This window comes from Paenibacillus hunanensis (genome assembly GCF_014645615.1).
Taxonomy (GTDB): Bacteria; Bacillota; Bacilli; order Paenibacillales; family Paenibacillaceae; genus Saccharibacillus; species Saccharibacillus hunanensis.
Genome location: NZ_BMMB01000008.1, coordinates 115,344 through 173,014, shown reverse-complemented (window position 1 = coordinate 173,014; position 57,671 = coordinate 115,344). Strand labels below are relative to the sequence as shown.

The following is a 57,671-nucleotide window of genomic DNA, read 5'->3' as shown; positions in this document are numbered from 1 at the left end:
ATCGTATCGATCAAATGTGAAAAACCAACCATATACGAAAAAGGCAAAATAGATCGCGACCACCGAGGGTAGCACCGGATACACGGTACCGATCATACCGATAATAAACAGGGCAATGACCAGCGTCCAACCTACAATTTCAAGCACCATGAATTGTCTCTCCTTGTATAGGTACAACAAACTGCACCTGACGAATGTTCATCTTAGAAGCAAGATGTAATCTTTGTATACCTATATACTGCTCAGGTGACACATTCGTTTCAAAAACATGGTTTGTACAAACATAGATACTTTAACGATGAAGTCGGCTCGTTTCGTTTAACCTGTCTGCGACGACGATCGTCAATGCGATTTATAGTGAGTATGATGAGTAATCAATACGATCTATAATGAACACGATCGGCAATCGATGAGATCCAGGGTATATGGATCATGCTCATCTATTTCTCACTTCCTATCGCCTTCGATTACACGAGGATATGATCACGAATCACTTCGACGATTCCATCCTCATTGTTGCTGGCGACTACGAGATCAGCCTCCTGCTTGACCGTATCCTGTGCATTGCCCATCGCTACGCCCAGACCTACCGCTTGAATGACTGCCAGATCGTTCAGGCTATCGCCAACCGCAACGACCTCAGACATATCGATATCGAGCAGCTTGCACACTTCAGCGATGCCTGTCGCTTTGTTAATACCGAGTGGATTGATCTCCAGATTGTCAGGTGAGGAGTTGGATACCTCCAGACCGCCCATCTGCTGCAACTCCATCAGAATATCATGACGAAGCTCATGATCCTTTGTATTATAGCCAAATTTCAGCCATTCGATATCTTCAAATGCCTGCTCCTCCTGCAACCATTGATCCCGATTGTACAGACGCTCCACAGAGTATGCCCAGAACCAGACTTCCTTTTCGACAGCCAGTTCGTGCATACGACGCACAGCAGCAGGATCCAGCAATGTACGGCGATACAGCTCACGGGGAGATTTCCACACTTCGCTACCATTTACCGTAACCATCGGTGTTTCCAGTCCAAGCTCCTGTCCGTAAGGCAGTGCACTGCTGGCAGCGCGTCCAGTCGACAGGCAGACATGAATACCTTCGTCCATCGCTTTATGAATCCATTTGCTCGTCTCTAGCGAGATTTCATGATCATCATTGAGTAGTGTTCCATCCATATCCAGTGCAAGTAATTTGTATTTACGAGTTGTCATCGTCATGCTTCTCCTCCATCCATTCGGGTCGATCTCGCCCGATGCTTTGTCTCTACCTGTGGCTTATGCATAGCTTGCCTGACTTCTGCCTTCTGTAACCCGTTCCAGCTTGTACATATACAAGCAAAGAGTCGCTAAGCATATTCATCCATATGAGCATAAGTGTAGCATACTATTCTTTAGCCTCTCAAAAGTTTTTGTAAACTGTAGATGAAGTTTTGAGGCTTTCATTCAATCCGCATGACACCAACCACACCCTTACTGAAATTAAGCTGCCAGACGACGCTGACGCCATTTACGAAGCAATAGGCCATGCCGTGGAGACAAAAGAAATGTCAGTACAAACAGTACACCTGCTGTCGTAACGATGCTACCACCAATCGAGGCATTCCATACATAAGCAGCTCCATACCCAAGCACCGAGCTTGCGATCCCTGCGACAACACTATATAGAAGCATCATGCCCAGTCGATCTGTCCATAAATAAGCTGTCGCTGCTGGAATAATCAGCATCCCTACAACTAGAATTGCACCGACACTTTCAAACGAAGCAACCGATGTCATCGATACGAGCCCCATCAGCATATAGTGAAATAGCATCACCGGAATGCCGCATGCCGCCGCCAGCGCTGGATCGAAGGCAGTGAGCTTAAATTGCTTATAAAATAACATCAGTAATATCACCACTGCCATTAGTGCAAAGCCAAGCATCCACACCGAGCGCGGCCCCATATCTGTCCCGTTCCATGTCCATGTATCCCACTGCACATAAGCAATTTCTCCAAATAATACACAGTCCAGATCCAGATCGATATTGCGTGCATTCAAGCTAACGATAATCACGCCAACCGCAAACAGGGCTGTGAAAATAATCCCGATCGACGCATCCGATTGTACACCTGAGCTGCGTAGCCACTGAATCAGAAACACAGACAGCAAGCCCAGCAGTGTCGCACCGATCATCATCGCGACTGAATCACGTCCACCGCTAAATAAAAAGGCAATTGCGATACCCGGCAAAACGGCATGGCTAATCGCATCACCGATCAATGCCATTTTACGCAAAATCAAAAAGCAGCCTAACAAACCACAGCTAGCTGACATTAAGATCGCTGTGAGTAAAATCCAAAAGTCACTACTCATGGGCTGTACCTCCCTGCTGCCATTGCTGACGTGCACGCCGCTGACGCAGACTTTTCCCCACCCAGCCGCGCTGCGGTGCCAGCAATGCGGAGACAGCGAACACGATCGTGGCAGATAACACCGTCACGGGCCCTGTAGGTAGTCCAGTCACCATACTGCTCCAGAAAGTGCCACTGAATCCGCTACATGCACCAAATATACCCGCAAGCAGCAGCATGACAGATAGCTTATCTGTCCAGTAACGCGCCGCCACCGCCGGGGTGATCAGTAGCGCGGACATGAGCACCACGCCCACCGCCTGAATACCTGCGACAACGACAAGCACCGTCAATAGCAGCATCAATTGCTCCAGTCGAGCGACAGGCCAGCCGAGTCCACGGGCAAAGCCCGCATCAAAGCTAATTAGCTTAAAGGGCTTATACAGCAACAGGCATAATAAAAGCAGCAGACTGCTAATGCCTGCAAGCATATACACATCCTCACGCATCATTGATGCCGCCTGACCGAACAGGAACTTATCCAGACCACTTTGACCGCCATCTCCACTATGCTGAATACGTGTTAGTAGCATGACGCCGATCCCAAAAAATAACGATAGTACGATGCCCATCGCTGCATCCTGCTTAATACGCGAATGGGCGGCAATCCAGCGAATGCCAAAGGTAGCGATCGCACCAGCGATTAGCGCACCGAGCAGAAAACCAACCGTTGATTTGACACCAGTGAGCATAAACGCAATACAAATCCCCGGTAATGCAGCATGTGCCAGCGCATCGCCGATCAGGCTGCGCTTTTGCAGCAGCATATAGCTACCGATCAGCCCACTACTCAGACCAAGCAACATACAGCCAGCAACGATCCAGCGCATATTGGGGTCTGTCCATATCATCCATAGTGCATCCATCGCCAGTCCTCCTGTTTCGTGATATGAATGTAGCTATTGCTACACGGTATCGTTATTTTCCAGCCCGGTTATTTTCCAGCCAGTAAGATGCCCTGCTGATCATTTCCTTGCAAAAATGCCATTTTGCCACCATACGTCTGCTGTAACAGCTCAGGTGTAAATGTATGCTCTACCGCCCCTCCCGCAATCAGCTGGCGATTGAGCAGCAACACATCATCGAAATATGCTTGCACAGTGGATAGATCATGATGCACGACGAGCACTGTTTTCCCCTGCTGCTTCATTTGTTCTAATAAGGTGATGATCGCTTTCTCTGTTAGGGCATCCACGCCAGCGAACGGCTCATCCATCAAATACAGATCCGCCTGCTGGGCAAGCGCGCGTGCTAGAAATACACGCTGCTGCTGGCCGCCAGATAGCTGACTGATCTGTCGGCCTGCATAATCGGCCATGCCCACCTGATCCAAACAATGCAATGCGGTCTGGCGTTCGTTTTTGCCGGGGCGACGGAACAGACCCAGTCGTCCGTAGGTGCCCATCAGTACGACATCAAGCGCATCGGTTGGAAAATCCCAATCGACCGACTCACGTTGCGGCACATAACCGATGCGACGACGCTGGCTCTCATACGGCTTACCGAATACCTTTACCTGTCCAGAAAGCGATGGGATCAAGCCGAGAATAGCTTTCAACAATGTGGATTTCCCTGCTCCGTTGGGTCCGAGCAAGCCGATCAAACGCCCTTCTGCCAGCGAAAAAGATACCTGCTGCACGACGGGCTGATGCTGGTACGTAACGGTTAATCCCTGCACCTGTAAAGGACTATCCTCTATATTCGTAGACAGTTTATGATGCTGTTGTAATTTATTTTGGGGCTGTTTCCCGTTGTCTACCGATTGTGGTGCAGACATGGGATCGCTGGAATGAGTAGTAGTGAATGATTTCATCAATAATTCCTCCTTTGGTCATTCTGCTTGTCGTATTCTGTTTGGGTGCCCTATTGCCTGTAGCTATCCACGTATTCGCTGATCTAGCAAAAGATCCGGTTAACGAAGCGCTTCGACAATCGTATTCGTGTTATGTCGTACCATATTGATATAGGTGCCTGCCTCACCGTCCGGTGCGCCCAGTGCATCAGAATACAGTTCACCGCCAAGCTTAACCGTATGACCTTGCCCCGCAGCTCCGGCAATCACGGCTTCCATAGCGCGTGCTGGAATGCTACTTTCGGCGAATACAGCCTTGATCTGACGCTCTACTAGCATATTACGTAGCTCCGCCACATCGCGTGAGCCATATTCCGAAGCAGTACTTAGCCCCTGTAGACCGCGAACTTCCAGACCATATGCCTCTCCATAATAGCCAAATGCATCATGCGCTGTGATTAGCACTCGACCGGACGCTGGTATCATAGCAATTTGCTGCTGCACCTCGCGATGCAGCGCCTCTAGCTGTTGTAAATATGCCTGCGCATTACTCCGATATACCGCTTCATGCTGTGGGTCTGCCTCGATGATCGCATCGCGTGTACGCTCTACCGCCTGACTCCACAGACTTACATCAAACCAGATATGAGGATCATGCTCATTGGCATATTCATCACTTTGCCGCAGTAAGGCTGGATCGATCCGTTCCGTGACAGCAACGACATGCCTGGAACGACTCATTTTATCGAGTATCTTGGTCATACTTCCTTCCAGATGTAGACCGTTGTATAGCACCAGATCCGCATCATCCAGCTTGCGAATATCACCCTGAGAAGCCTTGTACATATGAGGGTCGACACCTGGCCCCATCAGACCGTTTACTTGAACGTGGGAGCCACCAATCTGCTGTGCTGCATCGGCGATCATACCTGTTGTGGCTGTAATGTGTAGTCGCTCATCGTTCGCTTGACCGGATGCATGTTCACCTGTGCAGCCAGGTAGAATGAGTAGTAACAGTAAAATGCCTGCGATCGTACTATATGTCTGCCAGCGTGAGAGACGATTGACATGCTGCTTCTTATATTGTGTACATGAGAGGCTTCGCTTGATCTTCATTAATGGGTATGCCCTCCTCTGGTTAGATTCTGAATGTGTCGAACGATCATTGCATTACACCACATTACACTGCATTACATTGGATTACATTGCGTTCACGTTAACCTTTTAATCTTTGTTTCGAAAGTTTCGCTATCGACGTTTTTTTAGTAAAGGCTATATTTGTTTCCTTAGTGCAAATTTTAAGGTGCAGGGAAAGAAAAAACAAGAATGTAATTTTCAACATAGTGTGGGCTTTTTTATGGCTTAGACTTTTTGAAATGGGAGGATAGAGATTATGTAGTGTCGTGTTGTTGAATAAAGACAAATACAGAATAAAGGATGAGTAGCTGAATTGGCGGCGTATTGAGTTGAAGGCATACAGCATGGATTCCAAGAGACAAAAGTAATGAAGGGAACGAGCAATATTTGTTCTTATCCTGCTATGTTTTGACATACAATATACCGCTCTTACCGATCTATCCAGCACACAGCTTGACCAGACTTTTATCGAACACAAAAAAGCCCTTCGCTTGAGATCGCTAGAGTGGCTAGCATCTGATCTTTAAGCGAAAGGCTCTGGTATTTAGGTTAAGGCTACAGATTGATCGTATATATTATTTCTACATATCGAGTTATTTCTACATATTGAGACTAGCTTGTAACTCTTAATAACTCACCTCATCCAGTCTCTAATGATCCAGTCCTCATTATTGCTCAGTTTCGGCGTTGCCTGTATCTGTCTGAGACTGCTGTTTCTTTGGTACACCATCCAGACCGTATTCCTGATCGTAGGCATCCAAGATTTTCACTGCAACGGGTGCCGCACTACGCGAACCGAAGCCGCCCTCTGGAATGACAACTGCCACCGCGAGCTTAGGATTCTGACGCGGTGCAAAAGCGATGAATACCCCGTTATCGACGATTTTGCCGTATACGGATTGCTGAGATGTACCTGTTTTACGAGCCACATCATAGCGATATCCTTCCAGTACAGCCACCTTACTACGCATCCCGTTAATCACGACGTTCCAATCCTCTGCCGGGAAATCGATCGTATTGATGACTTCACGCTTAAATGTTTTAACCGTATTGCCTTGAGCGTCCGTAATCTTGCTCACAAACTGCGGCTTCAACCGTTCACCACGATTGGCAATCGTTGTAACATACTGGGCAAGCTGTAGTGTCGTATAGCGACCCTGCTGTCCGAACGAAGCGTACGCCATTGCTGCCTGCGCACTACCTGCTGCCTTGATGTTCGTATACTCGCCGCGACCTTCATTTTCATACGGCAAACCGCTCTTGGTCGATACGCCAAGCCCGAATTCTTTCATGTACTTATCCCACACATTGACCGCTTCATTACCATACTTGCTGTATAGCGGCTTACCGATCATATCGATCATGAATGCGTTGGATGATTTTTGAATGGCTGTAGATGGGCTTAGCGAGCCAAGCACTTCTCCGAGTGCATTTCGAACTCTTGTCTCATAGCCTGCACGACCGAACTGGGCATAACCGCGGTCATAGTAGCCTGCATAGGGGCCGAACAAGCCTTCCTTCATCCCGATCAGCACGGTAAGTGGTTTAATAACCGAGCCCATCAGTACGAGTGAAGACGCCCGTTTACCATTATAAATCTCACGGATCGTACCGTTTGGATAATACGACTCGATCGCTTTGAGCTGTTCACTTGTTGGCGACTGCGACCAGATATTCGGATCATAATCCGGCATACTTGCCATCGCTACGACATTCCCTGTATCCACTTCCATCGCCACTGCATAGCCAGTTAATGCATTGCGTGCATACGCGTTGCCACTACGATAAGAACGCAGGAAAGCAATCTGATCCGTAATCGCCTGCTGTGCAGCCAGCTGTACATTTTTATCGATCGTCATCCATAGATTGTAGCCCTTTTGCGGTGGAGTCAGCTCGGAACGGCCATCGACCCGATTCAGTGCATTGACTGGCGTGCTACGTACGCCATTTTTACCACGTAACTCATCCTGGAAGGTATACTCCAGACCATCGACACCGACCAGCTCATTATCGATGTAGCGTTCAGCCGATCCTGTCAGGCGAGCACGATTTTTGTATTTATTCATCGTTGTGCTCACACCGGAAAAGCCTTTTAGATAGCCGACCGCTTGAACCGCCACATGGTCCGGGCTATATTCGCGCACACTTTCCTCGCGCACTTCAATGCCTTGATATTGATCCTTATGCTCCAGGAAATAAGCAATCTCCTTGTTGCTCAGGTCACGCTTGATGCGACGAGGGGTGTAGCCATAGTTCTTTTTATATTCGATGTCCATCGCTTCAATGATCTGATCAGCAGTCATCTTCTTATTCGGATCACCGTACGTATTGAATACCTGCTTCAGATCGCCGACAATCTTTAGAAACTCTGCTTGATTGTCCTCACGGCGATAGTCCTTATTCAGTGTAAAATAAAGCGATTGCGTGGATAGTGAGTACGCAATCCTGCTACCCGATGCATCAAGAATCATGCCACGGCTTGGTAAAATCGGTGTTTCGTTATTCACAATGCTCGATTCTGCTTCGGTTAGCGTTGGCCCTTCTACAAACTGCAAAATCGCCAACCGGACAACTAACACACTAAAAATAAAAAATGTAGCAAAGAAAAAAATATTCAACCGGATCGAAAACTGACGTCGGTTACTCTCTTCAAACTCTTCCGTTTCGGTCGAATTCCATTTTTTCATCTACTGGACAACCCCCCTGAATGTTGTTGTACTCTTGTTGCAAGCCCAGCGCAGCCGCTCGTGAATGAATCATTCGTCCCATGAATGCTTGCTATCTATTCCAAAATATGTAGTCGTTTCTTCATTTTAGCATACAGTCGAAGTGGAACAAAACAGGACTGCTGACCCTGATACCATATTACCCTGTACCTCTTCACTCGCCACAAGCCAAATGTGAAGGATTACGGAAAAAGGTATAAAAAAGAAGCAGGCTAGGTTGCCTGCTTCTTTCACCTTTATAAGACGATTACAAAGTAGTTCAAAACTATTACTAATCGATCACTGATTCGTCGATGTGCTATCTGTTCCGTCTGTGCTCGCGCTTGAATCTGCTGGCTTCTTCGGAACACCATCGAGACCAAACTCCTGATCATATGCATCGAAAATTTTACGTGCGACTGGTGCCGCACTCTGTGCACCAAAGCCACCTTCAGGAATGACAACCGCTACCGCCAACTTTGGATTATCTCGTGGCGCGAAAGCGATGAATACCCCGTTATCCACGGTATGTCCGTAGATCGATTGCTCAGATGTACCTGTTTTACGAGCAATCGGGTATGGGAAATCTTTAAAGGCTGGTACATCGGTTCTCATACCACCAATGACTGTATCCCAGTATTGCTCTGGAAAATTGATCGTGTTCACGACCTGTGGCTTGAACTGTTTCACCACATTACCTTCTGAATCGGTAATTTTGCTTACAAGCTGCGGCTTGAGACGTTTACCTTTATTCGCGATTGTTGTTACATATTGAGCGAGCTGCAAAGTTGTATATTTCCCCTGCTGACCGAACGATGCAAATGCCATCGCTGCCTGCGTACTACCTGCTGCTTTAGTATTCAAGTACTCTCCCGAACCTGCGCTTTCGCCAGGCAGACCACTTTTCGTAGAAACGCCAAGGCCAAATTCCTTCATATATTTATCCCAAACATTAACAGAATCTGATCCATATTTACGATAGAGCGGCAAGCCCACTTTCGCAATCATAAAGGTATTAGAAGAGTGGAAAATCGCTTTGTCTGGTGTAAGGTCACCGTATGGATGACTGCCAGAGTTACGTATTCTCGTTTCATGACCTTCCTTACCAAATTCTGTATAACCAATATCCTGATAATGGGTATATGGTGTAATTAAACCTTCATTCAAACCAATCAGTACGGTTAAAGGTTTGATAACCGAACCCATTAGAACCATTGAAGATGCATGACCTTCGCGATACACTTCCTTGATCGTACCGTTAGCGATGCGATGCTGGATTTCCTGGTATTTATCAGCTGTCATATTCTCCCAGACATTTGTATCATAGTCCGGCATACTTGCCATCGCTATGACACCGCCGGTCTGTACATCCATCGCTACGGCATAGCCAGTTTGCGCATTACGTGCATAGGCTTTACCACTGCGATAGGATTGTAGATAAGAGAGCTGATCGGTAATCGCTTTTTGAGTAACCATCTGCATATTTTTATCGATGGTCAACCAGACGTTGTTCCCTTTTTTCGGAGCAGTTAATTCCGAGCGACCAATCGGACGGTTCAGTGCGTTAACTGGTGTTGTTTTCAGACCGTTCTTTCCGCGCAGATCATCCTGATACGCGTACTCAATACCGTCTACACCAACATACTCGGTTGACAGATATTTCTCGCCTGCTTCCGTCACGCGTGACTTGTTAATATAATGATCCATCGTTGTGCTTACACCACTGAATTGACGTAGGTATCCGACCGTCTGGGTCGCTACCTGATCAGGATCGTAGTGACGAACACTTTCCTCCACAACTTCAATGCCTTTAAACTGATCTTTATGCTCCAAAAAGTGAGCAATCTCGGCATTGGTCAGATTCTTCTTGATTCTGCGTGGTGTATAACCAAATTGAACCTTGGATTCGATATCCATCGCTTTAATGATCTGATCCGCAGTCATTTTCTCGTTTGGATCGCCGTATTTATTAAATACATTTTTCAGCTTACCGACGATTTCATACAGCTCTGGTTTGTTTTGAGGCAGCGTATAGTTTTTAGTCATGGTGAAGTAGAGCGACTGTGAGGATGTGGAGTAGGCGATACGCGCCTTACCAGAAGCATCCAAAATATTCCCGCGAATGGGCGGGATGGGCGTGCTCTTCGTAGAAATGCTCGCTTCCTTCTCTCGTAGCGTCGGCCCCTCGACAAACTGCAAAATCGCCAGCCGGACAATCAGTACAGTGAAGACCATAAACGTAGCAAAAAAGAAGACATTCAGACGGATAGAGAATTGACGCTGATTTCTGAGTTCGCGCTTGGACGACTCATCAATACCCGATTTTTTCATTGCTTGACCTATTCCCTTCTCTTGCGGCATTGCATGATGATGCCTGAATCGTTCAATATGTGTTTGCTTGTGGCAGATCAGCACGATCTACCTTTACTTGTGGACAGGACAACGCCAACAGAACTATATTATCACACGATGAAGTGTGTTGAGAAATTTCGCGAAAAGGTCCGGCGCGCTTCTCCACCGGACCGTCAGCTATTCACATCATACAGCACAAGCAATCTTCGCTTGCTTACAGTACACTTTGCTCGATATGCGTCTCGGCGAATTTCGGTGGATTGAACCAGTTACCTGCCGAAGCCCATGTTGGATCAAGTGGAATCCATTCCTTGGCTTCCGGTAGATACACCTGATTCCATGCGTGTGCACCATAGCCACCCTGTCCATTGTAACCTAGACCCGTGACCACTCGCACATCAATCCCCTGCGAGCGTGCCATCACTGCATATAAGCGCGCATAATCGATACATACACCTAACCGCGTTTTAAACGTATCCTCTGGCGTTTGCTCATGCCATACGCCGCGCTGCTCATAATCGTCTACCTTGCCATAATCATAGCTAATTCTTGAGCCTACCCAGTCATATAGCAGACGCGCCTTTTCTTCCGTATTGGTCGTTTTGCCAACAATCTCAGCTGCTGCCTGTTCAATATTAGCAGGGATACTGCGATCCACCACATCGTATTTACGCTGGAAAATCCCGGTCAGCTCCTGTAGCGCCGCGCTGGTAAAGACGGGTAAGCGATCCTTAATAAAGGAACCGGTTAAGGGCTGTACTACCGACTTGACTGCACCACTATACAAAGAGGAGGCTTCCACATACGAGGACAGCTTATTGTTCGGATACAGGCTAACGACGATGAATAGCACCAGAATGATCACTGCACTGCGCAGCAATCCATTCAGCAGTCCTACCAGACCGCCGACCATTCGGCTCAGCCAGGAGGAGCGACGCTGCTCTGTAGAGACATATCCGGCACGCCATTTTTCCGGTACTACTAATGCAGCCAGTAGCGAAAACGCCATACTCGCCACAACATAGCTAAGCATAAATACAACGGCAAAACGTAGCAGTGAAAACTCCGAGATCAGATATATAGCGGAGTAATACATTTCCTTCCACCATTGTAGATCACCCTCGGGAACCGAGGTGGATACCTTTTCCGCCCATGACTTGACATACGGAGAAGCAAACATGGCAAACGGTCCAGCAAGCGCCAAGGCTAGAATCGTCATTAACGTGCGACCTGCCCACGAAAACAGACGACCTGCTGAGCGACTAGCCCCACTTCGTACACCCTGCAATACTGAAATCAATACAATTACGTATAACAAACAGGACACCAGACTACTGTCAAACCAGGCTGCGATATCCTTAACTTCCATTCATGTCCTCCTTCGTATCCATCACGACTCTTGAACGGATCAAGAACCGGAGCCTCCCGCAGCCGTATTCTGCTTTGCCTGTGTGATAACAGACTGAATGGTGTCATTCACATCCCATTCTCCGAGCGGTACACCACGGAACGTCACGCTCACCTTGCCTGCACCGGGCTTACCGTTCAGCTCGATATTGTCAGACTTGATCGTATACGTCCCATCGGCATTTTGAATAAAGCGAGCATCCCTTGCCTCATCCTTCATCACATTCAGCGCCTGGTCACGAACCGCACCGACCGTCTGATCCGTCACACTGGTTACCGTCTGCTTGATCTGGTCAAGCGATATGCCGCTGTAGATAAACACGGTGAGAATAATAACGATCACAATCAGCCAACGGATGACCGTTTTGACCAGATTGATCACGAGAAATAATATAATCAGGGCGATCAGAATGATTAGCCAGTTTTGCCTGAAAAACTCACTCCATACCTGCCAATCCATCTGCTTCACCTCCATACTTCGTTCTATAGGATAATGACCTGGGTTCATAGATGACCTATGTGCGTATAGTCATTATCATTTGATAGGCGTATTTTGTTTCAAGCTCGCTCATTGTGTTCAATACATCGATATAGACAGTAGCTTTCACAGGGGCTATACAGGCTTTCTACACGCCTGATCTAGCAAGCCAGTCTATATTATAACCGAATTATACTCGAAGTATAGCGATTATGTCAGCATTCGCCTGACCGGTGTCTTTTGCATCGACTATGCCCTTCCATTACAATACACATACAGAGGTGATGACCGTGATTCATATTATTGTAGAAGGTAAAAATGATCGTAGTAAGCTACGTCGGCTACTACAGCCAGAAGTTGAAATTCTATGCACCTTTGGCACGCTTAATTCGCAAAAGCTGGAGAAGCTACGCAAGCAGGTTGGGCGTGATGAGGTGTATCTGTTTATGGATAACGATTCCTCCGGTCGCAAAATACGTGCGGTTCTAAGTGATGCTTTTCCAGATGCTACGCATATGTACACACGTCGTGGCTATGCGGGGGTTGAGGGTACGCCGGATGAATATGTGACGTTGCAGCTGGAGAAGGCGGGGCTGGAGGAGTACATCATCTATCCTCCGCCTCCATTTGAATAGTGGGCGTGGGGGTGTTGCGCTGGGGGTTACACCACTGCGGGAAGGAATAAGGGGACGGACTCGGGTGGAGCCGCGGGAATCTACTGGATTAGACTGTTAATGTAGATTCCCGCCCCTCCAAAGGAGTCCTTTCCCCTTATTTCCTTCCCTCCGTTCCGTAATTGGCGCAAACATCTCTCCGCTGAGGGCGGTAGCAGGGAAAACCTGTGGGAAATCAAAACAAAGCTTAGAAGAGTGGATATAGAAAATTAGGGTTTTTAAATTACATTTTGCGACATTATCAACCTTATTTTGATCTTAAATGAACGAAAAGACGTAGTTACTTGTAGTTATTTTAAGCATAAATGTGAATTGGTTATACGAATGTCTTTTAGTTATTTGTGCATATGTCGTAGTATCGAGGTTGGTTAGCAATGCGCTTGTAGTTTAGTTTATACAACAACTGCCGCAAGGAAATTTCCTGCGGCAGTTGTTGTAATGAATTTTTTGTTTACGTTAGCGGTGGACGGTGTCGATGATCATTAGGATAAAGCTTAGTGTTAGGTAATTGATGGAGAAGATGAATGCGGTTTTTGCCCATTTGTCGGTGTCTTGTTTTTTGAAACCGGCAATCGCCATTCCTAGCCAGACGACGGACAGCAGGACGGATGCGATGGTATAGATTAGTCCGGTGTAGCCGTAGGTATACATGAGGATCGGTATTGGGATGAGCAGGGCGATGTATGGGAGCATTTGATATTTGGTACGTTGAATGCCTTTGACCACGGGTAGTAGTGGGTAGCCTGCTGCGCGGTATTCTTCGACGCGGCGAATGCCGAGTGCCCAGAAATGAGGCGGTTGCCACAGGAATAGCATAGCGAACAGCAACCATGCGCCCAGATCGATCTGCTGACTGACTGCCACGTAGCCGATGACTGGCGGCATCGCGCCAGAAATGCCACCGATGGAGGTGCTCCAGGTCGAATGGCGCTTGAGCCACAGTGTATAGATGATCACATACACGAACATACCGAGCGCGCCAAGTGCCGCGGCAAGCATACCGGAAAAGACAGCCAGTACGCCAAGACCAAGCACGCCCAATGCAATCGCATACCACAGCACAACATTCGGTGACAGGCGACGTGTAGCTAGCACGCGTTCGCGCGTACGAATCATTTTTGTATCCAGATCTCGATCAAAATAATTATTGAACACACATGAGGATGCCATGACGAGCATCGTGCCTAGCAATGTCCACAGCATAGGCAGCCAGGCAATATGCCAGCCCGATGCGAGCCAGAAGCCGCCAAAAGTTGCAATTAGATTCGATCTTAAAATGCCAGGCTTCGTGAGGGCGACAAAATCCTTCCAGGTCACTCCGCTCTCCTGTGGAGAAGAACCTGAATAAGGCGAAGAATCCGCCGAAGCCGGATAACCAAGTTGTTTATCCACGTGAACAACGTTCCTCCTTCATATTTGGCAACAGAAAGCCGATGAGTAAATCAGGGACACCTGATCATAAAAAAATTCACTTCTCGCCAGTTGCTCGGACATCACCGACCTACTGAAAAAGTGAAAAATACCGTACCACGAAACAAAATCGCTCTATAAACTTTATCATAACTATACCTGAAAGTCTTTGCGATTAGGGGCGCCAGCGATTGTGATTATGACAATTTTTTGACAAGCTACAAATTTAATACCCGTTTCACGTTTTAGTTAGCTGGTTATGGTAAACTACATGCAATAGTTGTGTGCGTCTATGCCGTAGATCATGTCAAAACAACATCATCTACCCCTACAATGGACACAACGTATCACCAATGAATACAGGAACCTGGAGTATCATATCATCGATGCCCCTGCTTCTAAATCATTCAAGCACCCTGGATACACTGCATGCTTATTTTTGAATGAAGTAAGGAGAGAATAGTCAATGGATACTGCTACCCATTTTGCCATGGGGTTTGGACTTGCTGGACTTGCATACGTCGATCCTGTTGTTGCTTCTGACCCCGGGCTAGCGATCGCCGTTATGGTCGCAACGATTCTTGGATCGCAGGCACCGGATTTTGATACCGTTTTACGTTTAAAGGATAATGCTACTTATGTACGAAACCACCGTGGTATTACGCACTCCCTGCCTTTTATGGCGCTGTGGATTGCATTGATCGGTGGCGGCACATCGTTGCTGCTTCATCACGAAGGCTTCTGGCACATTTTACTGTGGACAGCGATTGCGGTTGTGCTGCATGTGTTTACCGATTTGTTTAATACGTATGGTACACAGGCGGTACGTCCATTCAGTGAAAAATGGATTTCGTGGAATATCATTAATATTTTTGATCCGTTTATCTTTGGTACGCATATTGCCGCGCTATTGCTGTGGATGACAGGTCTGGTGCCTACTGCACCGATCTTTATCACCCTGTACAGTATGATCGGGGCGTACTATATATGGCGCACACTGACCCACTGGTATTTAACCCGCAAGGTAGAGCGTATGGATATTGAAGACGGTCGCTCGCCTGCACCGGATGGTCATTATGTACTCATTCCGACCATTTCGCTGCGTCGCTGGCATGTAGTGCACGCGAAAAAAGATGGCAGCTATCGTATCGGCTGGTACAGCCCGGATAAGCTGATCTGGATTGACTCTGTTCAATCGATGGAGCATCCAGCGATTGAAGCTTCACGTAAGCATCGCGATATTCGCGCATTGCTGTACTTCTCCTCCTATACGATCTCGGAGGTGGAGCAGACATCGACCGGTTATATTGTACGCTGGGCAGATGTACGCTATCGCCATCGTCGTCAGTATCCGTTCGTCGCTGTGGTGGTGATGGATCGCCAGTTTAATACGATCGACTCGTATGTCGGCTGGCTAAGCCCGGATAAAATGAATGAACGCATTAGTCTGCATATGAGCTAGACTCTGTACAACGGTACATGAGCTGTATAATACAGCTACACCTGCACACCAAAAAGACTGACTTCCAGCCTGCTTCAAGCAGCGGAGAGTCAGTCTTTTTTATGCTGTATAGTTATAGCTTACGGTTACGATCTGGCGAGGAGCCCATCTTTACTCCCTCATATAGCTATCTATATAAAAAGCATTTATTTATTTGGAAAATAGCTGCTGTGCATCATCCAGCGCCATACTGTGACCGAGGGAGGAATAATCCAGCCACTTCTGACCATCCAGCACGTAGACATGCTTCGCTTTTACAGCCTTCAAATTCGTCCAGACCGGATTTTGCTCCAGCTCGTCAAAGGTTGCTTTAGCCTGCTTGCCCTTGCTGATGATCACGAAGATCGCATCAGCATCGTAATCAGGCAATACTTCTTTGGAAATAACCGCAAATGGCTCGGTTGCCGGTATTTGCTTCACACCTTCTGGCGCTTGCAGCTTCAGATCATTGTACAGAATGGGACCAAGTGGACGACCTGTACTCATCACACGCAGTTCTTTTGCCGTAGCACGGATTGCCATGACTTTAGCATTATCGCCTAGCTTCTTATGAATAAGCTGGCTTACTTCGTCAGCTTTCGCTGTATATTGCTTGATAAACTCATCTGCTTTGCTCGCCAGACCGACATGGCTCGCAACCTGCTTGAGTTGCTCTTGCCATGTGCCCTCATCCATATCGATCACAATCGTTGGTGCAATCGCTTCGAATTTGGCGAGGTCTTTGCCTGACTGCGATTTATCGATATAGATCACATCAGGCTGTAGTGCAAGCAGTGCTTCCATATCTGGATCAGTTACTGCACCCAGCTTGGTCGTGCCTTGCAGACGATCTGCTACATGCGGCAGAAAGTCCTTCACATCGCCGCCAATGACCGAGCCTGCTGGCTGAATGCCCAGCGCGAGCAGATTATTCGTAATATGAATGGACATAGACGCGATACGAGCGTCTGCTGTATGCGTGATCGTGCCATTTTCTACTTTAACCTTGGTACTGGTCTGACCTTCCGAAGCAGTTGTACCTGCTCCACCTGATTGACCACAAGCAGCCAGCAATACAACTAGCAGCCCCAGTATAATGACTGTATTCCATCGTTTAAACATCGTTCTACTCCTTCTCAAGCACACTATCCAGTGTTGCTTCTATATTATCTAGTGTTCATGATTAACCTGTTGATCATTACGATTACAGTGTTCAAATCGCCATCGTCGATAGATGAGACGCCGTTGCTCGCGGCTTAAATTCATCTCTACGGTGTATTAGCCATGATAACGTTGTATTATGCGCGATGCTCTTCATTCAAAAACGGCTTTTCAGCAGCAAATACAAAAAGTACGGCCCACCAATTGCCGAAACTACGACCCCGGCTGGAATAAAATTGGGCTGAAAGATCGAGCGTCCAATCGTATCTGCACCGAGTAAAATAACTAACCCGAGTAGCGCTGCTGCTGGTAAAAAATACTGATGCTTCGCACCCGTCAAACGACGAGCGATGTGCGGTGCTGCCAGCCCGATAAATCCGATCGAGCCGACCATCGCGACACTGGCGCAGGATAACGCAACAGCCAGTAGCATGAGCTCGATGCGACTCCGATTCACATATCCACCGACGCCAAGCGCCAGCTCATCGCCAAGCGCGAATAGGTCAAGCTTGGGCGAACGCCAGTAGACCCATGGGACGAGCAGTACGATCCACGGCAACAATGCCCACACATGCAGCCAATCTCTCGCCCATACACTTCCTGCTAGCCAGGTTGCGGTAAAGGTGTACGTGTCCTCATCCAATCGTAGCGAGAGCAGCAGTGTGATCGCGCTGATTCCTGCCGCAATGGCGATCCCGACTAGAATAAGCCGAATCGGCAGCAAGCCTCGTCGACGATCATAGGCGAGCAGGAAAATGATCGTTGCCGTTACGACTCCACCGACAAAGGTAAACACAGGAATCCAGATCGCAGACGAGCCTTCTAATGTACGAAAAAACGAAACATACACGATTAGCCCCAAACCAGCCCCAGCATGGATACCAAGCACACCCGGATCAGCCAGCGAATTGCGCGAGGTTCCCTGTAGCACTGCTCCCGCTACACCAATCCCGATTCCAGCCAGCATCGTGATCAAAATGCGCGGTAACCGATAATCGAACAGGATAAGCTGCTCCTGCCTCGTCCCCATGCCAAACAGTGTATACAGTACGCGCAGCGGTGATAACCGAATCGTGCCTGTATTCAAGCTAATCAGCATTACGATCACCGCGACGACAAGGAGCAACAGACTGACGAGCCAGGCGCGACGCATTTTACCCACCTGCACACGATGAATATCCATCATAGCTCCCTCCCTTCACGGCGTGCGAGCACGAGGAAAAACGGCACGCCCACAATCGCAACCATCGCTCCAATGGCAAATTCACGCGGCGGCTGCACCATGCGTGAAGCTAGATCTGCCCAGACGAGCAATATCGCTCCAAGCAGCGCGGAAAAGGGAATAACAACGCGGTAATCCACGCCAATCAGACGCCTTGCCATATGCGGCACAACAAGTCCGATAAAGCTGATCGCCCCTGCCGCTGACACCGATACGCCTGCTAAAATCACGACAGCTGTCATCGCCAGCACCTTAATCAGACGCACGCGCACACCCAGATTCACCGCTGACTCTTCTCCAAGTGATAAAAAGGTGATTGGTCTACCCAGCGTAATCGTCCACAGAATCGTTAGGAGAATAATTGGTGCCAGCAGCTTGAGCTGATTCCAACCTATTCCGCCCACTCCACCTGCATACCAGAACGCTAGATCCTGACTCAAATCATAGTAAAGCGCCACGCCTGTACTGAGTGAATGCAGCATTGCCGCAATAATCGCTCCGGCTACCGTTAGCTTCATCGAGCTAAGACCACCCGGCGTTGCAGCACCCAGCACTACGATGAGTAATGTAGCTAGCGCTGCACCGACAAATGACAATGCCATCAGCCCGGTATACGATAGTGCTGGCAAAAAGGCAAAGCTCAGTGCTACCACGAGTGATGAGCCTGCATTGATGCCTAGAATACCGGTATCTGCCATCGGGTTGCGTGTCACACCCTGCATGATCGCGCCAGCTACAGCAAATGCCATCCCTGTCAGTACCGCCCCAAGCACACGCGGCAGGCGCAGGTTATAGATGATCTGATCTGCTGTTGAGGCTGCATCATAATGAAATACCGCCGACCAGACTGCCGGCAATGTCAATTCCTTCGCTCCATACGAAACAGCAAAAAAGACAGACAGCAGCAGTCCGGCAGTCGCGGCGACAAACCAGCCTGTTAACTTTAGTGTTCGATTGTATCTACGCACCAAATGTTGCCGCTTCCTTTCTGCTTATGATTGATAATCATTATCATTGCAATGTAGTCATTATACTTCATTTGATGGGTTTGTATACAGTGTGATTACAGGTTGCTGGGAGTAGGGTCCACTCCGGCAAGGAATAAGGGGACGGACTCGGGTGGAGCCGCGGGAATCTTTGGAATAGGAAGGAATGAAGATTCCCGCCCCTCCAAAGTCGTAAGATATTTTGCTTCGCAAAAATCACTTTCCATTGAACCCCGTGTTAGGAAAGCACTAACACTGTAAGTCGTCCTTTCCCCTTATTTCCTTGCCTGCGTTCCGTGCTGCTTGCAGCAAAAGTTAAATACACACGTAGCCAACTGAGGTGGTATTAAAGGCATGAAGTGCATTAAAAGCATTCAGTGCCTTCAGTGCTTTGAGTGCTTTATATAGTACTAAAATGCTAACGACGGCAAAATGCTAGCTTCGGTTATATATTGATTACTTCCACGTATACAACTGCTTACTCTAGAAACTCAACGAATATAGCCTCTACATTCATACTCTCGGCTTGACCGTCTAAACGATGTCGGGCACAATAGAAATAGGAGCGATGCTTTACGCTTACATCGCTCCTGTGGTGAATCTTTGTCATTCATTTTGTCATTCATATAGTAGGAAAAAGAAGTGCATGATGCTAGTCTACTATATGAGTGCATGATTTTGCTTGATGAACGTTTTATTAATGAATCTATCCATTCTAAACGATACGAACAGTGGCAGGGCGGGTAAGGCTTGGCCCTGCTGGCTGTTTCGATTCAGGAGGTCCCGATTTCGATGAGTAAAATGCTGTCCGCCTGGTTTGCTGTTTCGTCTATTGTATTATTGCTGTTGTGTGCGATTGCGATCTCGTATTCTGCATGGCTCGCTATTTTGCTTGGTGTGCTGGGTGTAGCGAATATTGGCTGGGGCTTTGTGATTAAGGCTCGCCAGAATCGTCGTCAAGGCAACACCATCTAAATGCTGATTTTTCGCCAGGGAGATCGGCTTGCTTCCACATCATTTCGCTTAAAACGAAGCAGGCAGGAAGCCCATACGTTGTTTGACCTCCGCCAGTATGTTCTCCGCTTTGGCTTGTGCGTTTTGTGCGCCCTGGCGGAGGATGTCGCGGACTTCACCGGATTTGCGAATATCGTGGTAACGCTGCTGCATTGGCTCCAGACCAGCGACAACGACTTCTGCCAGCTCCTTTTTGAATCCTCCGTACATCTGACCTTCGAATTTGCTTGCCACCTCGGCGAGCGTCATTCCTGAAAATTGTGAATAGATCGTCATCAGGTTGCTCACTTCCGGCTTGTTCGCTGGATCGTATTGTACTTCACGACCGGAATCGGTTGTCGCACGGCTGATTTTTTTGCGAATCACATCCGGTGGGTCAAGCAGTGCGATATAGCTGCCTGTGTTCGGATTACTTTTGCTCATTTTTTTCGTGCCATCATCCAGCGACATAATACGTGCGCCCACTTCAGGGATAAATGGATCAGGCTGTGTAAAATAGTCGCCAAAACGGTGATTAAAGCGTGCTGCCAGATCGCGTGTTAGCTCCAGATGCTGCTTCTGATCATCGCCTACCGGCACGAGATCGGCATTGTAGAGCAGGATGTCTGCCGCCATCAGCGCGGGATACACGAACAGACCGGCACCGACATTTTCTTTACCTGCGGATTTATCCTTGAACTGTGTCATACGCTCCAGCTCGCCCATCGATGCGAGTGTCGTCATAATCCATCCCAGCTCTGCGTGCTGTGGTACATGGGATTGCAGGAAAATGTTCGCCTTGCTTGGGTCAAGACCCGCAGCGAGATACAGAGCAGCGACCGATTCGGACGCTTCACGTAGCGCTTCTGGCTCCTGTGCTACCGTGATCGCGTGCAGATCGACCACCATAAAGTAGCAGTTGTATTCGTTTTGCAGCTGGACAAAGTTTTTGATCGCTCCGATGTAGTTGCCAATTGTGAGCAAGCCACTCGGTTGAATGCCAGATAGTACGGTTTTCATCGTGTTTTCCTCCTGATTTAGATACTAAAATTGAACGCAAAAAAGGCCACACCCCAAAAGGGACGTGTGACCGTGGTACCACCCTTATTCATTAGACCAATGGCGCTTACGCTACCTCGTCTCACTGCTACCATGCCCTCTTCTCTCTGTATGACCCTCCAAAATAGCCTGATCTCTACAAGCCACTCTATCCTCCAACAGATCGATAAGCATCGCTCAGCCATCTACTACTAGCTTCATACCATATAACCCTAGCGGTATGCGCAGCAATAGACCTGACGATTCGTCTAATCTCTGGTTCCCGTTAACGGCGGGTTGCCGGCCTGCATACTATGGACATTTTCTACCAAATATCCGTTTCTGCGCAGCACTCCAGAGTCCATTCAGCACAGCGTCTTCACCGGTTCGCATCAACCACCGGCTTTCTGTGAAAGGCTGTCCATGCCTACTACTCTCTGTCATCGTGTTAAGATATACTTTCGCTTCAAACTTGAGCCTATCTTAATGCCAAACCAGATGAATGTCAAATGCGAAATCGCCATTTTCAGTGAATATCTGGTATGATAAATATTAATATATTGTACTGCATTTGTGCTGGATAATCAGGAAGGAGCAACGCAATGACAGTTAGCAAAGGAACCTGGAATGGATATGAAACCTATATTTTGAAAAGCAAGCAGCTCGAAGTCACACTGCTACCAAAGCTGGGCAATAACGTAATCGGGATTCGGGATTTGCAGGAAAATCGCGATATCCTGCGCCGTCCGGAAGAGAGCGACAAGGACTTCTACATGCAAAAGCCATACCACTTCGGTATGCCGATGTTGATGCCGCCAGGACGTATCCGGCGCGGTCATTTTGAATATGATGGTGTCGAATACCAGTTTGATCAGAATACGGCTAACGACAACCATATTCACGGCTTACACCGCAACCAGTCATGGCGTGTCGCGGATATTGATGAAAATGAAACAGGCTGCCAGATTGTAACTGAGCTGCTGACAGCAGATGATGCGAACTGGATGCGTCAGTATCCTATACCGCTCAAGCTCGAAATGAGCTTACAGCTACAAGGTACTTCACTGATGCAACGTCTAAAAATCACCAATCTGGGCGAGCATGCTGCACCGTTTGGCTTTGGCCTACATACGTGGTTCCTGCTCGATGGCGAGCCTTCGCGCTGGACATTGAAGATTCCAGTCAGTGATCAGCTCGTGCAGGACGAGGAGCAGATTCCGACGGGTGAGGTCATCCCTCTTCATGAATGGGAAGAGCTGAATACCGGTATGAACATGGCTCATCGGAATTGGGATAATCTTCTGCGTATCGGTGACAAGCGCCCTGTTAGCGCTGAGCTACGACGCGATGATGGCTACGGTCTTCGCTATTCTGCTGATCCAGATTATTTTAAATACTGGGTGCTCTATACAAAGGGTGAGAGTGACCAATTCCTGTGCATCGAGCCGTATACCTGCTTGCCAGATGCACCTAACTCGACGCATCCACGCGAATTTACAGGCTTGATCGAGCTGGAGCCAGGGGTTCCGGTAGAGCTGAGCTTACAGCTTGATGTGATCGAAAAGTACACCATGCTGTAAAACTTCAATCACAACTGTTGAAGTGAACGATATGCTTTTTCAAGTGAGCCGTACGCTGAATCGAAGGATTTGAGCTACAGTTGAGCTACAGGATGTTCCACTAAAATCACAGTATATTGCACCACATATGGACATGATTTATATACATGATTGAAGCGGGATCATTCGAACTCACATGCTTTATGATGCTATGCTTTACAATCCTTTACGTTAAAATGAACAATTAATCTTTGCCCTCCTTCGTTATTTGAAAAGGAGGGCTTTGTTGTATATGTACACTAATCGACATCCTTCAGACAATTACTATACCGTTGCTCTCATATGCAAGATATAGACACACAGTTACCATTGACAGCGTTATCATTTTTGTTTAAGGTAAAGCTATACATAACAGGGTTGTAACGGCGAAAGCGGGCAAAACCTGACATATGGTTCCTTTACGAAGCGCTTTGCGATGCAAAGTGTGCTGCGTGAAGCTTGACCATTTGTTAGGATGAAGCCCGCTTTTTTGTCGTTCTTTCCTGAGAAGGAGGCTGTAATCGATATGAATTGGGCAAAAAAAGGAATGATTGCTGTGATAGCCACAGCACTGGGAGCTAGCAGCTCGGCGTATTCCGCAGCTGCTGCCGACGATCCGTCAGGAGTTCGTATTACCGGGCAGGCGTATGTAGGCGATGCAGGCACGATGGTAAAATCGTTCGATATTGAGGTGAGTGATCCTGCGCGTTATGCGGATTTGAAGGCTGGCGATTTTGATATTACGGGCAATTATGATGGCTATCCGCTTAATGCGAAGGGGGAGGTGGTACAGGACAATTACGCCAATGATGAATTAAACGTATCGATGCAGGGAAAGTCCATTCATCTAGATTTTAAACCGTTTCTTTATAAAGGTGGCTCGATCGAAAAGTTTGCTGTGACAAATCATAAATTTCCCGAGTTGTCCTTTGCAGCGGATAGGGTGAGCCAGCTATCCATACGAACAGTAGATGATTTTAAACCTGGTGTGCTCACCGCTAGTGATGGTGAATCATTACCGTATCGCTTAAAGCTTAGCTCCTCCGATGGTCCTCGTCCACTCGTCGTATGGCTGCATGGCGGTGGCGAGGTAGGCGCAGACAATATCAAGCAGCTGACCGAGAATCGCGGTGCGACCACATGGACAGAGTCAGGTAAGGATACCTCTGTACTGGCCGTACATTATCCACAAAACTATGACTGGGCTATCTATGACAAACCGGAGCAGCTAGCTAAGATGCAGCAGTACTTTACGATGCAGGAGCAATTCATCCAGCAGCTTGTCGCCGAAGGTAAGGTCGATCCGAATCGTATCTACGTTGCTGGCGTATCCAGCGGTGGCGGCGGTGCCTTCCGCTTCCTGATGCAATATCCTGATCTGTTCGCTGGCGCAATCGTGATCGCTGCGAAGGATACCGTTGCTAATTATAAAGGCTCGGTGGATGCTTTCAAGACTGCACTTCAATCACTTGTACATACGCCGATCTGGATCGTACACGCCGAGAATGATCCAATCACCGATAGTCGTACAAGCAAGCTGGCGTATCAGGCATTAACAGAGCTTGGCTCGACACTGGTGAAAGAAACACTGTACAGCGATGCCTTTATGGATAGCCAGCGCTTCTATGGGGCGATGAAGCACTGGTCGTGGGTGCCTGCCTTTAACGATCAGAGCATGATCGATTGGCTGTTCGCCCAGCACAAAACAGGCGACACTACACCAGCCAGCTCCAACCATACATCTGTTGATGGTGCATCCAATACATCAATGACCAGTACACCCATTACCAGAGCAGAGCTTGCAGCTCTAATCTATACAGCCATGGGAGATACGACTCCAGCTTCTGCATCTGCACGCTATACGGATATTGCCAACATCCCACAGAAGGAGGCTATCCAGGCTGTAACTGTGGCTGGCTTGATGCGTGGTGTAGGCAAAGAGCAATTTGCCCCTGATGCATCTGTGACACGAGCACAGCTAGCCGTTATCGCAGCAGCTTGGCTCAAGCAGACGGAACCCGATCAACAACCTTCTAGCGCAATCGCAGGATACACGGATGTACCCTCACAGCACTGGGCGTATACAGCGACACTTGCTGTAAAGCCACTGAATCTACTACCGGGTACGTCAGACAAGCTAGAGCCTGCTAAAACGGTTTCTACAGCCGAAGCCACTCAGCTCATTGCAGCGCTCACTGCCTATGCTACTAACATCGGTAAGCAATAATCAGGTCACACTCCATATGATCACTGTGTAACAGACTGTTCTCACTATGCTACACTTTAAGTCTCTTTTATTCATTTGTATCAGCTCGTATTGTCTCTTACTTATTCGTTTATACTTTTTTAGCTCTCGCTATCTTTTATTAACTCTGATTTGCTTGTACTCGTTCCGCTCCACACTTCCAGTCAATGTGTCTTAAAGACCAGCTCATACAAAAAAGCGACTACCAGATAGGTAGTCGCTTTTTCACTCCATGTGTCCGTTTCAGTACATCGGGGATATGGCTTGATAACAAGCCGAAATAATAAAATGATAAAAGAATAAAATAAAATGGCATGAAACATGATGTCTGTTCGGTTGGAGTGTTGGATAGAGTATTGCTGCAAAAGTGCTCGTTCCGCTATCTACTAAATTAATTCTACTTAGCTGACTTGCTCCTTTATTCGCTTGCTCAGTTGCTGATTGCCTTGCTTTTTACTCAATTGCTTACCTGCTTGACCCTATTCTTTAGACAGGTCTACAGGATCGTTTCTTCTAGCGTGTACTCTTATTCTGCGCTCACTTCGCTGTATGTAGCTCTTGGGTACCGAATCATGTGATTAGCCATGTTATAGTTGGATTCAATGACCGTGTCAACCATAATCAAGCCTTTGCGAACAGCAAACTCATAACTGATCTCGCCGTGTGTCCAATGGTTTTTGAATTTTAGCGATTCAATTGCCATTTGGCGGAACGATTTGATCTGCATTGCAGTCAGCCCTTCCTCTACACCTGCCCATTCTCCATTGCGCCCGCTAATCGGGTTGTGACGGATTCCGAATTTGCCAATCATGTTATTACGTATTTGCACAAATACGGTACCTGAATCGAGATGAGCCAGCTCCTTTTCTAATTCCTTAAAGACGATATCAAGCTGCCTGGATAAAGATAGCAAATCGTTTTTAGGCATTTGTTCCCCTTCCTTTCTCTGTAAATCATGTAAAATCAGGACTTCGGACTCATTATATGGTGATTGTAAACTTCTAGCAATACTATTCATCATAAATAGGTAATAATACCTAATATTCGACAATATTCTTTGCTTATTCATACTAAAAAATCTAATTTTAAGTACAGCCACTAAGTTAATTCAGTGATTTATTATTTGCATAAATACGCAAATAGTCTTATTTCACAAGTCGAATTTATGCAGTTTTTGCTCTTCTCTGAATATGGATTGAAATTGTAATTCTGCCTGTAGGTGTCCTTTCTATCTTCTACAAAGCTTCTAATTCTGTCCATTCGAGGTGGTTGAATTAACTTTTTTACGTCTTTTTTGAAATAAAAAGGAAGACGCTCACGCGCCTTCCTTTATGCTGTACTATTCATTCTTTATCTGTATACTACACTGCTTGGATGATTCGTTATCGTTCATTCATGGTTGCTTGCTGATCATATGAGTTATCCTATGACCGTGCACGAATATGAATCAAGAACTTCTCCTATAAGGAGAATGAACTGCTACAATCTCTTTCTTCTTTCCTCTTTTCAGAAAAACGCCCATTTAAGAACGAGCGTACTCCTCTGTCATTTCCAGGAACAGCTTCACATCGGTAATGCTCACATCGACAGCGCCCTGCCAGAACTCTGGCTGTGTCAGGTCAACACCTAGATGCTTCTGCGCCAACTCCTCCACGGTCATGCGACCGGTATCCTGTAGCAGTGCATCGTAACGTGCTGCAAAACTAGCTCCTTCCTGCTGAGCCAGCGCATAGATGCCTGTACTGAACAGATAACCGAATGTATATGGGAAATTGTAAAAAGGCACACCTGTTTTGTAGAAATGCAGCTTGGATGCCCAGAAATGCGGATGATAAGAGTCCAGCGTGTCACAGAAGGCTTCGCGCTGTGCCTGCTCCATCAGCTCATTCAATTGCTCACTGCCTACCATACCGGAACGACGCTGCTCATAGAAGCGTGTTTCGAACAGGAAGCGCGCGTGAATATTCATAAAGAAGGCGATGCTACGCTGAATTTTATCCTCCAGCAGAGATAGCTTCTCCTCTGCATTGGAAGCACCCTTCACGAGTGAATCCGCTACGATCATCTCGGCGAATGTAGATGCCGTCTCCGCTACGTTCATCGCATATTGCTGGCTGAACGCAGGCAGATCATTCATCACATGCTGATGATAGCCATGTCCCAGCTCATGTGCCAGTGTAGATACATTGGATGCCGTACCGCTATAGGTCATAAAAATACGCGTTTCCTTACTACGTGGCAGCGATGTACAGAAGCCGCCTGGACGTTTGCCCGCACGATCCTCCGCCTCGATCCAGCGCTGCTCGAAAGCTTTGACAGCAAAGTCCGCCATCTCTGGATTGAACTTACGGAACTGCTCTACGATCAGATCGGCTGCATCGTCATAGCTCACCCGACTATCTACTGTACCGAGTGGAGCATCCACATCGTTCCAGCTCAAGCGATCTACACCTAGCACCTGTGCCTTACGCTCCAGATACGATACGAATACAGGCTTGTTCTTCACGATCACATCCCACATCGTTTGCAGCGTCTGCTCTGACATGCGGTTAATCGCAAGCGGCTCCTTGAGCACACTATCCCAGCCACGGCTGTCATACAGCTTAATACGGAAGCCAGCAATATGGTTCAGTGTATCGGCACAGAAGTCCTCTACGCCTGTCCACGCCTCTTCCCATTTCTGGAACATCTGCTCGCGTAGCTCGCGATTCGTATCACTCATTTTATTGGCAGCTTGACCTGCGGACAGCATGATTGTTTCTCCATCTTGCTCGTATGGAATACGCACATGACTGACGATCGTATCGTAAAAATCACTCCAGCCATGATAGCCATCGACAGCCAGTCCAAGTGCGAGGCTTTCCAGCTCAGGCGACATTTTTTCACCAGCCAATGCACGAATCTCACTCAGATAGAAGGAGACAGGTGCTACCTCAGGACGCTGCATCCAGCCTTGAAATACATCGTCATTCGTATGCAGTAGCAGGCTTTGAAACTGAACAAACAGCCCCTGTAGCTTTGCCGACAGGTCGGATAGCGAAGCGGATAGGCGCACCGCCTGCTTATCACTCTGATCCTGCGCGGTTAGACAACCGGCAAAAGCACCTGCTTCACGCAAACGAATACGCACATCCTGTAAGCTTTCCAATAACTCGTCAAAGCCAGTCGTTTCTTCTACTGTAGCTGGTGCGGATAATTGACCGAGCCGCTCGACCAGAGCAGCGATATCCTTTGTCACCTGTTGCAGGTACGTATGTAGCTCCTCCGAAGTCGAGCCCCCAGCGAAGATCGGTTCCAGATTCCAGGTTTGATTCAGCGGATGATTCATGATGATGAGCAACACCTTTCCGGTTGAATGTAGAGGGCTGCCAATGATCCAGCAGCCCTGTTGGTGACACAATATGTAGCTGCAAATTCCAGCAAGACCAAAGGATAAATGATCCTTCACGCCAGATGAGTCGCCTGCGAAGATCATTCATCGCCAAGCGTTTATAACTATAGTATACTCTAATTCAAGACTATTTTGGTAATAAGGAGGGAGTCTGACATGCGCCCACTGCAAATCTCGGCCGATACAGCTCTCAAGCTCGCCGAAAAATTAAATGTTCCGCTGGAGCAGCTTATGCATATGCCTCAGCACATTTTGATGCAAAAGCTCGCTGAACTGGCAAAAAAGGACGGCGCGTCCGAATGATTCCGTTTAACCAGGCTTGGCCTTACGATATTGTAATGAATGATGTATATGTACAGGAATGTCCATTTTGCGGGACAGGCAATGTATTGCTGCCGATTCGTCCCAAGGAACTGGCAACCATCCACAGTGGCAAAAAGAAGCTGCTCGTCTTTCCTTGCTGTAGCAATCGGGTCACGCTACTGGATAGCGATAGCGATTATCTGCTTACAGATGCGGTATTGCGATAATGAAAAAACAGGCTGGGACACGTTACTGACGTGTACCCAGCCTGTTTTATTTTGATAGATACATGAATGGTCTTATATCCCTATCACACCTGGAAGCGCTGGATGACCTGATTCAGCTCAAGTGCCAGATTGCGCAGCTCTTGAGACAGACTGGATACCTCTTCCATCAATGCAAGCTGCTCCTCTGATGAAGAACGCGCCTTGCCAGCATTGGCTGATGAGTTGGAAGCGACCGAGCCCAGCTGGCTAAGTGAAGCGGCAATCTGATCACTGCTAGCCGACATTTGCTCGGAAGCTGCGGACACTTCATACACTTGACCGGATACCTTTTGGATCGAGGCTACGATCTGACGGAAGGTTGAAGCGGCAACGTCGGATGTTGCTGCGCCCTTTTTCGCTACATCTACCGATTCCTCAATAGATAGCACCGCCTGCTCCGTATGGGTGAGAATGCCTTTCAGGATCAAATCAATCTGGTCGGAAGAGTCCTTGGAACGACCTGCCAGCTTGTGAATTTCCTGTGCAACGACGGCAAAGCCTTTACCAGCATCGCCTGCTCTGGCTGCCTCGATTGAAGCATTCAGCGCCAATAGGTTCGTTTGCTCCGCAATTTCACGAATAAATGACATGATGCCTTGAATGCTCGTATTTAACTTTTGCAGCTCATGCAGCACGGTAACAGTACCGGACATATTCACTTCAATTTTCTGCATTTGCTCGACCATCGTTACAATCTCGACCTCGCCTGTACTTGCACGCGAGGTCGTATCGGAAGCAAGCTCAGCGACGACCTGCGTCGATTCTGCGATGCGCCGAATACCAATAACCATCTCATTAATGGAGGTCTGACACTCCAGCGTTGCTTTTTGCTGCATCTCTGCACCAGAGGACACTTCTAGCATGGACTCTGTAATTTCCTGTGAAGCTTCGGTCGTTTTCTCTGCACTGATTTGTAGATCGGAAGCAGAACGCGTCACATTGGCGGACGTGGACTGAATACCCTTGATTAGCTGTTGCAGGCTACTAATCATATGATTAAATGCTTGAGCCGTGTGTCCAATCTCATTTTTACTTTTGACTGTCAGGTTGACCGTCAGATCACCATCTGCCGCTAGTTTGGATACGGAAGCGAGCTTTTGCAGGGGCTGGAGTACAATACGTGCCAGAATGATCAAGGCGCCGATCAACACCGCTGCAATAATAAATCCAATCCCAAGGCTATATAACAGCATATTTCTCTGATCCTGTTGTACTTTGGCAGCATCCAGATCTAGGCCGAAGATAGCGAGCGGACGACCGTTATCATCCTTAATCATATGCAAATACGTTACCCATGTGCCTGCACTATCCTTATAAGGCTCTGTTAATGCCGTTCCTTGTTGGAACAACTGTGCATACGCGCCTTGCACAATGGACGGGATTTCATACTCTACACCGGGTACCATTTCCATATCATGCAGTGCCTGATTCGCTTGCAGTTCTTTTAAATACTGCTTGCCATCACGCTCTGTAATATCTGTCGGAAACATATACGCATTCGCAATGGATGCCGTTCCCACCATCGCATCTAGCTGTTGTTTCAGATTGTTCAGCTCCTGTGAGGTCGGGCGATCACTGGCTTGAAGCTGTTGCAGAGACTGCTGAATCTCACTGTGACTTAATTGAAGCTGGCTCGAAAGTGCCTGTCCAACCTGCTGAATCTCTTCATAGTACGCCTTCTGGCTTTGTTTAAAATTAAGAATACTCATACCCACAATCAAAGCAAGCAAAATAATAGCAATTAAGGCTGAACTCGTGAAAACCAGACTTCGATTACGCAGATATCGTGGCATAGGGTATTCTCCTTTGTCTTTTACCTCATATATTGAAGTATATCGGCAGGGCGAGAACATTCATTTATACTACAAATTAAAGATAATAAATATTTATATAGCAATCATTTCCATACGATCCAGGTCTATGATTATCGCGCATTAGCCAACATTCTGACCTATCTGGAAAAGACTTCAACATACTATGATTTATGTAGGAACACCTATAAAAAATAACCGTATCTGGAACGACGAATAAGCCGAACAGACACGGTTATATAGGATTGGAAGATGATCATGGATAGGATGCTTGCTGTCGTTTTATTCGGCAATACTCCATAAAATGACAGGCTTGATTATTTCTCTTCCTTCATCTCATCCGGCAGCTCGTGATTTTTAGCAAGCATCTGCTCACGAAGTACGACCCATTGTTCACGTGAAGCGCGAATCATCGCTGAATCGGTAATACGCTGATCGTTGATGACACGCGAGAACCATTTGACTGCATTGTTGAATTCGCCCAGACGACGATGCAGCTCGCCGATCAGGAACATCAGACGTGCGTCGCTACCGCCCACACTTTCTAGCTCGTATACACGAATATAGGATTCCAGGCAGTAGCGTAGAAAACGCTGTTCCTGCTCATTTTCACCATTATAGCGATACAGCCAGGCGATATGATGCAAAAAGCTGGCGACGATACGTTCACGGTCACCGATCGTTTGCGCACACATCAGGGCAAGCTTATAGGTCTCTAATGCCTGCTCCCGGCTGCGATGCCCGCCCATATCGCGTTTCGCTACACGGCGACCAATCTCGCTCATATATTTTTGCTTATGTGCCGGACTGAGCTTTGCCATCGAATTCTCTGTCGATGCAAATCCACAGTGCGGGCATACACGAACCACATAAAAGTCAGGATTCTCATGCTGGTAATACGCACAAAAGTCCGAATCTCGACGAGACACTCGCTTGAGACTCTGTCGTACACGACTCGTCTGAAAATCCTCTTCGCATTGCGGACAGTTTACTTTAATTTGATACAGCGGCTCTAACTGTATAGAATCTTCCATCTGGCATTCTTCCCCCACTATAAATTTATCCTAGCCGGACGAGCCGGCATTTCATTTAATCGGTATTCACAAAGTGATGAGCCGGACCAGACAGACGCTCAATAACAAACAATCGGAGTTCATGCTCCACACCGACCTCGATCAATGCTTCATTCATACAAGCAAGCCACGCATCTGCCTTCTCATGCGTAATGGGAAATGGCATATGTCTGGCACGCATCATCGGATGGCCATGCTGATCGGAGAAGAGTGACGGCCCACCAAAAAATTGCGATAAAAACATATACTGCTTTTCCATAACCGGCTCAATATTGTCCGGAAATAACGGCCCGATCAACGGGTCCTTTTGTACTTTAGGATAAAACGCCTCTACTAAACGACGGATTCCTTCGTCACCGCCGAGCAATTCATACAGGGATGCACGATAATTCAACTGAAATCGCCAACCTTCCTTACGTCATTGCCAAAAGTATACCATAGTTGAACCGGTTATGCCTCGCCAGTTGCTTAATTTTGGATAGCTGTATAGCTTCATCTCATAGGGGTAGGTTGGTCATCCATCCCGGCAAATTATCGAACAAAAAAGACTGCTTCCACAGTCCAGATTCGGACTATAGAAACAGCCTCTCCTACGATTAGCCTCATGCTACATAGCAAATATGCTGTATTCGTTCTATAAAATCAACTTCGTATCGACGTAAGAAAATGCGACTTGTTTTGGATTAGACTTGCTGTTGTTAGCGCAGCAGTACGGATATCGATCCGTATGAGCATGTGTGACGCTTAGTACATGCTGCCGTCTTCTTCCCCCGGTTGTGCAAAAGAGGATCGGATGACATATACAAAACCACACACAAGAAGTCCAGAAATAATACTAATACCCATCATGATCACTCCAATTCTCAAATGTGTTATTGACTTTGTTTTTTGACTTCCGACGATTACTTCTGTCTTTATTTTATCATATTATATCGGAAATAAAACCATTTTTGTAAGCGTTTACTTTAACAATTAGATTACAGGCTCTTTACAAAACCTCATTTTATTGCGTTTATGTTTCGTAGACATAACTCTGGACGTTTCTGATCTATCATGGGATGTAAGAAGTGGATTGCTTAGCAATTACAGGCAAAAAGATTGTGTTCGCTCACAGAATTGATTATCATCAAAAGGGAGCAGGTTAACGATTCTGGATAAAGGAGCTTTCCTAACTTGAGATACTATGTACTGGATCGCGGAGATCAATTATCGATCGAACTGAGTGAACGGTTTCATAAGCTGGCCGCCGGTTATGGCTTCGAGCTGGATGCACAATCACCGGAGATCGTCGTATCCATCGGTGGAGACGGCACGATGCTACACGCTTTTCATACGTTTATCGACCATATCCCTGATCTTGCCTTTGTCGGTATCCATACCGGTCATCTGGGCTTTTATGCAGACTGGAAAGCAGATGAGCTGGAGGAACTGGTCAAGTTCATGGCAGGCGAGATTGATGACAGTGACGATAACAATCCGAAAATTGTCAAATATCCGCTGGTCGATCTGGAGATTCAAGCGAAAAGCGGTGTGTCCCGTTATACCGCATTGAACGAATTTACACTAAAAGGTCTGGATGGCACGACCATTGTCGCGCAGGTGGACATTAATGATGAGATTTTCGAGATGTTCCGTGGTGACGGGATTTGTATTTCGACTCCATCAGGCAGCACCGCCTACAACAAAGCGCTTGGTGGCGCAATGGTTCACCCTACGATTGAAGCACTGCAAATTGCTGAGATTGCTTCGATTAATAACCGTGTCTATCGCACACTCGGCTCATCGCTGATGCTGCCGAAGCATCATCATTGCGATATTCATTCACGCAAGCAACAGCGTCTGCAATTAACGATCGATCATCTGAACATTCCGATTGATGATCTGATCTCGATTCGCTGTCAGGTGTCTAATGTACGTGTAAGCTTTGCACGCTATCGTCCGTATCCATTCTGGAACCGTGTGCGTCAGTCCTTTCTTGGCTGATTGAATACCTTTGAGTAATGTTTCAGCAGATAGGTAGTCACAGCAAAGAATAGCAACTGTGCAAAGCTGGCACGTACGTATGTAGATGCCGTATAAGCGATAACAAAAAGCCCTCATCGTATGCCTAACAGGCGGATGAGGGCTTTTTGTTATCGTGTTATCGTCTACGATCGCTTTATGAATGGGACGAATCTTTCGTTTCGCCCGATTCCGTTTTCGGAGCATCCACTTTAGACGGCTGCGCTTTGGGTGGTGCTTCCGATTTAGGTGGTTCTGCTTTAGGTGCTTCCGACTTGGGAGCATCCACTTTAGGAACTTCCGGTTTCGGCGCGTCCATTTTAGCAGCTTCAACCTTGATCGTTTCTACTTTTGGAGCATTTTCGGCTTTGGGAGCTTCAACTGCCGGATTGGATGCTTTTGGATTTGGCGAAGCAGAAGATGCTTGCTGCTTCGCTCGGGCTGGGGCAGCGGATTCTGTCGCACCAGCAGATGCGTTGCCGTTTGCTTGCGCGTTAGCCTGCTGCTTGCCCTGCTTGTTGCCACCATTCCCCTTGTCCTGACGATCACGTTTGTTGTGATTGCGGCTGGAGCGTTGCGGCTTTTCGCGAGGTTCGCGTGGCTCACGCGGTTCGCTAGCTTCGCTGTTTTTCGGTTCAGCCGGGCCATCCTTTGTCTTTTGCAACACAAAGTAGGCACAGCCAAAATTGCAATATTCATTAATATATTCGGTCATGCTGGACAGTGAGCTATCCTTTGCCGCTTTGGGGTGACCGTCCCGGTAAAAGCCTTTGAGACGAAGCTGATTATAGCCCCAGTCTCCAAGGATATAATCATACCGATCCAGTACCTCGCTAAAGCGTTCACGGAAAATCTCCTGATTCCAGCCATTCCGGTGTTCTTTGATCAGTTCATAGGTTTTGCCGCCAATATGAATCAAGGTCTTCCCGCCTTTCAGCAATTAAACAGTCGAAGTCTCCTTCGACTTGGATGCGGATTTCACCTGTTCATGCGCATGGTAGGAGCTGCGAACGAGCGGGCCGGATTCGACATGGCTGAATCCGCGCTTCAATCCTTCTTCCTTCAGAATTGCAAACTCTTCCGGTGTGTAATATTTAGCTACGTTCAGATGCTTCGGACTTGGCTGCAAATATTGCCCCAGTGTCAGAATATCGCAATCCACGGCACGCAGGTCATCCATTGCCTGTAAAATTTCATCCCATTCTTCGCCTACACCCAGCATAATACTGGACTTGGTTGGAATGTTCGGTTGCAGCGTTTTGGAATTGCGCAGCAGTTCCATCGAACGCGGATACTTCGCTCTCGCTCTTACGCGATCGGACATGCGTTCAACAGTTTCAATGTTATGGTTTAAAATATCCGGTTTGGCATCCATAACGATTTTGAGCGATTCGATATCACCCATAAAGTCAGGGATAAGTACTTCCACACTGCACAGTGGCAGGCGGCGACGCATCGCGCGGATCGTCTCGGCAAAGATCGTTGCTCCGCCGTCCTTCAAATCGTCACGGGCCACGCTTGTAATAACACAATGATTCAGGCCCATCTGTTCAGCTGCTTCCGCCACCCGTTCTGGCTCCTGCAAATCAAGCTCCGTTGGCATCCCCGTATTGACCGCACAGAAACGACATGCACGCGTACAGATGTCGCCCAGTATCATAAAGGTTGCAGTACGGTTCGCCCAGCACTCATAGATGTTCGGGCAGCGCGCTTCCTCACATACGGTATGCAATGTTTTGGAGCGCATCATGCTTTTGATTTCCTGATAGTTTTCGTTGTTGGTCATCTTGATTTTGATCCATTCGGGCTTCGGTTGCTTAGCTTTTGTAGACAAGATGCTTGACCTACCTTCCTCAATAGATAGTATGGATATTTTGCTGCGCAAAAATCCTTTTTTCATTGAACCTCGTGTTAGAAGATCACTAACACTTGAGCAGTACGATATTTTGCCCTGCAAAAATCCTCTTTTCATTGAACCTCGTGTTAGGAAATCGCTAACACTTGGATATATAAATCATTGGGATTTATTATAGCATGAAATGTATAGCGCTGAAATCTTTGCTTTATCGGTTTTGTATAATCGTTTACACTAAATCATGTGTAAAAATGACCTGTATGGCTGTATAGCACCACAGGATAACGGAAGGAAATTGCCAGCTATGTCCAATAAGCTTCAATCCAAGGGCACATTGTCCGCGTCCTCGATGACTCGCTCGCGCCGTCTTGGCATCGCGCTCATCCTTGGCTCGCTCTCTGCTTTTGCGCCGCTATCGATTGATATGTATCTGCCTGCGCTTCCCACGCTTGCAGATCATCTGCATACGAATGCCTCCCTTGCTCAGCTCAGTCTGACTGCCTGTCTGCTCGGCTTAGCCTTCGGGCAGCTTGTTGTAGGGCCGCTCAGCGATGTGAAAGGGCGCCGAATGCCGCTGCTCATTTCGCTAGTATTGTACGCTATTTCTTCATTATTATGCGCTTTGACAGGCAACATCTGGGTGTTGATCCTGCTTCGTTTTATTCAGGGGGTTACGGGAGCGGCAGGCATCGTTATCTCGCGCGCCATTGTACGTGATTTGTATTCTGGCACCGAATTAACTCGATTCTTCTCGCTACTCATGCTCATTAACGGAGTAGCACCGATCGCCGCGCCGGTTGTCGGCGGCTTACTACTAAAGGTTGTACCGTGGCAGGGGATATTCGTCGTTCTGGCTGCAATTGGAGCGATCATGCTATTTTCCGTTCTATTTGGTCTACCCGAAACGTTGCCAGCTGATCGCAAGGCAGCAGGTGGACTTGGAACGACATTACGCACCTTTGCACGGCTAATTCGAGATCGTAGTTTTATCGGCTTTGCATTGTCTCAGGCGTTTGTCATGGCAGCGATGTTTTCATACATTGCAGGTTCGCCGTTTGTCATTCAGAACATTTTCGGTGTATCGGCGCAAGGGTTTAGTATCTTTTTTGCGATTAATGGATTAGGAATTATTATTTTCTCACAGCTAGCTGGACGATTGTCTGGACGCTTTGGCGAATATCGTCTGCTCAAGCTCAGTCTTGGCATTGCATTTACCGCATCGCTATTGTTGCTGCTGATCTCCCTTGCTGGCGGTGGATTATTCGCTATCGCAAGTATGCTGTTCCTGATCGTCGCCTGTGTCGGCTCGGTGGGTGCTACCTCTGTGTCACTCGCGATGCAAAGTCAGAGCCACTCCGCCGGAAGCGCATCTGCACTGCTCGGTCTACTGCCACTAACGCTAGGCGCACTTGCTTCGCCGCTTGTTAGTCTGGGAGGCGGTACGACAACAGTATCGATGAGTGTTGTAATTTTCGGAGCTGAGCTGCTGGCGGTATTGTTCTTCCTGGTGCTTGTTCGTGGGCAACAGAAGAAGATGGCTGGACAGAGCTAATGCTGACCTTTCATATCATGTGACGTAGTATAACGACTTCTGCGAACGGTGGCTTGTTTTGATATCGATATAGACAGGGTGACGCTCGCAGTTAAGGATTATTTGTATAATGCTGGTAGTACCTTCATGCCTTCATTAGCGTTAGCGTTAGCGTTAGCGTTAGCGTTAGCGTTAGCGTTAGCGTTAGCGTTAGCGTTAGCGTTAGCGTTAGCGTTGAAAATTATACTAGAAATCATACAAAGCACATCTCTCCTGTGTTGGAAAGATGTGCTTTTTTTGTATTGATCTTCATCTTTATGCATTTCATCCGATATTAATGGTAAACAGGCGAAGCTGCATGATGAACGTGAACTATACTATTTTATATAAGGTGGATGAATACATGCTTCAATGGATTGACCGTTATTATACCAAGCTAGCTGGTATTATTATTTTTCTGATGATTGTGAATTTCCTCTGTCTGCATACCGGCTGGAATGTATTACTTGGTGCGCTGTATCTGTCTCTTGCCACAGTGCATTACCGTTCTCGCCTCTGGAAAAAGCAGGCTAACTCCACACTGTAAGCAGACACTCATTCCTGCATAGTGCCTCTACTTCATCTTATCTAACCCTCTCCACATGCCTTGCAAATCCTCCAAATCCATTACATGCGTGCAATTTTTCTAAAATACAGTGTAACTCGCTCCATTTCCCACGGAAGGCATGCGCTCTTATTCCCATACACTATTCATTCGATTAACCTTCAAGGATACGACCTCTACATTACCACCCTCCGTATACAGACTCATCCGACGACTGGCGGCATCGGGAAATACGATGCTGCTGAATACCGTCTGTCCATGATTGGCAAACACCTCTATCGTCGAGCGATCTACCAGAATCCGCAGTCGGATGATGCCGTCTGTCCCGTTTGTCTGCTGCAATGTCGTTTGCTGGAGCGTGCGAAATAGCGGTGAGAAGTCAGTAATGCCGGATTGCGAACGGTCGATAAGCAGCTGGCGATCTGCAACCGTATAGCCGACCTTTGTAAATTGCGTGCCCGTATCGTTTTCAAGTAAACGGAAGCCGAATGAATGTGCAGGTTGCTGCTCTGGCAAGCGTAGCTCTGCCTCAATCTCGTAGTTCGCTGCCGACAGACCGGCTAGCAGATTGGGGCTGCTCGGCTGTATCTCTGTAGCTCCCGTGTGCAGCATAGGACTGCGTAATGCGTTCAACTGCTGTATGGGCTGCTGGGATAGACGCCATCCGTCTGGGGTCGATACGAGCGACAGCTGGCGCGGAATGGTGAGCACGCCCTTCCAATCTCCGGTTGGCTGCTCGAACGCATAGTCCCAGTTGGTCATCCATGCCATGACGATTCGCTGCTGCTGTGGTAGTCCGGCAAATGACATTGAAGCATAGAATTCTTTGCCCCAGTCTGTCTTCAGCACTTTGCCTGCGGGATTATCATTCATAAATTTGCCTTCCGGGCTAAGCTGACCGATAAAATATTCTGCATCCGAGCCTTCCGTATTCGGATTCGCACCTGTGCTGATCATCAGCACCCATTTCACCGTACCGTCTGCTGCCTGTAAGGGAAATAGATCAGGACATTCCCACACGCCGCCGCGAATATAATTGGCATAGCCAAAATTGTCAGTCAATGTCCAATCGAGCAGATTCGTTGATACGAACAGACGCACATGATCTCCACCGGATACGACCATCACCCAGCGATGATTGGCTTCGTCGCGAACGACCTTGGGATCGCGGAAATCCCATCCACCCGGATCGGTAGCGCTTTTGCCGGGATTATCGATGACGATCGGGCGATCTGTCGGGTAACGCCAGGTGCGACCACGATCTGGACTGTAAGCGATTCCAATTTTCTGATTACCATTATGCGATGATGGTGTATACGACGTATAATAGGCGATCAAGCCACCATTAGCATCGTCAAACAGACCGGATACATTATGCTCATCAGCAATTGCCGAGCCAGACCAGATATGTCCAAGCTGATTCCATTCCAACGCAAAGGGCAGGTTCTTCCAGTGGAGTAGATCAGTGCTCACTGCATGCGCCCATCGTCCACCATCCTGATGAAATAGATGATATTCTCCCTGATTATAAATCAATCCATTCGGATCACTTGCCCACCCACGTAGAGCAGAATAATGATACGCTGGACGATAATCCTCGCCGTAAAATTGCTCCGTCGTCATCCGATACGTATCCTGAAACGAAGCGGAGCCGTTTAATACCACAATGCCTGCCAGCCCCGCATCCGCACCTGCTGCTAGCTGCTGTGTATCCAGCGCTGGCTGCGCATAGCCATCAATATACAGCTGCAAATGATTCCCCTTCACATGCAGCTCCAATCGATGCTTCACACCGGATTCGCTCGGATAGCTCTGCTGTGATTGCTGGATTACTGTTCCATCTGGCTGCTGCAAGCGTGCAGTGACGCGGTTAGCATTACGAATGAGAAGCACTTGATAGCCCTGCTGCCCTTGCTCATCCGTACGAAGCATTACGCCTGCCTGCATAGATGCGGCATCATCCACCGGTATTAGATCTGTCATCAGCACCATATCTTGCCCGGTCGGCTGGGCGTATAATCGCATACCGCCCATACCTCCCGTTGATACTGTACCTCTCATTCCACGTCGATCCATTGCCCATATGGCATCGCCTACCGTATATTCACCTGTTAAATTATAATTCCATGTCGCCGTTTCACCTTCGGGAGCCATAGCTGCCGCTAATGTCGACGAATGCGTAGATGTCATGATGTTCGCCCCTGACTGCGGTAAGTCCGCCGCCTTTGCTGTAGCCATCATGCCACTATACAAACCGATGGCGAATAGCAATGTCCACAATCTGCATATAGCGATGCTACTCTTCTTAGATGAGATGCTCTTATTTGCTAATACGACGTTGGTATGCAGTTGCCTTCCGTCATTGGCATCATTCCAGCTAGCATGACCTATCTTGCGCTGTTCACTATCCAAGTTTCCGCCTCCCTGAAGCATGATCTATGTTCATGGACTTGTATATCGTCGTAAGTCTACGTCGAGCGGTAGTATGATGCTTGCTATTATTTGGTCGCATTGCGCCGCCGCTATCTATCTATCTATCTATCTATCTATCTATCGACAAATCATAGACGGCAACCGACATCCAGGCTGGCGGATTCTGTTCATTGGTGGCGCGCATCAAGCCCAGGCGGTCTGCACTAGCAGGTGGGAATACGAGATCCGTCAGTACGGTACGCCCTTCATCGGCGAATACCTCCACTGAACCACGATCTACAAAGATACGTAGCTCACGCACATCCTCTGTAGTCGACCAAGCCGCTTCATGTCGTCCAGCAAAATGCTCATGAAAAGTCCCATCACCGGACATGGTACGATCGATATATACTACACCTCTGTCTGCATCGACACCGATCACAGTGCGCTGTTGCCCGTTCGATAGCACCTCCCATTGTGCTGAACTAATAGCCGGTAAGACGATATGCAGCTCATAGCTGCGTAAGTGTAATGCGGTCAATGCTACCTCCACCTCTTCCAGCCTGGCGTGATTGCATTGTAATAACAGCTGGCGATAGCTTTCCAATTCGGCTACGGGACGCTGAAGTAGCTGCAATTGTCCGTCCTTTGTATATTCGAGCAATAATTCACGCGTGATCGTCATCGCTCCGCGCCAATCGCCTGTTGGAGTCATATTGGCATAGCGCCAATTGCTCATCCAGCCAATATATAGCCGTCGTCCATCCTCCGCTGGAATGTCCGACCAGTTCACACCTGCATAGTTATCCCGTCCATAATCCAGCCAGCGCACCTGCTGTGAAGCTTCATCCGGTATAAAGGATGTACCCTCAAACTGCCCGGTAAAATACTGTGTGCGCGAGCCTTCTGGATGGATACCATCATCGCCGATACTCACAAGCATCACCCAGCGTTGTTCCCCTTCTGCACCATTTTGCACGGGTAGCGGAAATAAATCCGGACATTCCCAGACCCCATCGTGACAGCCAATTCCTTCACCAAATTCACTACTCTCTGTCCATTGCAGCATATCCGGTGAACGATACAAGGATACCGTCTGTCCGCAGGCTAAAATCATCACCCAGCAGTGATCTCGCTCATACCAGAATACTTTAGGATCACGAAAATCCGGTCTGCTCTCATGCGTTAGCACGGGATTGCCTGGATACTTATGCCACGTTCTTCCGCGATCATGACTGTAAGCGAGGCTCTGACTCTGGCATACCGATTGCCCAGGCAATTCACTATGATGGGTGAAGATCGCTACCAGACCCGGCTCCTCTGGAAAGAACCCGGTTGTATTCTTCCAATCGACAACCGCACTACCGGAAAAGATCGTCCCCAGCTCATCTGGCTCCAGCGCCACCGGAAGCTCCTGCCAGTGCACCAGATTGCGCGATACGGCATGTCCCCAGTGCATCGGCCCCCATGTCTTACCAAATGGATGATATTGAAAAAATAAATGATATTCGCCGTCCCAGTACACCATGCCATTCGGATCGTTCATCCAGCCGCGGGCAGGCGAGAAGTGATACGCGCCCCGATAATCGTTTTGTAGCTGCAAAGACATACAATCACTCTCCATTCTATTGTAGGCTGCGGTTGTATCCGTCCTGTCTAATTTTGAGCCATTCCTGTAATCCTAAGCGATCCAGCTCCTGAGTATACTCGCTCCATTCTTGATCTGCTTTACCATTCTGATACCATTCTGTCCGTTTGCGTAGCATATACGGGAACAGATCAGCTTCAATAGTAGATAGACGATCCAGCTCATCGATACTGAAAAACACATTCGGGTACGTATAATCTGCCTGCATATGGGGCACCAGCACTTTTTTCATCAGATCCATCCGCCATTTAGCATCGTCTGGCATCGTTGTATATTTGCCAAAATAATCACTCAATATCGCCAGCGGGCCACCGATGCTTGTCTTCTGGCGCACCTCTACCGGTGCCGAGCCTTCTAGCGGAAGATGCTTCAGCATCTGCTTTTGCTCATCCAGCTTAAAAATATTTTGCTGGGTCGTATCGCCATACGTTCCCCAGTTATCCTGTACCGATTGGAGCGGCTCATACAGCTGATCCACCCATTTGGCGGTTTGCTCAAGCTGCTGGTTACTGCTGGTCACGACCATGCTGCCACGGAAAAAGCCCAGTGCATTGTTGCGCGTTACATTCACATTGCCATCTGGCCCTGCAAGCGGCGGCATCAGATCGTATTTATCATTCATTCCGGTGATATTCGCTTTGTCCCATGTAAAATACAAGCCGTACCGATCATCCTTGCCTTTGGCAAGATACGTATTCCAATCCTGCTGGAACGACTCAATATCGATCAAGCCATTCTTGTACAGATCATGAATATAATTGATCGCCTGTCGGTAGCCGGCCTGATTGCCAGTGAACAGCACTTTATGATCATTGGTCACAACGGTATGATCGGGATTGTCCCCCAGTCCAAAGGAAGCAAACAGAAAGGTCAGATTCTCGCCGCCCGGCTTGTCGATAAACGAAAGTGGAATCTCATCCGCCTTGCCATTGCCGTTCGGGTCCTGCGTTTTGAAGGCGGTCAGCACTTGCTTCAATTCGTCTGTTGTTGTAGGCATCTTCAGATTCAGCTTGTTCAGCCACTCCTGATTGATCCACGGCATATTATCTACCGATTGGATGCGCTCCTTATCCTTACCTAGCTCCTCGATCCACGGGAACGAATAAATATGTCCATCCGGCGCAGTGATCATCGTCCGATATTCCGGTCGCTCTGCGAGTACCTTTTTAAAATTAGGCATATACTGATCGATCAAATCCTCAAGCGGCACAATGGCGCCGTCCTTTGCCAGCTTGAGCAGATCATAATCACTATATTCTGCTGCAAAGATCGCATCGGGCAGATCACCGCTCGCAATCATCAGATTGCGCTTTTCGGCAAATACGTCGCTTGTATAGCTCGTCCACTCCACATGCACGCCTGTCTTCTTTTCCAGGCGCTGCACGACCAGCTTATCGTTCGGATCGGCAGGTGCGAGTGGAGAGCTGGACGTGAGAATATGCAAAATCGGCTTGCCGTCCGCTGTCTTCTGCGGCTGAGCTGCTTCGCCTCCGCAACCCGTAACGAGTAATGCCAGTGCAAGAACGGGAATACCGATAGCGCTGTAGATTCGTTTGCTGGTTGTGACTCTTTTCATGGATCGTAGCCTCCTCCGGTCATACCGGCATATTATGAAGTGCCTGTTTTGTATGGTTTAGACTAACGTTTATTTGAGCGAGCCGACCATCACACCTTTTTCAAAATACTTCTGAAAGAATGGATACATCACGATGAGCGGCAAGCTGGAAATAACAATTGATGAGTATTTGATCATTTCAGATAGACGTTTGAGCTCAGCCATCGCCTGCTGATCGCCAATCATGCCCGGTGCTGCCTGATTCTGGATCAGAATCGAGCGTAGTACGAGCTGAAGTGGAAACAGCTTGGAATCCTCCAGATAGATCATTGCGTCAAAGTACGAATTCCACTGCCCGACAAAGGCATATAGCGCCAGCACGAACATAATCGGCTTGGACAGTGGTAACACGATTCTGGTGAAAATAATCCGATCAGACGCACCATCCACATTCGCCGCTTCTTTTAGCTCACGTGAGATGCCTTTGAAAAAGGTACGTGCCAGAATGATATTCCACACATTGACCGCCCCCGGAATGAGTAGCGCCCACGGTGTATTAAGCATTCCCAGCTCGCGTATCAGCAGATACGTAGGAATCAATCCACCCCCGAAAAAGAGCGTAATAATCAGCATTGTCATGACGGTACGACGCCCAACGAGCGAATCATCTGCCAGCGCATAGCCTGCGCCGATCGATACGAGTACCGTAATGATCGAGAATGCCGCTGCATACCAGACCGAATTGAAAAATCCGCGAATCATCGCTTCATTGCTCAAAATTTTACGATATCCTTCCAGACTCCAATCGCCTGGATGAAATGACAGCCCACGATTCAGCAGCACCGTCGGATCCATAAACGAAGCGACGATAATATAGCCAAATGGAACAACGACCACCAGCACCGCGAGTAGCAGAAACAGCTTCATGCATACCAGCATAAACCGATCAAACGGCGAATTTTGAATGAGCATACGCATTCCTTCCCTTCATGAATAAATCCGGCTGCAATTAATACAGCCCCTGATTGTCATTCAGCTTCTTCACGATCATATTCACGCCGATCAGCAGCACGACATTAATTAGCGAGTTGAACAGCCCAACCGCGGCAGAATACGCATAATCGCCAGATTGTAGACCGATCTTGTACACATATGTTGCAATGATCTCCGATGCAGGCAGGTTCATCGACGTTTGCAACAGATACGCCTTTTCAAAGCCGATCGACATAATGCCACCCGCTGCTAAGATGAACACGATTGCCATGATTGGCTTTATGGTAGGTAGGTCGATATGCCAGATGCGTCGCAGCAGGCTAGCTCCATCCAGACTGGCGGCATTGTGTAACTCTGGGTCTACATTGGCAAGGGCAGCTACATAGATGATCGATGCCCAACCAGCCGTTGCCCAGATATCCGATAAAATGTACACCCAGCGGAAATATTCCGGATCGGTCATAAACATCATTGGCGATCCAGTAATCCAGCTCACCACCTGATTAATCGGGCCTGTTGGTGATAGGAAAATGAAGAGCATCCCGGCAATGACGATGACCGATACAAAATTAGGTGCATATAGAAATAGCTGAATATTCTTCTTGATGCCGCGGCGGCGAATCTGATTGAGCATCAGCGCTAGCAAAATCGGAATCGGAAAGCCACAGATGAGCCCGTATGCACTCAATTTAAGCGTATTCATGAAAATCGTCTCAAAGTTGGGTGAGGTGAGAAATTTCTCAAAATGCTTGAAGCCAACCCATTCGCTATTCCAAATTCCTCGAATCGGGCTAAAATCCTTAAACGCGATAATCGCCCCGTACATCGGGCCGTATTTGAAGATCAGTGTCAGTAGGAGTGCAGGCGTGAGCAGTAAATATAGAAATCGATTTTTCTTCAGCTGTGCCCACACTCCCCTACTGGTGCGGCGCGCATGCAGTAGCGTCTGTCCGGTATGCCGTTTCCCTGCTTTGGCGGAGCTTTCCATTCATGTTCCCCCATTTCATTGTTATGAATGACGCGATGCGTACTAATGTCGTCAAAGTAGCCTTACCTGCGAATTAAAGTAATCGCTTACATAATTGCTTCAGCAACAGTCCATGCTACAGCAAACGGCTACCTTTACAATGGTCAGCATTCATTTGTCACTTGTTCCATTTACAATTTAACAAATCAATTGTTCATATGTCAATATAAAATGTAAAAATAAAGAGGCAAAAATGCAATTATTAAGTGTGCATTTGCATAATATAAGTTTACATTTGTGCATCTATAATTGCTTTTGTGTGTAAACTGCTTTATATTCAAACTATGCAATGGGATGAGCGGAATAGTCTGATCCCTGCTTGCCCATCCCAACAATACAAAGGTGGATACGGACGATGACTCGTGAAAAAACAACCATTCAGCATATTGCCGATGCACTGGGCATTTCGCGCAACACTGCCTCCAAGGCACTCAATGACCATCCCTCGATTCCTGCTGACACCCGGCAAAAGGTGATTCAAAAAGCAATCGAGCTGAAATACAAGCAATTCGCTTATATGGAAACAGACAATCTGCTGCCTCGGCAGACAGGTAATATCGCGCTGTTAACAACCAATATGCCCAACACCTCGCACTTTGGCTCCGCGCTGATCAGCGGACTGGAGAAACGAATTAGCTCCGAAGGCTATAATTTATCCATTCATATTGTGCGCGACGATGAGCGTGATGCCGGCAAGCTGCCTAACAACTTTGACAGCACAGCTGTGGATGGAATCGTATGTATCGAGCTTTTTGATGCCGCTTACAGTGAGATGATCACCGGGCTGGGCATTCCAGCAATCTTTATCGATTGCGCTGCTACTACCGATTATTCCAGCTTCCAGGCCGATGTTCTCTTAATGGAAAATGAACATAGCATTTACCGACTGACCAAGCAGCTATTAGATAACGGCTACCAGCGTATCGGCTTTGTTGGCGACCGCTATCATTGCAAAAGCTTCCACGAGCGCTGGCTCGGTTATCGCCGGGCGCTGCTCGAACAGGAGATCGAGTTTGATCCAGCGCTATGTATTCTGGATGATGATCGCTATTTTATTTTCGAAACCGATTGGATGGAACACCGATTGGAACAGCTGAAGCAATGGCCTCAGGCATTTGTATGTGCCAACGACTTTATCGCTGTACGGCTGATGAAGGCACTCAAGGCACGCGGATTATCGCTACCACGTGATATTGGCATTACCGGCTTCGACGATGCCAACGAATCACGCATTGTTGAGCCGCATCTGACGACAGTGCATATTTATAGCAGTGATATGGGTGTGCGTGCAGCGGAAATGCTGCTCTCTCGCATTCGTCATCCGCAGCAGCCCTATTACACAACCCATATGCAGACGCATGTGCTTATTCGCGATTCCGCCCCGGCACTGAACAGGTCAGCAGACCTGATATCTCCTTCATCATAGAAAAGGTGCTTATACGAGGTGTACGCTACCTTCGAATCTCCTGAAGCCTATGTAAACCATAGACGAGTAGCGCTCGCAAGCTACACACATGCTATATACATGCCAATCAGCCCCGCGCTATACTGCTTCGAGTCGGATACGATCCGTCTACGAGCAGCATAATGTGGGGCTTCTTTGGATTGTAGCATTAGTTCAGTTTTACGCTGGTTGTTCCAGTTTTACTTTTAACATTACTCTCTCCTCACTTTCATCGAGAGTTGTTCAAACAAGTAACACATTTCCAATCATTTGCGTTTGCTTTCATTATATGGTACGTTCTGCTACACACACCGTATTGACTACTATTTTTATCCAATTATGATAAGTCCCTTGTCTACCTGATAGAGCAGTAGGTGAGATATTTAAAAACTGTACTACTACCCAGCTCTATTCGCGTGATAAAATAAAATACAGCGCTTTTTGTCATTGGCGTTATACGTATCGATGTGAAGACGGTTTAATTGAAGTGAACAACCCTGATCAGTAAAGGATGGATAAACCATGAGCACCGATATTTTGGAGCGTCTGCGTGTAGATACCGCTGATTCCCATCAACAGATTGAAAATAACAGCTATGCTCGCTCCATGATGGACAAGAGCATGACATTGCCACAGTATACACAATATTTGCAGTTGTTTTATGGCTTTTTGAAGCCACTGGAGCAACGTGCCATTCATTCTGGATTGCCAACCGAGCTTGGACTGGATATGGATATTCGCGGCAAAACCGCGTTGCTAGAAAGTGATCTGCTGCATCTCGGTCTAACCTCAGCGCAGCTATCCGAGCTTCCTCTATGTACTAATCTGCCTGACATCTCAACAGCAGAGCGATTGATCGGTTGCTTCTATGTGATCGAGGGCTCTACACTTGGCGGTCAGATTATTACGAAGCAATTAATGAAGTTCCTGCCAGTAGAGCCGGAAGCGGGCATTTCTTATTTTAATGGCTATGGTCAGCAGACACGCGATCAATGGCTGAGCTTCCGGGAGCTTATTTTAAAATACGGTCAATCGGATGCTAGTCGACATGAGATTGTTCATTCTGCACGCGAGACATTCGATCTGCTCCAGCAATGGATTAATGCTTAATGTAACGTATAACATGAGAATGGAGGCCCATCTTATATGTCTGATGCAAGTAATAACAACCAGCGTCTTAATCGTACACTGCTTACAGATGGAAACTTCATTACAAGCGAGCCCATCGATCTGACGAATTGCGATAAAGAACCGATTCACATTCCCGGACGTATTCAGCCACATGGCTTATTGCTTGCCGTTACTCGAGATAGCGAGCATAAGATCGTCCAGTGTAGCACGAACACCGATCAGCTGCTCGGTCGCCCTTCTAACGAGCTACTTGGACAACCACTGGAATCGGTCATTGGCGAGGAGCAATTATTTTCGCTGATGAGCGGTGATCTGACGGCAGAAGCGACGTCTGATCTTCAATATATCGAGATCAATGTGGAAGTGAATGGTGAGTTGGTCGAGTTCTATGCAGTACTGCATGAGAGCGAAGGCTTGATCATTATTGAAATGGAATGCCCGGCTGAGGATGAGTCGATGATCAGTAATGAATTTGAATGGATTCAGACGTTCTTCGGTCGTGTAAAGCAAACGACCAATCGTGCAGAAGCAAGTCAGGCTGCCGCCGATCAGATTCGTGATATGCTCGGCTATGATCGGGTCATGGTCTATGAATTCGATAGTCAATGGAACGGCAAGGTGATAGCCGAAGCGAGGCAGGCAGGACTGGAGCCATTTCTCGGACACCACTATCCAGCATCTGACATTCCGAAGCAAGCGCGTGAGCTATATTTGCGGAATTGGTTGCGTCTGATCGTCGATGTGAATTATACGCCGGTAGAGATTGTTCCAACAACACAACCGCTGACTGGCAAGCCACTGAACCTGAGTTTATCGGTTCTGCGTAGCGTCTCCCCACTGCATATTGAGTATTTGCACAATATGGGTGTGGGCGCAACGATGACCATTTCGCTTATTCATAACAATCAGCTATGGGGACTCATTACCTGTCACCATTATTCACCTAAATATATTTCGCATCGTAAGCGCAATCTGTGCAACTTCCTCGGTGCCTTCTTCTCGAACGAGCTGTATCAACGACAGCAGCTCGATGATTACGAATCCGAGCGTCAGCTTCGTAAAACGGCTCTGCGTATTGCCAGCATCTTCACCGGCAGTATGAACTCAATCCGTGTTGCCGAGCAACTGCATGATGAGGAGCATAGCCTGCTTGCGCTGATGAGCGCCTCCGGTGCGGCTGTGAGCTATCAGGATAAGCTACTGCTATATGGAGTAACACCCGAGCCTGGACAGGTACGTGAGCTAGCAGGCTGGATGGGCAGTCGTTCACGCGACTACATCTATTCGTCCTCCAGACTCAGTCTGGAATATGAACCAGCCAAAGCCTACAAGGCAAAAGCATCCGGGGCGCTCTATCTTGCTATCTCGCCAGGACTGCAAAATTATATCATCTGGTTCCGTCCCGAAGTGCTACAAATTGTAGAATGGGCAGGCGACCCGGCGAAGGCTGTCATTCAGGAAAACGATGGCTTCCGTCTGTCTCCACGCAAATCATTTGAAAAGTGGCGTCAGGTCGTGCAGTCCACGTCATTGCCGTGGCAGCCGAAGGAACTGAATATTTTGCCAGAGCTAAAAGCCATCGTGCATCGTCAAACGGAAAATCAGTTGCGCGAAATGGAGGAGCAGGCGCTACAGGATGCTCGCACCTTGCGCCGCAATGAACAGCGTTATATTCAGCTGATGGAAATGTCACCGGTAGCCTTCTTCACCCTGACCCATCGCAATATCATCTATTGCAATCATGAGGCAGCGGTATTGCTAGGCATGGAATCCAGTGAGCAGCTCACCGGGCTTGATTTCCTGCAATTCGTGCAGGATGAGTTCAAGGATGATATGATCCACTACCTGAATCAGCTGGAGCAAAATCTGATTCATATGATCTCCAACAATTCCTGCTTCAAAAATACATCCGGCGATTCGCTCAAGCTGGAGATTACGCTGGCAGCAATCAGCTACGGCGGTAAGCCGTCCGTGATGATCATTGCACGCGAATCGACACATGATATTGGCGTCTCCGAAGCGTATAGTGTCATGAGTGATCAGCTCCAAAGCTATATGGCAACCGATCCGCTGACCGATATGCCAAACCGGATGGCATTTGAGAAGATATTGATGGATAACTGGTATACCGCGATTCAGGAAGAACAGCTGGTATCGCTGTTGCTGATCGATATTGATGATCTGCGTGAATATAATGCGATCCATGGACTCAATGGCGGTGATCTATGTGTGCAATGGGTGGCAGACGTACTGAATGTGACCAGCTCACGCTGCGATGCAGAGATTGCTCGCTTCAGCGGTGGTACATTCATGCTACAGGTTCGTGGGAAGGATAAAGATAGCGTCGTCCAGCTTGCAGAGGATATTCGCAGCAGTGTGGTGGAGCTACAGATTCCTACTGGAAGCTCGTCGAACAGCGGATTTATCACAGTCAGTGTAGGTGGCGTGATGATGATGCCAGATCCACTGGTGCATCCAACCGACCTGATCCTGCGCGGTGAGGAAGCATTGATGCAAGCGAAGGCACTTGGGAAAAATCAAGTTGCTTTTTTATAGATGACATATTGTACAGCATCTGCTGTAGATCATTATCGTACGTATACGGAATGAATGGATATCAATTAATCATAACAAAAAGGTGCATGGGATCGCTGAGTATAAGCGATCCCATGCACCTTTTTTAGTTATACGAGCTAGTTTCCTTACACGATGCATGATGCGATCCCATCGAGCTATTCATTTGAAGATAATGGATCGTCGATCGAGCGGTTATTCACGATAATAGCTTCCTACCATATGAAGCTGCCTGGACTTGACGATCTGAAAGGGGTACAGGTAACCGTGACGTAATTTACGCTTCCCTTTTCCCCAGATATCCGTACCGGATGTGAACCGATAGGCTTGATCGATAAATTTGGAGCAATAATTATGCTTGATATCGTCCATTCCGGTATTCAAGCGATAGGCGGTTACGCTGTGTACATGCTGCTCTGCCCATACCGCAGCCTCCGCCCCAACACCCTCATCCTGCGCGCGAAATACGATAAAACGGTCACCTGCATAAAATCGCTTCACATACCATTCCACCGTATCCGAGAATACCGGGCCAAATGGATGCACATGGTACACGCGTCCATCCGTTCCGAGGATGCCCATATGACCTGCATAATACGTCGATTCCGAGCTTGGCGTATAAATAATGTCACCTGCGCGCAACGGAATTTCGCGAATACGAGATACAGGCAGATCGTCCTTCTGTTGCCGTACAGCAGCACGTCTACGGGGCACTTCTACTAGCGCGCGGTGAAAGATACCTGCAACCGCCAGATACACCTCTGCCCACTGAATACGTCCATCCTGATCACGGTCGAACACCTTTTGCAAAAATGACCGTATACGTCCCTTTTTCTTTTCCATCGTACACCTCAATCGTATGGCAGCCTGCCACTAGAAATATAGACATTTCCAGCAGACAGACATTGCTTTTAAAATAGCTTGAAATAACTTACCTGCTGTATGATTACCCACTACTCGCCTGTACTTTATCTATCGAGTCGCGTATGATGTAAAGTAATTTTAGTGTGGTACCTACATAAGATGCAAATTCATAACGAAAGGAGCAATGATGATGCATATTTTCGATCTTCATTGTGATGCCCTATACAAAATCGCGGAGTCCAGAGGTACGCTTAGCTATAGCGATGCACCGGAGCTGGATACCAATTATGCACGACTACAGGAAGGCGAGGTACGGATGCAGGGCTTTGCAATTTTCGTTGACCCGGAGCTACCTGATCCGCTTCGCTTCCAAAATGCGCTCGATCAGGTGCATTATTTCTATGACGAAGTGCTGGATAAGCATCCGAATATGGTACATATTACCGAGTGGTCTGATATTGCCGCGCTACAGCCGGGACAAATCGGTGCCCTGTTAACGTTAGAAGGGGTTGACCCGATCGGCAATGATCTGAAAAAGATGAATATTCTATATCGACTCGGAGTACGCTCGGTTGGTCTGACATGGAACTTTGCCAATCTAGCGGCAGACGGGGCGCTTGAGGAGCGTGGAGCCGGGCTGACTGCATTTGGGCGTGAGCTGGTGACCCTGTTCAACCGCAATCAGATACTGACCGATGTGAGCCACCTATGCGAGCGTGCCTTCTGGGATGTGCTGGAGGTGGCGAAGTATCCATTTGCCTCCCATTCCAATGCACGCGCGATTCTGGATCATCCGCGTAATCTCACGGATGCACAGGCACAGGCGATGTTCCAGCGTGACGCGATGATTCATGTGGTGTACTGTCCGTATTTCATTAGCGAGCAGGAGCCTGTGAGCATCACTGATTTGCTGCGGCATATTGACCACTTTTGTTCGCTTGGTGGAGTAAAGCATATTGGGCTAGGCTCAGACTTTGACGGCATTGCCTACCATGTTCACGATCTGGAGCACGCTGGACAATCGCAGCGTGTGATCGATGAGCTGCTCAAGCATTATAGTGAGGAACAGGTGCGTGGATTCGCGCATGAGAATTTTCTGCGGCATCTGCCGCGATGAAAGGCTACATCAGCATCTAGCTGAGCATATCGCTGTGTATGCGGCTATATAATATATTGCTATATGTGGCTGTGTATTGGGCGATGTATATGACAGTGTATGTACTCGTTCAAACCAAAAAACCTGCATTCGTTTGCTACTCAACGGATACAGGTTTTTTGATTATTCATTATAAAATAGAGCGATGTTATTTTCTTACCCCTTCCCAATGCTTAAACTGTCCTCCTTTTTGGATCACATCCTCATTCGGGAAAATTTGAGTCCATTGCCCCACGCCGCGATCCGTATAGGTGTAGGTTCGGTCAGGCTCATCCTTAAACGTTACATACATCGGAAATGTCGGTAGCTTGCCTATTTTCGTATCTATACTTAAAATGTTGGACGCTTCTATGTTTTGCTGCTGAACTAAATAGTCGGTTAAGCCTTCTTTTAAGTGGTTGATTTTCATCTGTATGCCTGCAAAAGAAATTATCACTACCATCAACAATAAAATCATGATCCACCAGCGTTTTTTCATAAAACTCCTTTCAAAAACAGCCTTGCTAACTCCAATCGAATTAGCAAGGCTATTTAGATGATCTATTCTGTAATGCTATCCCTCCAGCTCAAGCTCCAAACTGTGCCGCATGTAATCGTGCATATGCGCCGCCTGCGCTGATCAGCTCATCGTGCGCGCCTTGCTCCGCAATGCCTTCCGGTGTCACGACGATAATGCGGTCAGCGTTCTTAATCGTAGCCAGACGATGCGCGATGATTAGCGTGGTGCGCCCGACAGCCAGCTCGTTCAGCGACTGCTGGATCGCTGCTTCGGTTTCTGTATCGAGCGCTGAGGTTGCTTCATCCAGAATAAGGATCGGCGGATTTTTGAGAAACATACGTGCAATCGACAGACGCTGCTTCTGTCCACCCGACAGCTTCACACCACGCTCACCGATGATCGTATCCAGCCCTTCTGGATACGATTGGATCAACGTCTCCAGCTGCGCTCGGCGTGCTGCCTGCCAGACCTCCTCCTCGGTCGCATTCAGCTTACCATATGAGATATTTTCCCGAATCGTGCCGTCAAACAGGAACACATCCTGCTGTACGATCCCAATCTGCGTCCGTAGTGAGGATAAGGTCATCTGCCGCACATCCATGCCATCGATGCTAATCTCTCCGCTCTGAATATCATAAAAGCGTGGCAACAGACTGCATAACGTCGTTTTCCCCGCACCGGATGGCCCGACCAGTGCGACCGTTTCACCTGCGATAATATCCAGATGAATATTGTTTAAAATAGGCTCCTTACCTTCATAGCCGAAGGTCACGCCACGATAGCGAATCGCTCCCTTGAGCGGAGGAGCAGGCACAGCACCCGGCAGATCATGAATCTCAGTATCCGTATTAAGCAGCTCTTCATAGCGGCGGAAGCCAGCAATTCCTTTTGGATACGTCTCAATGACCGCGTTCAATTGCTTGATCGGTGTCAGGAATACATTCGACAGCAATACAAACGCGATAAAGTCACCATATGTCATCCCACGCTCCAGCACAAACCATGTTCCACATACGAGCGAGAATAAGGATACAAACTTGATCAAAATGTAGCTGATCGACGAGTTCCACGCCATAATCCGATAGGCGAGCAGCTTCGTACGACGGAAGCTTCCGTTATCTGTAGCGAACTGAGCAATCTCATGCTCCTCATTAGCAAAAGCCTGCACGACACGCATACCGCTCACATTGTTCTCTACACGAGCGTTAAAGTTAGCGATGTCGCCGAATAGCTTGTTAAAGGCACGCGACATTTTACTACCGAAAAAGATCGACAGATAGATCATAAACGGAATGACGATAAACGTGAGAATCGCCAGCTCCAGATTCAGATTTGCCATCAAAATAAACGCACCGATTAGCGTCATAATCGCAATAAACAGATCCTCTGGGCCGTGATGCGCAATCTCCCCGATATCCATCAGATCACTCGTCATACGCGAGACGAGATGACCGGTCTTGGCATTATCGAAAAAGCGAAATGGCAAACGCTGAATATGATCAAACAGCTTCTTACGCATGTCCGTCTCAATATTAATCCCCAGCTTATGCCCCCAGTAGGTCACAATATATTGCAAAATCGAGCTCACTAAAAAGATACCGAACAAACCTGCACACGCCCACAAAATAAGCGACCAGTCTCCACCAGGCAGCAGATCATCGATCACTCGCTGTACGGCAATCGGAAAAGCCAGCTCCAGTAATGCCGCCACGACTGCGCAGCCAAAATCCAGTATAAACAGTCCTCTATACGGCCTGTAATAAGCAAAAAAACGACGTAGCATATGTATGATTCCCCCTCTTCTACCGCTGTATTACTCCAGCTTGAATACGAGCGGTTAAGCTGCTTGAGCCGACTCGGTAATCAGGCTCAGACACACAGCAGCGCTGAATGAACAGTCGATTATAGCATGGACTGTTTATTCAGCGCCGCTTCTGTACGGGAATAGTATAGCATCTTTATTTTAAAATGAGAACGATTATCAATTAAAAAATTCCCATTATTTGTGGATCGCTTACATAAATGCACGAATAAAATAAATGACCGGCACGGCCACTACATAAAACATCGTAAAAGAAATACGCTGTGGGCGTGGCAGCGTCAACAGTCCGATCACAATCCCAGCCATCAATAGCGCCATGCCTGACAGTACCGCTCCTCTCGTCTGAAACAGAACGTACACCGCAATTGCCGCCATTACGAGCAGCCAGCTAATCCATTTGTACATGTTATTGTTCACTAATGTCATGTTGATACACCTCACTCTGAATAATCGATTGTCGTCTACTGAATGGAATGATTGCTCTGGCACCTTCTGGCAAGCTAGGCGATGTCTATTATATGCTCGCTGGAGATGCCATGATGAAATGCCTGAGTTTGTAAATTTAGGTTAGAGCAATGTTAAGCCATACAGAGTCTACTATGTATATCAACCGATTTAGAGAGGGTGTATCAAAAAATGTACATATTCTTTTGGATTTTTTTGTAGTGAAAATATGGAGAAGGGTAGAGAATGGTCTGGGATGCTGCAACCGCTCAGGCAAGGAATAAGGGAACGGACTCGGGTGGAGCCGCGGGAATCTTTTGGATTAGGAAGGAATGTAGATTCCTGCCCCTCCAAAGCGGTAAGATATTTTGCTTCGCAAAAATCACTTTTCATTGAACCCTGTGTTAGAAAATCGCTAACACTATAAGGCGTCCTTTTCCCTTATTTCCTTGCCTTCGCTCGGTGCGAATCCCGACTTTTTTTGCGCATGAGGTCGTTTATATTTCTCACCTGCATATTGTTGTGGCGTGCATTTTTATGTCTAAAAAAATACAGCCTGCTGATGGCAGGCTGCTTGGTATGGTTCTATAATTATTCCCACGAATATTTGAAGCCCCACTGAGCGCGAACCTCATCAAGGATACGCATGATCGCCAGCGATTCATCAAGTGGCATAATGTCGCTTTCGAGCTTGCCTTCGAGAATAAGGCGACCAGCTTCTTCGGCTTCGAAGGCATAGCCCTCGCATTCACGGTCGTCGGTGAATGTTTCGACTTCTTCGCCTTCTACATATAGCGAAGCTTCACGGCTGAACAGGAATTGTGGGATATGAATATAGCCCTCGGTGCCGTGAATATACGCTTCATTCGGTAGGAGGAGACGGATCGAGCCGTTTAATGTGGCTGTGCGTCCACCGGAATAGCCAAGGATGATCGAGAATTGCTCGTCTACGCCCGTTTCTCCCATATGGGCAGTGCTAACAATTTTTTCGGGCTGTGCGCCGAAGATCATCGATGCGAACGATACCGGATAGATACCGGTATCGAGTAATGCACCGCCGCCCAGTTCAGGATTTAGCAGGCGATGCTCCGGTTCCCATGGCATGCGGAAGCCAAACTCTGCCTTAGTGAGCAGCACCTCGCCGATTCGTCCATCACGAATCCATTCGCGTACTTTGCGCAGTGGCGGCAGGAAGCGTGTCCACATGCCTTCCATCAGGAACAGCTTCTTTTCACGAGCAAGGGCGATCATTTCTTCCAGTTCACCGGCATTAATCGTAAATGGCTTTTCGCATAGTACATGCTTACCTGCATGCAGCGCTTTGAGCACATTTTCTTTATGTAACGGATGCGGAGTTCCCACATAGACAGCGTCTAGCTCCGGGTCTTCCAGCATTTTGTCGTAATCATCATACGCGCGGGTCATATTGTACTTTTGTACAAAAGCTTCCGCACTTTCCATACTACGAGAGCTGGCTGCATAAGCAACACCATTACTCGTAAAAGGTAAATCCGCGATAAATTTGTTAGAGATGCCGCCGGTTCCGACCACACCCCAGTTTAGCTTGCGTTCATTCGGTTGAGACATATTGCATAACCTCCTGTCGAAATTCATCTTGTACGGGCTGAATCGAGAACAAATCTAACATCAGGGTAGAGCGCTTACAGCTGAATGAAGCCGAGCTGTATCCCATCATTATACCTCAATCTGACCGATCTGCTCTAGAATTGCCACTACTCTATCTATTTCACCATTCTACCTTCTTATCAAGCGTAACGATTCTAGCCGCAGGTGTATAGCATTATTCTGATCGGTTATATCATATATTTGCGCTACATCATGAATAGGCGCATCCTCCGCTCACCATAGAGCGATCGATGCGCCTGTATAGAAGCTGTTACTGTTACACCTTTACCCATCTTGCTGGCTTCAATGAAATCAATTATTCGCGGTGAACATCCGTTATCACTGAAAAAAATAATGTCCCCTCGAAAGGCTGTACATATAATCCCGATGAATCGTCTTCAGACATGCGTTCAACAAGCGCTGTCATTTGGGGCTTCTTGAACATATCTTCTTCCCTACGATACTTCATCTGATTCTCATCCCGACTCTATCCATTAGTGCTGACTTTTCTTACATTTTAATGCTGAATCTTCTCACGTTCTTTCCCTTTATCTGCCTCACC

Annotated in this window: 47 protein-coding genes (2 of these 47 cut by a window edge); 14 read left to right on the top strand and 33 right to left on the bottom strand. The window is 47.7% G+C overall.

The genetic code is table 11. From position 1 onward, the window contains the following. The 10 genes from IEX62_RS18025 to IEX62_RS17980 all read right to left on the bottom strand — a co-directional run. Nucleotides 1-150, bottom strand: the start of a protein-coding gene (locus IEX62_RS18025) for a DUF456 domain-containing protein (protein ID WP_188776940.1). It extends 351 nt beyond the left edge of the window; 150 of the gene's 501 nt are visible here — the first part of the coding sequence; the start codon lies at nucleotides 148-150; its stop codon lies beyond the left edge, outside the window. Nucleotides 151-467: 317 nt separating this feature from the next. Continuing rightward, nucleotides 468-1,220, bottom strand: a complete 753-nt coding sequence (locus IEX62_RS18020) for a Cof-type HAD-IIB family hydrolase (RefSeq protein ID WP_188776939.1) — start codon at nucleotides 1,218-1,220, stop codon at nucleotides 468-470. A 267-nt stretch (nucleotides 1,221-1,487) separates the two neighbouring features. Further along, entirely contained in the window at nucleotides 1,488-2,363 is an 876-nt protein-coding gene (locus IEX62_RS18015) for a metal ABC transporter permease (protein WP_188776938.1), read from the bottom strand. Next, nucleotides 2,356-3,267: a metal ABC transporter permease gene (locus IEX62_RS18010; RefSeq protein ID WP_188776937.1), complete on the bottom strand. Its 912-nt coding sequence runs from the start codon at nucleotides 3,265-3,267 to the stop codon at nucleotides 2,356-2,358. Before IEX62_RS18010 ends, IEX62_RS18015 begins: the two co-directional genes overlap by 8 nt. Nucleotides 3,268-3,335: 68 nt before the next feature. Further along, nucleotides 3,336-4,214, bottom strand: coding sequence for a metal ABC transporter ATP-binding protein (locus tag IEX62_RS18005; RefSeq protein WP_373289157.1), 879 nt, complete (start codon nucleotides 4,212-4,214; stop codon nucleotides 3,336-3,338). A gap of 99 nt (nucleotides 4,215-4,313) precedes the next feature. Beyond that, nucleotides 4,314-5,309 carry a metal ABC transporter solute-binding protein, Zn/Mn family gene (locus IEX62_RS18000; protein ID WP_188776936.1) on the bottom strand — a complete coding sequence of 332 codons (996 nt, stop codon included), beginning with the start codon at nucleotides 5,307-5,309 and terminating at the stop codon, nucleotides 4,314-4,316. A gap of 689 nt (nucleotides 5,310-5,998) precedes the next feature. Next, the gene (locus IEX62_RS17995; protein ID WP_188776935.1) at nucleotides 5,999-8,017 is read right to left on the bottom strand and encodes a peptidoglycan D,D-transpeptidase FtsI family protein; all 2,019 of its coding nucleotides are present in this window, start codon (nucleotides 8,015-8,017) and stop codon (nucleotides 5,999-6,001) included. A 318-nt stretch (nucleotides 8,018-8,335) separates the two neighbouring features. Then, nucleotides 8,336-10,366: a peptidoglycan D,D-transpeptidase FtsI family protein gene (locus IEX62_RS17990; protein ID WP_188776934.1), complete on the bottom strand. Its 2,031-nt coding sequence runs from the start codon at nucleotides 10,364-10,366 to the stop codon at nucleotides 8,336-8,338. A 235-nt stretch (nucleotides 10,367-10,601) separates the two neighbouring features. Then, nucleotides 10,602-11,756, bottom strand: a complete 1,155-nt coding sequence (locus IEX62_RS17985; protein WP_188776933.1) for a transglutaminase-like domain-containing protein — start codon at nucleotides 11,754-11,756, stop codon at nucleotides 10,602-10,604. A 39-nt stretch (nucleotides 11,757-11,795) separates the two neighbouring features. Beyond that, the gene (locus IEX62_RS17980) at nucleotides 11,796-12,254 is read right to left on the bottom strand and encodes an ATPase (protein WP_188776932.1); all 459 of its coding nucleotides are present in this window, start codon (nucleotides 12,252-12,254) and stop codon (nucleotides 11,796-11,798) included. A 308-nt stretch (nucleotides 12,255-12,562) separates the two neighbouring features. Between IEX62_RS17980 and IEX62_RS17975 the strand changes: the two genes are divergently transcribed. Further along, nucleotides 12,563-12,907 carry a toprim domain-containing protein gene (locus IEX62_RS17975; protein ID WP_373289156.1) on the top strand — a complete coding sequence of 115 codons (345 nt, stop codon included), beginning with the start codon at nucleotides 12,563-12,565 and terminating at the stop codon, nucleotides 12,905-12,907. A gap of 495 nt (nucleotides 12,908-13,402) precedes the next feature. Here IEX62_RS17975 and cyoE read toward each other — a convergent pair whose 3' ends face one another. Further along, nucleotides 13,403-14,338 (bottom strand): heme o synthase, encoded by a 936-nt coding sequence (cyoE, locus tag IEX62_RS17970; RefSeq protein ID WP_188776931.1) that lies wholly within the window; start codon nucleotides 14,336-14,338, stop codon nucleotides 13,403-13,405. A gap of 484 nt (nucleotides 14,339-14,822) precedes the next feature. Between cyoE and IEX62_RS17965 the strand changes: the two genes are divergently transcribed. Further along, the gene (locus IEX62_RS17965) at nucleotides 14,823-15,818 is read left to right on the top strand and encodes a metal-dependent hydrolase (protein ID WP_188776930.1); all 996 of its coding nucleotides are present in this window, start codon (nucleotides 14,823-14,825) and stop codon (nucleotides 15,816-15,818) included. A gap of 189 nt (nucleotides 15,819-16,007) precedes the next feature. On the opposite strand, the gene IEX62_RS17960 is transcribed toward IEX62_RS17965, so the two are convergent. The 3 genes from IEX62_RS17960 to IEX62_RS17950 all read right to left on the bottom strand — a co-directional run bounded on the left by IEX62_RS17960 (nucleotide 16,008) and on the right by IEX62_RS17950 (nucleotide 19,187). Beyond that, the gene (locus IEX62_RS17960; protein WP_188776929.1) at nucleotides 16,008-16,958 is read right to left on the bottom strand and encodes an ABC transporter substrate-binding protein; all 951 of its coding nucleotides are present in this window, start codon (nucleotides 16,956-16,958) and stop codon (nucleotides 16,008-16,010) included. Nucleotides 16,959-17,154: 196 nt separating this feature from the next. Further along, nucleotides 17,155-18,180: a FecCD family ABC transporter permease gene (locus IEX62_RS17955; protein WP_188777192.1), complete on the bottom strand. Its 1,026-nt coding sequence runs from the start codon at nucleotides 18,178-18,180 to the stop codon at nucleotides 17,155-17,157. Next, on the bottom strand, nucleotides 18,180-19,187 hold the full coding sequence (locus IEX62_RS17950) for a FecCD family ABC transporter permease (RefSeq protein ID WP_229685911.1): 1,008 nt from the start codon (nucleotides 19,185-19,187) through the stop codon (nucleotides 18,180-18,182). Before IEX62_RS17950 ends, IEX62_RS17955 begins: the two co-directional genes overlap by 1 nt. Nucleotides 19,188-19,997: 810 nt before the next feature. Between IEX62_RS17950 and IEX62_RS17945 the strand changes: the two genes are divergently transcribed. Further along, nucleotides 19,998-20,180 carry a hypothetical protein gene (locus IEX62_RS17945; protein ID WP_188776927.1) on the top strand — a complete coding sequence of 61 codons (183 nt, stop codon included), beginning with the start codon at nucleotides 19,998-20,000 and terminating at the stop codon, nucleotides 20,178-20,180. Between the two features lie 48 nt (nucleotides 20,181-20,228). On the opposite strand, the gene trpS is transcribed toward IEX62_RS17945, so the two are convergent. After that, nucleotides 20,229-21,218, bottom strand: coding sequence for a tryptophan--tRNA ligase (trpS, locus tag IEX62_RS17940; protein WP_188776926.1), 990 nt, complete (start codon nucleotides 21,216-21,218; stop codon nucleotides 20,229-20,231). 620 nt (nucleotides 21,219-21,838) lie between these two features. Between trpS and IEX62_RS17935 the strand changes: the two genes are divergently transcribed. Beyond that, the gene (locus IEX62_RS17935; RefSeq protein ID WP_188776925.1) at nucleotides 21,839-22,816 is read left to right on the top strand and encodes an aldose 1-epimerase; all 978 of its coding nucleotides are present in this window, start codon (nucleotides 21,839-21,841) and stop codon (nucleotides 22,814-22,816) included. A gap of 544 nt (nucleotides 22,817-23,360) precedes the next feature. After that, complete coding sequence (locus IEX62_RS17930) at nucleotides 23,361-25,061, top strand: S-layer homology domain-containing protein (protein WP_188776924.1); 1,701 nt, start codon at nucleotides 23,361-23,363, stop codon at nucleotides 25,059-25,061. A 544-nt stretch (nucleotides 25,062-25,605) separates the two neighbouring features. Here the strand turns inward: IEX62_RS17930 and IEX62_RS17925 are convergent. Together IEX62_RS17925 and IEX62_RS17920 are read right to left on the bottom strand one after the other, a co-directional pair. Beyond that, entirely contained in the window at nucleotides 25,606-26,007 is a 402-nt protein-coding gene (locus IEX62_RS17925; protein WP_188776923.1) for an O-methyltransferase, read from the bottom strand. A gap of 594 nt (nucleotides 26,008-26,601) precedes the next feature. Next, a complete protein-coding gene (locus IEX62_RS17920) occupies nucleotides 26,602-28,407 on the bottom strand; it encodes a M3 family oligoendopeptidase (protein ID WP_188776922.1) in 1,806 nt (601 codons plus the stop codon). 219 nt (nucleotides 28,408-28,626) lie between these two features. Here IEX62_RS17920 and IEX62_RS17915 point away from each other — a divergent pair, with 219 nt between their 5' ends. Further along, nucleotides 28,627-28,773, top strand: coding sequence for a YycC family protein (locus tag IEX62_RS17915; protein ID WP_188776921.1), 147 nt, complete (start codon nucleotides 28,627-28,629; stop codon nucleotides 28,771-28,773). After that, on the top strand, nucleotides 28,770-29,000 hold the full coding sequence (locus IEX62_RS17910) for a hypothetical protein (protein ID WP_188776920.1): 231 nt from the start codon (nucleotides 28,770-28,772) through the stop codon (nucleotides 28,998-29,000). The genes IEX62_RS17915 and IEX62_RS17910 overlap by 4 nt, the downstream gene beginning before the upstream one ends. Before the next feature lie 83 nt (nucleotides 29,001-29,083). Here IEX62_RS17910 and IEX62_RS17905 read toward each other — a convergent pair whose 3' ends face one another. The 3 genes from IEX62_RS17905 to IEX62_RS17895 all read right to left on the bottom strand — a co-directional run bounded on the left by IEX62_RS17905 (nucleotide 29,084) and on the right by IEX62_RS17895 (nucleotide 32,317). Continuing rightward, entirely contained in the window at nucleotides 29,084-30,832 is a 1,749-nt protein-coding gene (locus tag IEX62_RS17905; RefSeq protein WP_188776919.1) for a methyl-accepting chemotaxis protein, read from the bottom strand. 335 nt (nucleotides 30,833-31,167) lie between these two features. After that, on the bottom strand, nucleotides 31,168-31,884 hold the full coding sequence (locus IEX62_RS17900) for a DUF2225 domain-containing protein (protein WP_188776918.1): 717 nt from the start codon (nucleotides 31,882-31,884) through the stop codon (nucleotides 31,168-31,170). 55 nt (nucleotides 31,885-31,939) lie between these two features. Then, the gene (locus IEX62_RS17895; protein WP_188776917.1) at nucleotides 31,940-32,317 is read right to left on the bottom strand and encodes a globin domain-containing protein; all 378 of its coding nucleotides are present in this window, start codon (nucleotides 32,315-32,317) and stop codon (nucleotides 31,940-31,942) included. 779 nt (nucleotides 32,318-33,096) lie between these two features. Here IEX62_RS17895 and IEX62_RS17890 point away from each other — a divergent pair. Beyond that, nucleotides 33,097-33,906 (top strand): NAD kinase, encoded by an 810-nt coding sequence (locus tag IEX62_RS17890; protein WP_188776916.1) that lies wholly within the window; start codon nucleotides 33,097-33,099, stop codon nucleotides 33,904-33,906. Between the two features lie 175 nt (nucleotides 33,907-34,081). On the opposite strand, the gene IEX62_RS23860 is transcribed toward IEX62_RS17890, so the two are convergent. Together IEX62_RS23860 and lipA are read right to left on the bottom strand one after the other, a co-directional pair. Next, nucleotides 34,082-34,843: a YutD family protein gene (locus IEX62_RS23860; protein ID WP_229685909.1), complete on the bottom strand. Its 762-nt coding sequence runs from the start codon at nucleotides 34,841-34,843 to the stop codon at nucleotides 34,082-34,084. 21 nt (nucleotides 34,844-34,864) lie between these two features. After that, nucleotides 34,865-35,758: a lipoyl synthase gene (gene lipA / locus IEX62_RS17880; RefSeq protein WP_188776915.1), complete on the bottom strand. Its 894-nt coding sequence runs from the start codon at nucleotides 35,756-35,758 to the stop codon at nucleotides 34,865-34,867. A gap of 325 nt (nucleotides 35,759-36,083) precedes the next feature. On the opposite strand from lipA, the gene IEX62_RS17875 reads away from it, so the two are divergent. Further along, nucleotides 36,084-37,331, top strand: coding sequence for a multidrug effflux MFS transporter (locus tag IEX62_RS17875; protein WP_188776914.1), 1,248 nt, complete (start codon nucleotides 36,084-36,086; stop codon nucleotides 37,329-37,331). A gap of 382 nt (nucleotides 37,332-37,713) precedes the next feature. After that, nucleotides 37,714-37,896: a hypothetical protein gene (locus tag IEX62_RS17870; protein ID WP_188776913.1), complete on the top strand. Its 183-nt coding sequence runs from the start codon at nucleotides 37,714-37,716 to the stop codon at nucleotides 37,894-37,896. A 147-nt stretch (nucleotides 37,897-38,043) separates the two neighbouring features. Here IEX62_RS17870 and IEX62_RS17865 read toward each other — a convergent pair whose 3' ends face one another. From IEX62_RS17865 to IEX62_RS17845, 5 genes are all read right to left on the bottom strand, one after another. Further along, on the bottom strand, nucleotides 38,044-40,326 hold the full coding sequence (locus IEX62_RS17865; RefSeq protein WP_188776912.1) for a glycoside hydrolase family 32 protein: 2,283 nt from the start codon (nucleotides 40,324-40,326) through the stop codon (nucleotides 38,044-38,046). 130 nt (nucleotides 40,327-40,456) lie between these two features. Further along, complete coding sequence (locus tag IEX62_RS17860) at nucleotides 40,457-41,935, bottom strand: glycoside hydrolase family 32 protein (protein ID WP_188776911.1); 1,479 nt, start codon at nucleotides 41,933-41,935, stop codon at nucleotides 40,457-40,459. A gap of 16 nt (nucleotides 41,936-41,951) precedes the next feature. Continuing rightward, a complete protein-coding gene (locus IEX62_RS17855) occupies nucleotides 41,952-43,550 on the bottom strand; it encodes an extracellular solute-binding protein (RefSeq protein ID WP_188776910.1) in 1,599 nt (532 codons plus the stop codon). Nucleotides 43,551-43,619: 69 nt separating this feature from the next. Next, nucleotides 43,620-44,501: a carbohydrate ABC transporter permease gene (locus IEX62_RS17850; RefSeq protein WP_188776909.1), complete on the bottom strand. Its 882-nt coding sequence runs from the start codon at nucleotides 44,499-44,501 to the stop codon at nucleotides 43,620-43,622. 37 nt (nucleotides 44,502-44,538) lie between these two features. Next, nucleotides 44,539-45,510 carry an ABC transporter permease gene (locus IEX62_RS17845; RefSeq protein WP_188776908.1) on the bottom strand — a complete coding sequence of 324 codons (972 nt, stop codon included), beginning with the start codon at nucleotides 45,508-45,510 and terminating at the stop codon, nucleotides 44,539-44,541. A gap of 394 nt (nucleotides 45,511-45,904) precedes the next feature. Between IEX62_RS17845 and IEX62_RS17840 the strand changes: the two genes are divergently transcribed. The 3 genes from IEX62_RS17840 to IEX62_RS17830 all read left to right on the top strand — a co-directional run bounded on the left by IEX62_RS17840 (nucleotide 45,905) and on the right by IEX62_RS17830 (nucleotide 50,680). Next, on the top strand, nucleotides 45,905-46,975 hold the full coding sequence (locus IEX62_RS17840; RefSeq protein ID WP_188776907.1) for a LacI family DNA-binding transcriptional regulator: 1,071 nt from the start codon (nucleotides 45,905-45,907) through the stop codon (nucleotides 46,973-46,975). Between the two features lie 540 nt (nucleotides 46,976-47,515). After that, entirely contained in the window at nucleotides 47,516-48,103 is a 588-nt protein-coding gene (locus tag IEX62_RS17835) for a biliverdin-producing heme oxygenase (RefSeq protein WP_188776906.1), read from the top strand. Between the two features lie 36 nt (nucleotides 48,104-48,139). After that, on the top strand, nucleotides 48,140-50,680 hold the full coding sequence (locus IEX62_RS17830) for a diguanylate cyclase domain-containing protein (RefSeq protein WP_188776905.1): 2,541 nt from the start codon (nucleotides 48,140-48,142) through the stop codon (nucleotides 50,678-50,680). 213 nt (nucleotides 50,681-50,893) lie between these two features. On the opposite strand, the gene IEX62_RS17825 is transcribed toward IEX62_RS17830, so the two are convergent. Next, a complete protein-coding gene (locus IEX62_RS17825; protein WP_229685907.1) occupies nucleotides 50,894-51,541 on the bottom strand; it encodes a hypothetical protein in 648 nt (215 codons plus the stop codon). Between the two features lie 211 nt (nucleotides 51,542-51,752). Between IEX62_RS17825 and IEX62_RS17820 the strand changes: the two genes are divergently transcribed. Further along, on the top strand, nucleotides 51,753-52,679 hold the full coding sequence (locus IEX62_RS17820) for a dipeptidase (RefSeq protein WP_188776904.1): 927 nt from the start codon (nucleotides 51,753-51,755) through the stop codon (nucleotides 52,677-52,679). Nucleotides 52,680-52,866: 187 nt separating this feature from the next. On the opposite strand, the gene IEX62_RS17815 is transcribed toward IEX62_RS17820, so the two are convergent. From IEX62_RS17815 to IEX62_RS17795, 5 genes are all read right to left on the bottom strand, one after another. Beyond that, the gene (locus IEX62_RS17815) at nucleotides 52,867-53,196 is read right to left on the bottom strand and encodes a DUF3139 domain-containing protein (protein WP_188776903.1); all 330 of its coding nucleotides are present in this window, start codon (nucleotides 53,194-53,196) and stop codon (nucleotides 52,867-52,869) included. Between the two features lie 88 nt (nucleotides 53,197-53,284). Beyond that, a complete protein-coding gene (locus IEX62_RS17810) occupies nucleotides 53,285-55,000 on the bottom strand; it encodes an ABC transporter ATP-binding protein (RefSeq protein WP_188776902.1) in 1,716 nt (571 codons plus the stop codon). Between the two features lie 231 nt (nucleotides 55,001-55,231). Further along, a complete protein-coding gene (locus IEX62_RS17805) occupies nucleotides 55,232-55,465 on the bottom strand; it encodes a hypothetical protein (protein ID WP_188776901.1) in 234 nt (77 codons plus the stop codon). Between the two features lie 609 nt (nucleotides 55,466-56,074). Beyond that, nucleotides 56,075-57,070: a Gfo/Idh/MocA family protein gene (locus IEX62_RS17800; RefSeq protein ID WP_188776900.1), complete on the bottom strand. Its 996-nt coding sequence runs from the start codon at nucleotides 57,068-57,070 to the stop codon at nucleotides 56,075-56,077. A gap of 556 nt (nucleotides 57,071-57,626) precedes the next feature. After that, nucleotides 57,627-57,671, bottom strand: partial view of an alpha-glucosidase/alpha-galactosidase gene (locus IEX62_RS17795; protein ID WP_188776899.1) — the end only. It continues 1,461 nt past the right edge of the window; 45 of the gene's 1,506 nt are visible here — the last part of the coding sequence; the start codon falls outside the window, past its right edge; its stop codon occupies nucleotides 57,627-57,629.

Bases quoted from the DNA above. Each gene is read 5' to 3' on its own strand.
- IEX62_RS17980 (WP_188776932.1), bottom strand. From the start codon at position 12,254: ATGGATTGGCAGGTATGGAGTGAGTTTTTCAGGCAAAACTGGCTAATC.
- IEX62_RS17815 (WP_188776903.1), bottom strand. From the start codon at position 53,196: ATGAAAAAACGCTGGTGGATCATGATTTTATTGTTGATGGTAGTGATA.
- IEX62_RS17985 (WP_188776933.1), bottom strand. From the start codon at position 11,756: ATGGAAGTTAAGGATATCGCAGCCTGGTTTGACAGTAGTCTGGTGTCC.
- IEX62_RS17960 (WP_188776929.1), bottom strand. From the start codon at position 16,958: ATGTTTAAACGATGGAATACAGTCATTATACTGGGGCTGCTAGTTGTA.
- IEX62_RS17860 (WP_188776911.1), bottom strand. From the start codon at position 41,935: ATGTCTTTGCAGCTACAAAACGATTATCGGGGCGCGTATCACTTCTCG.
- IEX62_RS17855 (WP_188776910.1), bottom strand. From the start codon at position 43,550: ATGAAAAGAGTCACAACCAGCAAACGAATCTACAGCGCTATCGGTATT.
- IEX62_RS18000 (WP_188776936.1), bottom strand. From the start codon at position 5,309: ATGAAGATCAAGCGAAGCCTCTCATGTACACAATATAAGAAGCAGCAT.
- IEX62_RS17955 (WP_188777192.1), bottom strand. From the start codon at position 18,180: ATGGATATTCATCGTGTGCAGGTGGGTAAAATGCGTCGCGCCTGGCTC.
- IEX62_RS17850 (WP_188776909.1), bottom strand. From the start codon at position 44,501: ATGCTCATTCAAAATTCGCCGTTTGATCGGTTTATGCTGGTATGCATG.
- IEX62_RS17965 (WP_188776930.1), top strand. From the start codon at position 14,823: ATGGATACTGCTACCCATTTTGCCATGGGGTTTGGACTTGCTGGACTT.
- IEX62_RS17930 (WP_188776924.1), top strand. From the start codon at position 23,361: ATGAATTGGGCAAAAAAAGGAATGATTGCTGTGATAGCCACAGCACTG.
- IEX62_RS18010 (WP_188776937.1), bottom strand. From the start codon at position 3,267: ATGGATGCACTATGGATGATATGGACAGACCCCAATATGCGCTGGATC.
- IEX62_RS18015 (WP_188776938.1), bottom strand. From the start codon at position 2,363: ATGAGTAGTGACTTTTGGATTTTACTCACAGCGATCTTAATGTCAGCT.
- IEX62_RS17945 (WP_188776927.1), top strand. From the start codon at position 19,998: ATGAGTAAAATGCTGTCCGCCTGGTTTGCTGTTTCGTCTATTGTATTA.
- IEX62_RS18020 (WP_188776939.1), bottom strand. From the start codon at position 1,220: ATGACAACTCGTAAATACAAATTACTTGCACTGGATATGGATGGAACA.
- IEX62_RS17900 (WP_188776918.1), bottom strand. From the start codon at position 31,884: ATGGAAGATTCTATACAGTTAGAGCCGCTGTATCAAATTAAAGTAAAC.
- trpS (WP_188776926.1), bottom strand. From the start codon at position 21,218: ATGAAAACCGTACTATCTGGCATTCAACCGAGTGGCTTGCTCACAATT.
- IEX62_RS17800 (WP_188776900.1), bottom strand. From the start codon at position 57,070: ATGTCTCAACCGAATGAACGCAAGCTAAACTGGGGTGTGGTCGGAACC.
- IEX62_RS17820 (WP_188776904.1), top strand. From the start codon at position 51,753: ATGCATATTTTCGATCTTCATTGTGATGCCCTATACAAAATCGCGGAG.
- IEX62_RS17810 (WP_188776902.1), bottom strand. From the start codon at position 55,000: ATGCTACGTCGTTTTTTTGCTTATTACAGGCCGTATAGAGGACTGTTT.
- IEX62_RS17845 (WP_188776908.1), bottom strand. From the start codon at position 45,510: ATGGAAAGCTCCGCCAAAGCAGGGAAACGGCATACCGGACAGACGCTA.
- IEX62_RS17935 (WP_188776925.1), top strand. From the start codon at position 21,839: ATGACAGTTAGCAAAGGAACCTGGAATGGATATGAAACCTATATTTTG.
- IEX62_RS17905 (WP_188776919.1), bottom strand. From the start codon at position 30,832: ATGCCACGATATCTGCGTAATCGAAGTCTGGTTTTCACGAGTTCAGCC.
- IEX62_RS17830 (WP_188776905.1), top strand. From the start codon at position 48,140: ATGTCTGATGCAAGTAATAACAACCAGCGTCTTAATCGTACACTGCTT.
- IEX62_RS17925 (WP_188776923.1), bottom strand. From the start codon at position 26,007: ATGCCTAAAAACGATTTGCTATCTTTATCCAGGCAGCTTGATATCGTC.
- IEX62_RS17840 (WP_188776907.1), top strand. From the start codon at position 45,905: ATGACTCGTGAAAAAACAACCATTCAGCATATTGCCGATGCACTGGGC.
- IEX62_RS17805 (WP_188776901.1), bottom strand. From the start codon at position 55,465: ATGACATTAGTGAACAATAACATGTACAAATGGATTAGCTGGCTGCTC.
- IEX62_RS17825 (WP_229685907.1), bottom strand. From the start codon at position 51,541: ATGGAAAAGAAAAAGGGACGTATACGGTCATTTTTGCAAAAGGTGTTC.
- IEX62_RS17990 (WP_188776934.1), bottom strand. From the start codon at position 10,366: ATGAAAAAATCGGGTATTGATGAGTCGTCCAAGCGCGAACTCAGAAAT.
- IEX62_RS17920 (WP_188776922.1), bottom strand. From the start codon at position 28,407: ATGAATCATCCGCTGAATCAAACCTGGAATCTGGAACCGATCTTCGCT.
- IEX62_RS17875 (WP_188776914.1), top strand. From the start codon at position 36,084: ATGTCCAATAAGCTTCAATCCAAGGGCACATTGTCCGCGTCCTCGATG.
- IEX62_RS17910 (WP_188776920.1), top strand. From the start codon at position 28,770: ATGATTCCGTTTAACCAGGCTTGGCCTTACGATATTGTAATGAATGAT.
- IEX62_RS17915 (WP_188776921.1), top strand. From the start codon at position 28,627: ATGCGCCCACTGCAAATCTCGGCCGATACAGCTCTCAAGCTCGCCGAA.
- IEX62_RS18005 (WP_373289157.1), bottom strand. From the start codon at position 4,214: ATGAAATCATTCACTACTACTCATTCCAGCGATCCCATGTCTGCACCA.
- IEX62_RS17995 (WP_188776935.1), bottom strand. From the start codon at position 8,017: ATGAAAAAATGGAATTCGACCGAAACGGAAGAGTTTGAAGAGAGTAAC.
- IEX62_RS17870 (WP_188776913.1), top strand. From the start codon at position 37,714: ATGCTTCAATGGATTGACCGTTATTATACCAAGCTAGCTGGTATTATT.
- IEX62_RS17835 (WP_188776906.1), top strand. From the start codon at position 47,516: ATGAGCACCGATATTTTGGAGCGTCTGCGTGTAGATACCGCTGATTCC.